The sequence below is a fragment of the Desulfuromonas sp. CSMB_57 genome, from assembly GCF_020194955.2.
Lineage (GTDB): Bacteria > Desulfobacterota > Desulfuromonadia > Desulfuromonadales > Syntrophotaleaceae > JAFCIY02.
Genome location: NZ_JAFCIY020000022.1, coordinates 1 through 57,671, shown reverse-complemented (window position 1 = coordinate 57,671; position 57,671 = coordinate 1). Strand labels below are relative to the sequence as shown.

Annotated in this window: 49 protein-coding genes and 1 tRNA gene (1 of these 50 running past the window's edge); 35 read left to right on the top strand and 15 right to left on the bottom strand. The window is 60.6% G+C overall.

The features are described from left to right. Window positions 1–465, bottom strand: the start of a protein-coding gene (locus JQN68_RS05440) for a putative bifunctional diguanylate cyclase/phosphodiesterase (protein WP_249621051.1). The gene continues 1,842 nt to the left of window position 1, outside the view; only the first 465 of its 2,307 coding nucleotides appear in the window; it begins with the start codon at window positions 463–465; its stop codon lies beyond the left edge, outside the window. 236 nt (window positions 466–701) lie between these two features. Next, the gene (gene ppcA, locus JQN68_RS05435; RefSeq protein ID WP_225072749.1) at window positions 702–2,162 is read right to left on the bottom strand and encodes a phosphoenolpyruvate carboxylase; all 1,461 of its coding nucleotides are present in this window, start codon (window positions 2,160–2,162) and stop codon (window positions 702–704) included. 454 nt (window positions 2,163–2,616) lie between these two features. Here ppcA and JQN68_RS05430 point away from each other — a divergent pair, with 454 nt between their 5' ends. Beyond that, window positions 2,617–3,069: a desulfoferrodoxin gene (locus JQN68_RS05430; RefSeq protein ID WP_225072750.1), complete on the top strand. Its 453-nt coding sequence runs from the start codon at window positions 2,617–2,619 to the stop codon at window positions 3,067–3,069. A gap of 166 nt (window positions 3,070–3,235) precedes the next feature. On the opposite strand, the gene JQN68_RS05425 is transcribed toward JQN68_RS05430, so the two are convergent. Beyond that, window positions 3,236–4,606, bottom strand: coding sequence for a histidine kinase (locus JQN68_RS05425; protein ID WP_225072751.1), 1,371 nt, complete (start codon window positions 4,604–4,606; stop codon window positions 3,236–3,238). Window positions 4,607–4,865: 259 nt separating this feature from the next. Here JQN68_RS05425 and JQN68_RS05420 point away from each other — a divergent pair. The 3 genes from JQN68_RS05420 (at window position 4,866) to mltG (ending at window position 6,793) form a co-directional block, all read left to right on the top strand. Further along, a tRNA-Pro gene (locus JQN68_RS05420) sits at window positions 4,866–4,942 on the top strand. A 49-nt stretch (window positions 4,943–4,991) separates the two neighbouring features. Continuing rightward, on the top strand, window positions 4,992–5,582 hold the full coding sequence (gene plsY, locus JQN68_RS05415; RefSeq protein WP_249621050.1) for a glycerol-3-phosphate 1-O-acyltransferase PlsY: 591 nt from the start codon (window positions 4,992–4,994) through the stop codon (window positions 5,580–5,582). A 74-nt stretch (window positions 5,583–5,656) separates the two neighbouring features. Beyond that, window positions 5,657–6,793, top strand: a complete 1,137-nt coding sequence (gene mltG, locus JQN68_RS05410; RefSeq protein WP_225072753.1) for an endolytic transglycosylase MltG — start codon at window positions 5,657–5,659, stop codon at window positions 6,791–6,793. A gap of 86 nt (window positions 6,794–6,879) precedes the next feature. On the opposite strand, the gene JQN68_RS05405 is transcribed toward mltG, so the two are convergent. From JQN68_RS05405 to JQN68_RS05380, 6 genes are all read right to left on the bottom strand, one after another. Next, window positions 6,880–7,755, bottom strand: a complete 876-nt coding sequence (locus JQN68_RS05405; protein ID WP_225072754.1) for an SPFH domain-containing protein — start codon at window positions 7,753–7,755, stop codon at window positions 6,880–6,882. 72 nt (window positions 7,756–7,827) lie between these two features. Beyond that, the gene (locus JQN68_RS05400) at window positions 7,828–8,280 is read right to left on the bottom strand and encodes an NfeD family protein (protein ID WP_225072755.1); all 453 of its coding nucleotides are present in this window, start codon (window positions 8,278–8,280) and stop codon (window positions 7,828–7,830) included. A gap of 59 nt (window positions 8,281–8,339) precedes the next feature. Then, a complete protein-coding gene (locus JQN68_RS05395; protein WP_225072756.1) occupies window positions 8,340–10,628 on the bottom strand; it encodes a DNA translocase FtsK in 2,289 nt (762 codons plus the stop codon). Between the two features lie 51 nt (window positions 10,629–10,679). Further along, entirely contained in the window at window positions 10,680–11,471 is a 792-nt protein-coding gene (locus JQN68_RS05390; protein ID WP_225072757.1) for an undecaprenyl-diphosphate phosphatase, read from the bottom strand. 232 nt (window positions 11,472–11,703) lie between these two features. After that, complete coding sequence (locus JQN68_RS05385) at window positions 11,704–13,404, bottom strand: ribonuclease J (protein WP_249621049.1); 1,701 nt, start codon at window positions 13,402–13,404, stop codon at window positions 11,704–11,706. Continuing rightward, entirely contained in the window at window positions 13,401–14,108 is a 708-nt protein-coding gene (locus JQN68_RS05380; protein WP_225072759.1) for a lysophospholipid acyltransferase family protein, read from the bottom strand. The genes JQN68_RS05385 and JQN68_RS05380 overlap by 4 nt, the downstream gene beginning before the upstream one ends. Window positions 14,109–14,404: 296 nt before the next feature. Here JQN68_RS05380 and JQN68_RS05375 point away from each other — a divergent pair, with 296 nt between their 5' ends. Further along, on the top strand, window positions 14,405–14,860 hold the full coding sequence (locus JQN68_RS05375) for a single-stranded DNA-binding protein (RefSeq protein WP_225072760.1): 456 nt from the start codon (window positions 14,405–14,407) through the stop codon (window positions 14,858–14,860). A 100-nt stretch (window positions 14,861–14,960) separates the two neighbouring features. Here JQN68_RS05375 and JQN68_RS05370 read toward each other — a convergent pair whose 3' ends face one another. After that, the gene (locus JQN68_RS05370) at window positions 14,961–15,869 is read right to left on the bottom strand and encodes a mechanosensitive ion channel family protein (protein ID WP_225072761.1); all 909 of its coding nucleotides are present in this window, start codon (window positions 15,867–15,869) and stop codon (window positions 14,961–14,963) included. A 274-nt stretch (window positions 15,870–16,143) separates the two neighbouring features. Between JQN68_RS05370 and JQN68_RS05365 the strand changes: the two genes are divergently transcribed. Together JQN68_RS05365 and JQN68_RS14710 are read left to right on the top strand one after the other, a co-directional pair. Then, window positions 16,144–16,398 (top strand): GlsB/YeaQ/YmgE family stress response membrane protein, encoded by a 255-nt coding sequence (locus JQN68_RS05365; protein ID WP_225072762.1) that lies wholly within the window; start codon window positions 16,144–16,146, stop codon window positions 16,396–16,398. 123 nt (window positions 16,399–16,521) lie between these two features. Beyond that, a complete protein-coding gene (locus tag JQN68_RS14710; RefSeq protein ID WP_225072763.1) occupies window positions 16,522–16,629 on the top strand; it encodes an RCKP-type rubredoxin-like domain-containing protein in 108 nt (35 codons plus the stop codon). Window positions 16,630–16,702: 73 nt separating this feature from the next. Here the strand turns inward: JQN68_RS14710 and JQN68_RS05355 are convergent, their stop codons facing one another. From JQN68_RS05355 to JQN68_RS05340, 4 genes are all read right to left on the bottom strand, one after another. Next, window positions 16,703–19,219 carry a TonB-dependent receptor plug domain-containing protein gene (locus JQN68_RS05355; RefSeq protein WP_225072764.1) on the bottom strand — a complete coding sequence of 839 codons (2,517 nt, stop codon included), beginning with the start codon at window positions 19,217–19,219 and terminating at the stop codon, window positions 16,703–16,705. Between the two features lie 251 nt (window positions 19,220–19,470). Continuing rightward, window positions 19,471–21,471, bottom strand: a complete 2,001-nt coding sequence (locus JQN68_RS05350; protein WP_225072765.1) for a DUF4857 domain-containing protein — start codon at window positions 21,469–21,471, stop codon at window positions 19,471–19,473. A gap of 4 nt (window positions 21,472–21,475) precedes the next feature. Then, a complete protein-coding gene (locus tag JQN68_RS05345; protein ID WP_225072766.1) occupies window positions 21,476–22,363 on the bottom strand; it encodes an ABC transporter ATP-binding protein in 888 nt (295 codons plus the stop codon). Next, entirely contained in the window at window positions 22,360–25,251 is a 2,892-nt protein-coding gene (locus JQN68_RS05340; protein ID WP_225072767.1) for a M16 family metallopeptidase, read from the bottom strand. Before JQN68_RS05340 ends, JQN68_RS05345 begins: the two co-directional genes overlap by 4 nt. 991 nt (window positions 25,252–26,242) lie before the next feature. Here JQN68_RS05340 and JQN68_RS05335 point away from each other — a divergent pair. Beyond that, window positions 26,243–27,460 (top strand): KamA family radical SAM protein, encoded by a 1,218-nt coding sequence (locus tag JQN68_RS05335; RefSeq protein WP_225072768.1) that lies wholly within the window; start codon window positions 26,243–26,245, stop codon window positions 27,458–27,460. On the opposite strand, the gene JQN68_RS05330 is transcribed toward JQN68_RS05335, so the two are convergent. Continuing rightward, complete coding sequence (locus tag JQN68_RS05330) at window positions 27,446–28,687, bottom strand: NAD(P)/FAD-dependent oxidoreductase (RefSeq protein WP_225072769.1); 1,242 nt, start codon at window positions 28,685–28,687, stop codon at window positions 27,446–27,448. The two genes, JQN68_RS05335 and JQN68_RS05330, sit on opposite strands and share 15 nt — an antisense overlap. Before the next feature lie 251 nt (window positions 28,688–28,938). On the opposite strand from JQN68_RS05330, the gene JQN68_RS05325 reads away from it, so the two are divergent. From JQN68_RS05325 to JQN68_RS05195, 27 genes are all read left to right on the top strand, one after another. Then, window positions 28,939–30,039 carry an AAA family ATPase gene (locus JQN68_RS05325; RefSeq protein ID WP_225072770.1) on the top strand — a complete coding sequence of 367 codons (1,101 nt, stop codon included), beginning with the start codon at window positions 28,939–28,941 and terminating at the stop codon, window positions 30,037–30,039. A gap of 165 nt (window positions 30,040–30,204) precedes the next feature. Continuing rightward, complete coding sequence (gene larB, locus JQN68_RS05320; protein ID WP_225072771.1) at window positions 30,205–30,963, top strand: nickel pincer cofactor biosynthesis protein LarB; 759 nt, start codon at window positions 30,205–30,207, stop codon at window positions 30,961–30,963. After that, the gene (gene larC, locus JQN68_RS05315; RefSeq protein WP_225072772.1) at window positions 30,960–32,147 is read left to right on the top strand and encodes a nickel pincer cofactor biosynthesis protein LarC; all 1,188 of its coding nucleotides are present in this window, start codon (window positions 30,960–30,962) and stop codon (window positions 32,145–32,147) included. Before larB ends, larC begins: the two co-directional genes overlap by 4 nt. A 4-nt stretch (window positions 32,148–32,151) precedes the next feature. After that, a complete protein-coding gene (locus tag JQN68_RS05310; RefSeq protein ID WP_225072773.1) occupies window positions 32,152–32,613 on the top strand; it encodes a phosphatidylglycerophosphatase A family protein in 462 nt (153 codons plus the stop codon). 17 nt (window positions 32,614–32,630) lie between these two features. Then, window positions 32,631–33,881 (top strand): CinA family nicotinamide mononucleotide deamidase-related protein, encoded by a 1,251-nt coding sequence (locus JQN68_RS05305; RefSeq protein ID WP_225072774.1) that lies wholly within the window; start codon window positions 32,631–32,633, stop codon window positions 33,879–33,881. Beyond that, on the top strand, window positions 33,881–34,492 hold the full coding sequence (gene thpR, locus JQN68_RS05300) for an RNA 2',3'-cyclic phosphodiesterase (protein WP_225072775.1): 612 nt from the start codon (window positions 33,881–33,883) through the stop codon (window positions 34,490–34,492). Before JQN68_RS05305 ends, thpR begins: the two co-directional genes overlap by 1 nt. A 43-nt stretch (window positions 34,493–34,535) precedes the next feature. Next, on the top strand, window positions 34,536–35,561 hold the full coding sequence (gene recA / locus JQN68_RS05295; protein WP_225072776.1) for a recombinase RecA: 1,026 nt from the start codon (window positions 34,536–34,538) through the stop codon (window positions 35,559–35,561). A gap of 1 nt (window position 35,562) precedes the next feature. Then, window positions 35,563–36,705: a type IV pilus twitching motility protein PilT gene (locus JQN68_RS05290; RefSeq protein WP_225072777.1), complete on the top strand. Its 1,143-nt coding sequence runs from the start codon at window positions 35,563–35,565 to the stop codon at window positions 36,703–36,705. Continuing rightward, the gene (locus JQN68_RS05285; protein ID WP_225072778.1) at window positions 36,659–37,165 is read left to right on the top strand and encodes a regulatory protein RecX; all 507 of its coding nucleotides are present in this window, start codon (window positions 36,659–36,661) and stop codon (window positions 37,163–37,165) included. Before JQN68_RS05290 ends, JQN68_RS05285 begins: the two co-directional genes overlap by 47 nt. Window positions 37,166–37,175: 10 nt before the next feature. Then, the gene (gene alaS, locus JQN68_RS05280; RefSeq protein WP_225072779.1) at window positions 37,176–39,824 is read left to right on the top strand and encodes an alanine--tRNA ligase; all 2,649 of its coding nucleotides are present in this window, start codon (window positions 37,176–37,178) and stop codon (window positions 39,822–39,824) included. 24 nt (window positions 39,825–39,848) lie between these two features. Then, window positions 39,849–40,193 (top strand): cupin domain-containing protein, encoded by a 345-nt coding sequence (locus JQN68_RS05275; RefSeq protein WP_225072780.1) that lies wholly within the window; start codon window positions 39,849–39,851, stop codon window positions 40,191–40,193. A 182-nt stretch (window positions 40,194–40,375) separates the two neighbouring features. Next, window positions 40,376–40,909: an ATP-dependent protease subunit HslV gene (gene hslV / locus JQN68_RS05270; RefSeq protein ID WP_225072781.1), complete on the top strand. Its 534-nt coding sequence runs from the start codon at window positions 40,376–40,378 to the stop codon at window positions 40,907–40,909. Continuing rightward, window positions 40,906–42,246, top strand: a complete 1,341-nt coding sequence (hslU, locus tag JQN68_RS05265; protein WP_225072782.1) for an ATP-dependent protease ATPase subunit HslU — start codon at window positions 40,906–40,908, stop codon at window positions 42,244–42,246. The genes hslV and hslU overlap by 4 nt, the downstream gene beginning before the upstream one ends. 17 nt (window positions 42,247–42,263) lie before the next feature. Continuing rightward, on the top strand, window positions 42,264–43,151 hold the full coding sequence (argB, locus tag JQN68_RS05260) for an acetylglutamate kinase (RefSeq protein ID WP_225072783.1): 888 nt from the start codon (window positions 42,264–42,266) through the stop codon (window positions 43,149–43,151). Next, window positions 43,151–44,341 (top strand): acetylornithine transaminase, encoded by a 1,191-nt coding sequence (locus JQN68_RS05255; protein ID WP_225072784.1) that lies wholly within the window; start codon window positions 43,151–43,153, stop codon window positions 44,339–44,341. The genes argB and JQN68_RS05255 overlap by 1 nt, the downstream gene beginning before the upstream one ends. 61 nt (window positions 44,342–44,402) lie before the next feature. After that, the gene (gene argF, locus JQN68_RS05250; RefSeq protein WP_225072785.1) at window positions 44,403–45,317 is read left to right on the top strand and encodes an ornithine carbamoyltransferase; all 915 of its coding nucleotides are present in this window, start codon (window positions 44,403–44,405) and stop codon (window positions 45,315–45,317) included. A gap of 9 nt (window positions 45,318–45,326) precedes the next feature. After that, window positions 45,327–45,992: an RDD family protein gene (locus JQN68_RS05245; RefSeq protein ID WP_225072786.1), complete on the top strand. Its 666-nt coding sequence runs from the start codon at window positions 45,327–45,329 to the stop codon at window positions 45,990–45,992. Window positions 45,993–46,089: 97 nt separating this feature from the next. After that, on the top strand, window positions 46,090–47,313 hold the full coding sequence (locus JQN68_RS05240; protein ID WP_225072787.1) for an argininosuccinate synthase: 1,224 nt from the start codon (window positions 46,090–46,092) through the stop codon (window positions 47,311–47,313). An 88-nt stretch (window positions 47,314–47,401) separates the two neighbouring features. Then, window positions 47,402–48,793 carry an argininosuccinate lyase gene (gene argH, locus JQN68_RS05235; protein WP_225072788.1) on the top strand — a complete coding sequence of 464 codons (1,392 nt, stop codon included), beginning with the start codon at window positions 47,402–47,404 and terminating at the stop codon, window positions 48,791–48,793. Window positions 48,794–48,798: 5 nt separating this feature from the next. Beyond that, window positions 48,799–49,560 carry a fibronectin type III domain-containing protein gene (locus tag JQN68_RS05230; RefSeq protein ID WP_225072789.1) on the top strand — a complete coding sequence of 254 codons (762 nt, stop codon included), beginning with the start codon at window positions 48,799–48,801 and terminating at the stop codon, window positions 49,558–49,560. 104 nt (window positions 49,561–49,664) lie between these two features. Continuing rightward, window positions 49,665–50,918 carry a diaminopimelate decarboxylase gene (gene lysA, locus JQN68_RS05225; RefSeq protein WP_225072790.1) on the top strand — a complete coding sequence of 418 codons (1,254 nt, stop codon included), beginning with the start codon at window positions 49,665–49,667 and terminating at the stop codon, window positions 50,916–50,918. A gap of 72 nt (window positions 50,919–50,990) precedes the next feature. Continuing rightward, window positions 50,991–51,872: a 4-hydroxy-tetrahydrodipicolinate synthase gene (gene dapA / locus JQN68_RS05220; protein WP_225072791.1), complete on the top strand. Its 882-nt coding sequence runs from the start codon at window positions 50,991–50,993 to the stop codon at window positions 51,870–51,872. Between the two features lie 30 nt (window positions 51,873–51,902). Continuing rightward, the gene (dapB, locus tag JQN68_RS05215) at window positions 51,903–52,706 is read left to right on the top strand and encodes a 4-hydroxy-tetrahydrodipicolinate reductase (protein ID WP_225072792.1); all 804 of its coding nucleotides are present in this window, start codon (window positions 51,903–51,905) and stop codon (window positions 52,704–52,706) included. A gap of 49 nt (window positions 52,707–52,755) precedes the next feature. Beyond that, window positions 52,756–53,988 carry an LL-diaminopimelate aminotransferase gene (locus tag JQN68_RS05210; protein WP_225072793.1) on the top strand — a complete coding sequence of 411 codons (1,233 nt, stop codon included), beginning with the start codon at window positions 52,756–52,758 and terminating at the stop codon, window positions 53,986–53,988. 196 nt (window positions 53,989–54,184) lie between these two features. After that, window positions 54,185–55,021, top strand: coding sequence for an ATP-dependent sacrificial sulfur transferase LarE (gene larE / locus JQN68_RS05205; RefSeq protein WP_225072794.1), 837 nt, complete (start codon window positions 54,185–54,187; stop codon window positions 55,019–55,021). A gap of 82 nt (window positions 55,022–55,103) precedes the next feature. After that, window positions 55,104–55,676 carry a thermonuclease family protein gene (locus JQN68_RS05200; RefSeq protein WP_225072795.1) on the top strand — a complete coding sequence of 191 codons (573 nt, stop codon included), beginning with the start codon at window positions 55,104–55,106 and terminating at the stop codon, window positions 55,674–55,676. A gap of 17 nt (window positions 55,677–55,693) precedes the next feature. Beyond that, window positions 55,694–57,670, top strand: coding sequence for a GNAT family N-acetyltransferase (locus JQN68_RS05195; protein WP_225072796.1), 1,977 nt, complete (start codon window positions 55,694–55,696; stop codon window positions 57,668–57,670). Window position 57,671: the final 1 nt, after the last annotated feature.

Here is a 57,671-nt window from a genome sequence, read left to right as displayed (position 1 = left end):
CAGGATGAACATCAGAGCCAGCATCACGACATGCACCAAAAGCCCGAACAGGTACAGTTCAGGCCCCGACACCAGCCCCCTGTCCCGGCCACGAAAGCGACTCCAGGCCATGCCCAGCAGACCGGAGGCGAAAATCACCGCGATGCCCGGGGCGGTCGCCGCACCCCCTTGAAAAAACCGCAAAGTGGCGGTCATCAGCATGGCCACGGTGGTCGGTATCGCGCCAAAATACAGGCCGGCGATGCCGAGAATGACCGATCGCGTATCGAAGATGATGCCCGGCACGTAATGCCAGGGTGACAGCATGACGATCATGCCGAGCACCCCGAGCAGAAAGCCGGTCAGAATCTTTTCGGACAGGCTTTCCCGATCCTGATACCGTATCGTGAGCAGGTCGTAGACGAAAGCAGCGGCGATGAGCAGGGCGGCACTGTGCATCAACCCTTCGAAGGCCGTTTTGGACATGATTCCTCATCCGATGCGAAATGGCGGCAAGACAGGGGCGCCTTGCCCCAAATCGGTGTTACCCAAGTGAATTCCCCCGGTCACTGGGTCCTTTCCCGCCGGAGCAACTCAGACAGCCGTCAGAGCCCTGCATGATATCAGAACGGCCTTGCGGGATTAAGTCAAATATCCATAAACCAGCCGCCAGCAAGGAGAAATTAATCGCGAGCTTCGTGCCAGGCCCTTCGACCCGCCCCCTACCCCAAAAACCGCCGCAGTCGCGCCGCGTGCAATACCAGGTCGGTCATCTGAGCCGGTTCGAGCTGCTCGCCGCAGCGACGCAGGCGCTCGACGATTGCCAGATGCTCGGCGTGCGGCGGTGCCTCATAGCCCGCCTGCAGCAGCGCGGTGCGGAGTTCCGGCGTCATCAATGGGCCGTCAAAGTCGGCGTAGCAGAGGGCCTCCATGATCTTGATGTCGAAGGAGGGGTAAACCTTCCGGATGAAAGCCAGATCGTCCCGATTCAGGGTCTCAAAAGCGATAAGTTCCGGTGGCAAGCCCAGGGAATAGAGGGCACATGTAAAGGAAATGGCCCGAGGCAGGGTAACCCCTTTCATTTCCCTGGCGTACCCGAACAGGCCGATGTGCAGCTTGCGGGCCCGTCGCGCCGGAATGCTGCGGGCCATGCGGTTGATCTGCGGCGCCAGTTCGACAATCCGGCGCCGATAAGCCTCGCTGTAGCCCTGGATGATGGTCAGGGACCGCTCCGCATCGATGGCCTGGGCCGGCCCGATGACACGGTTTTTCAGATACTCGCAGGCCGCGTGCACCTGCTGGGGAGGATAATCGTACTTGAACGCCGATTGGATGGTGAAGGTCACCACACTCGGGTATTCCTTCCCGACCCGCTCTACGGTCAAGGGCGACAATCCGCCACGGAAAGGCGCCGACCCCATGCCGAGGATGGGATGCAGACGCACCCCGATGCGCGCCGACAGTTCATCAAAGCGGGCCAGGGCGATCTTATTGGACAGGGCGGCGGACACCAGGCCATAGTTCATGGCCGTATCGGAACGGGCCAGGAATACCCGCTGATCGGCGACCTCCTTGTCAGCCAGATACTCGCCGAGGATGTCGGCCGCCTTGAGCATGCTGGCGAGATCTTCGAACAGCGGGATCACCTGAATGGTCGAGGGCCGAAATTCACCGATCCACTCGGAGATGGTGATGTCGTCATTGCGGAAACGGGCCTGCTGTCGACCGACGATAAAATCGACATAGTAGCGGTAGATACGGTCGACACAGCGTGCCGAGGTGGTCATGGGCAGGATCACCTCGTAAATGGGAGAGATGTCCCGCCCATAGAACAGGCGCGCCGCATCGTAGGAGCGGGGAATGCTCTCCAGAGTCTCGAGCAGCACTTTCGCTTCGGCAACTTCCACGGTCGGATTCGGTACCCGCAAAGTCAGGCGCAGACTTTCTCCGATGGGCTGCCGGCGGAAAAAATCCTCATAAAAGGTCAACAGCTTCTTGACGACGTAGGTATCGATTTCCTTGCCTTCCACATCCCACATCTGCTCATCGCAGCCCAGATGCGAATAGGCATAATAGGCCTCGCGGATTTCATCCTCCCCGGCCAGGACCGCCGAGGAAGCGAAAAAAGGCACCGAAGCGTTGTCCGGGTGCTGGGTACTCATGCAACGGGGAATCGAAATCATTTCCTGCTCCTTGCCAAAATTCGGGTTTGTTTCCGGCGCAGCCTGCCTGCAGGGTCACCTCGCCCACTCGCCTTGGCCCATTATACACCGTATCGCCATCCTATGAGGTTTTACCAACGGCGAATTTTTTATTGCCAAAGATGACCAAAAGAGTTATATTTGAATTGCGAGAAAGACAACCCCAACATGGCAGCCTTTTGGCGCGCCGGATTTCCCTCCTGACGGCGCGTCTTTTTTTGCCCGTTTTCCTACAGGCACACGACGTTGCCATGCGGGCAGCGCATGCTATACTGAAATCACTGGATTTTCACGACCAGGAAAATCGACTTGATAGCCGAAAATCCCCCGAATTCGAGGCCTGCCACATAGGCATTCCGCTTAATAGCGGAGAATCGTGATGGAATTCGGGTACCGCCATCACGAACAGACGCATCTTACATCAAGGGAGGAACCAATGCCGAAACAACTGGAAATCTACAAATGTGACGCCTGCGGAAATATTGTCGAGGTCACCCATGGCGGCGCCGGGGATCTGGTCTGCTGTGGCGAACCCATGAAATTGATGGTCGAAAACACGGTCGACGCCGCCAAGGAAAAGCACGTCCCCGTCATCGACAAAACCATGACCGGTTTCAAGGTCGAGGTCGGCAGCGTGGCCCACCCCATGGAGGAAAAACACTACATCGAGTGGATTGAGCTGTTGGTGGACGGCAAGGTCTATCGCCAATATCTGAAGCCGGGCGACAAGCCGGAAGCCAAGTTCTGTGTTTCCGGCTCTCCCGGCACCGCCAAAGCACTGGTCTGCGCCGCCGGCCAGCATCCGGATGCGGAGGTTTGCACTCCGACCACCGCGGTCATTGCCCGGGAATATTGCAACCTGCATGGTCTCTGGACGGCGAAATTCTGACCATAGGTCACTATTGCCGTTTATGGTGCAAAAGGCGGGACTTATGTCCCGCCTTTTGCTTTTTCATGCCAAAAAAAAATGCCGGCCGCAGAAGCGGCCGGCCACGGGCGGGAAACAGCCTGGCGCGAAGGGATGGCGGGATGGGCACCAAGCCGGAAGGATCTTATTAAAACCGGAAACGGATATTGGCGTCGGTGCGGAATACGTCGTCGCCTTTGCCGGTGCTGGACAGGGCATCCCAGGCATCGCCGGCAACCAGATAGCCGGCATTGATTTCAGCGGTCAGCCCTTTCATGATCTGATAACCGGCACCCAGTACGAACTCGTGGCCGACTTCATCGCCGCTGCCCTGTGCCGTCACGATATCCTCCGCCGTGTTGTGCCAGAGATAGCGCGCCGACACCCAAGCCTTTTTGGACAACTCATGGCGCGCTCCGGCGTAAAGCAGGGCATAGCCTTTGTCGAACAGATACGGGGACTGGCTGAAAGAGTTGTCATCGGCCAGGTTGTCGAAGATGATCACCGAACCGAACATGCCGGTTCCGACATCGATGACGTCGAAGTTCTTCAGCTTGCCATCGGCGTTGTTTTTGTCGCCCGATGCATACATGCCGCCCAGGGTGAAGGTGGTCTTGTCCAGTTTGTAATCAAGCTGGCCATGCACCAGGTAACCTTCCCGATCGAGCTTCTCCGTCGGCGTCTTCAATTCACCGGTCAGATAGATGCCGGTCAACTGGCCGGCCAGGTTGTTCCATTTACCCTTGCCGGTCAATCCCAGCCAGAGTTGCTGATCCTGCGCGGTAACCGTTGCCCCGGTGCCGCCGGACAGGTTGGTCAATACCCGCAGCGGCTCCTGGCCCTGCTCCAGGTAAACCACAAAGCCGTTGAGGCTGCTGCCGTTGGAGAAATTGTAGGTCAGATCGCCCACATAAGCATTGTCGTACTTGTTTTTGTCGCTGCCGCCGGTACCCTTGCCCACATCGTCCCGGAACCAGCCCGCGCTGTAGGCCCAATTGCCGTCCTTGCGCATCCATTTGGCACCGGGTGCATTGTCCGACCACAACAGGGGATTGTAGCCGACGGGCTGCAGACCGACAATCAGGCGCGAGGCGGGATCAAAGGGCACCTCGATGTCCGTATAAGCCCACATCAATTCGAAATTGTTCTTGTCCCCGCCGAAGGGCAGGTTCGAATCGCCAAATTTGCTGCTGCCGAACTCGAAGCCGACCACGCCCTTGACCTTCTTGTCGTCGTCGGACACGTTCAGGCTCATGCGATACTTGATCTCGCCGAAAAAATCACTGTCGTTGGGATTTTTTTTGGTGTCGGGAACGGTCACTCCCGACAGGGCATGGTTGTTGCCGCCGAAACCGACATACTTCTCCGTATCCCTGGAGGTTCGCGCCGACGTATCCGCCTGAGTGCTGTAGGAAAAACGGTTGTTGAGATCGCCATGCCACTCCACATTGAGGGCCATGGCCGGAGCGGCAACGGCCACGGTGGCCAATGCGGCCAGCAAAACACGTCCTGTCTTCACGGTTGGTTCTCCTTTCGTGCATAGTAATGGGATAAAATCAAGGCAGCGCCACCTCCGGAACTGCCCGTAAAATGTGAGGGCAGTCTGGCCCGGAACTGTTAGCCTCCGGTTACCGTCCCGCTATTTTTTTGTTGCCGCGCCGCCGCCCATCATGAAAACCCTCCTCTTTCGTACGTAAAAACGGCCCGCCCCAAAAGGCCCTTGCATTTTTTTTGGGGGCGTGATAAAAAGTGCCCTCGTTGCTTGAAACCAATCAAATCGGGATGTAGCGCAGCCTGGTAGCGCACCTGCTTCGGGAGCAGGGGGCCGGAGGTTCGAATCCTCTCATCCCGACCATTCACATTCAACAGAAGCGGCTGCGGCCGCTTTTGCTGTCCTTGGAGGCATGATGCTCGCCCTGCTTCTGGCGATGATTGCCGCTTACCTGATCGGTGCCATTCCTTCCGGTGTGGTCCTGACCCGCCTGGCGGGATCCGAAGATATCCGCAAAGTCGGCAGCGGCAACATCGGTGCGACCAACGTCTATCGCGTCGCCGGCCGCAAATTGGGCCTGCTGACCCTGATCGGCGATGTCCTCAAGGGGGTGCTGCCGGTACTGGCAGCCCAGTGGTTGCATTTTTCCGACGGCCAGGTAGGATTAATCGCGGCGGCCGCATTTACGGGCCATTGTTTTCCCGTTTACCTCGGCTTCAAGGGCGGCAAAGGCGTGGCTACCGCCCTGGGCATTTTTCTGGTCATTTCTCCCTTGGCTGCCCTTGGGGCGGCCGCCGTTTTCGGCCTGTTGGTCTGGAAATGGCGCTATATCTCCCTGGGCTCCATCTGCGCCGCCGCCGCAATGCCCGTCCTGGTTTTCTTCATCAACCGCAGCCTGCCCCTGGTGGCCGCCACGTTGTTCATCAGCGCCGTGGTGATTTTTCGCCACCAACAGAACATCAGCCGGCTGCTGGCCGGAAGCGAAAACCGCTTCAAGGCCTGACTTCCCGCGCCCGGGGCCGGCAGAGTGCTGACCGACCGCCTGTGACGTCCTCGGGAAAGCCCGGAACATCCACAATGAAAAAACATTTTTCCCCCTGGTGGAAAATTGCCCTGCCGATTCTGTCGCTGCTGGCGGTTTTCGGCCTGCCCTTCAGCCTCTTTCTCGTGCACCCCGTTCAGCCCGACGAGCCCACCATTTTTGTCGTTCCGGAAGGAGCGTCCTTTTCCACCGTCGCCCGGCAACTGGAATCACACGGTATCGTCAGCAGTTCCTTCAACATGAAATTGCTGGCACGGCTGCGCCGCGACACCCTGCGGGTGCAGGCCGGCGAATACAATTTTGCCGCGCCGTCCCGGCCCGGCCGGGTTCTGGATCGACTGGTGGCCGGCGACATGTATCGCCTGCGCCTGACGATCCCGGAGGGCATGACCCTGCAGCAGATCGGCCAACGGCTGAAACACCTCGGCTACAAGGATTATGAGGGGTTTCTCCAGGCCGCCCGGACCGAGGAGACGGTCAAGGAACTCGGCATCGAAGCCGGTAACCTGGAAGGCTACCTGTTTCCTGAAACCTATGCCTTCGGCCCCAATCTGTCGAGCCGCCACCTGATTCGTTTCATGGTGGCCGAACTGAATCGCCGCCTGACCCCGGAAATCGAAGCGCAGGCCGCCGAATTGGGACTGTCCCGGCATGAACTTATCACCCTGGCCTCCATCATTCAAAAAGAGGCCGGCAGTGAAAAGGAAATGCCATTGATTTCAGCCGTGTTTCACAATCGGCTGCGCAAGGGCATGCGCCTGCAGGCCGACCCGACGGTCATCTACGGCCTGGAGAATTTCCGCGGCAACCTGACCCGCAGCCACCTGCGGCAACCGACTCCCTACAACACCTATACCAATTTCGGTCTGCCGCCCGGCCCCATCGCCAATCCCGGCAGCGCGGCCCTGCACGCCGCCGCCAATCCGGCGGAGGTGAATTATCTTTATTTCGTCGCCCGGGGGGACGGCCTGCACCAGTTTTCGCGCACCCTGCGTGAGCACAACCAGGCTGTGCAGCGTTATTTGCGCAATTTGCGCCAGCGCAACACCAAGCCCGCCGATCAGGCAACGGAACCGGACGAACTGGAAGCCTCCTCAACGGCCAAGCCTGCCGGGCCGGAACCTCAGGCGGTCCTGGCGGCCCACAATTCCGCGGCCATCATCTCTGACTGACCGGGCCGAGACGCCGCAAAAAGAAAAGCCGGGGGCAGCGGATAATCCGCTGCCCCCGGCTTTTTGGTTGCTCTTCCAACGCTCCCCTACTTGCCCAGCAACCCCCGTACCGCAGTCAACAGATCGGCGGGCAACAGCACGGTTTTGGCGTTGCCCGAGACGGCCATCTTGTGCAACGCCTGGACATACTGTTCACCCAGCAGATAGGTGGCCGGCAACTGGTTGCTGCCGATGGCGGCGGTGACCCGTTCAATGGCCTCGCGGGTGGCGTCGGCGAGGATCTTCTTGGCCTCGGCATCACGCTTCGACGCCTCGAGTTTGCCTTCCGCCTCGCGGATGGCCGCTTCCTTGGCGCCTTCCGCGGTCAGGATGGCGGCGGTTTTCTTGCCCTCCGCCTCGGAGATGGTGGCGCGCCGGGTGCGCTCGGCGGCGGCCTGCTGCTCCATGGCCGACTGCATGGTCATGGACGGTTTGATGTCCTGGATTTCCACCGTCTTGACGACAATGCCCCAGGCACCCACATCATCGGAAATGGATTCCTTCAACCGTGCCTTGATCAGATCCCGGGAACTGAGAGCGTCGTCCAGGTTCATTTCGCCGACGATGCTGCGCAGGGAGGTCTGCACCAGGTTGGTGATGGCGATGCGGTAGTTGTCGATGCCGTAAACGGCCTTGGGCGGATCCACGATGGTGATAAAGGCGATGGCGTTGGTCATGATCACCGCATTGTCCTTGGTGATCACCTCCTGACCGGGGATATCGAGGGAAATGTCCTTGGTCAAAACCCGGTAGGCGATGCTGTCGACATAGGGAACAATGAAATTGAGCCCCGGATTGAGCGTCGCATGGTATTTGCCCAGGCGCTGCACGACATACTTGTAGCCCTGCGGGACGATACGCACCCCCAGAAAAATGGTCAGCAACACCAGGAACATCAGAATGCCGGTAAGAACGGGAACCATATCCAATCTCCTTTTGAATAAGATATTACCAAACACACCTCACGGCCCGTTACCGCCCATGAGACTTAGAAGTCAGCAGCGCCGTCGCACCCGCAGCACGTGTCCCTCGATATCCAGCACCACCGCTTCATCGCCGACAGTCAGAGGTTCGGCAGCGATGCAGGGCCACTCCTCGGCCCCCAGCAGGGGAACCACGAAACGGATCAGGCCCTTGCCCAAGGGGGGCGCGACAGGACGCACGATGATGCCCGTTTCACCGATGATGGCGTCCTTGGCCATGCCGGCCTTGGTGCGATCCGCGCTGCGCGGCCGCCACCAGCGAAACCAGAGTACGGTCCAAAACACGGAAGTCACGGCCCACAACAGCAATTGACCCGAGACGGGCAACTCCGGCCAGGCGACCAGTGCCAGGCCGACACAGCCGGCACCGAGTCCGAACCAGAAGATGGTGAAGGACGGCAACAACAATTCCAAGGCCATCAGCAACAATCCGAAAGTCAGCCAGTGCCACCACAGCAATTCCACCCTTGCCCCCTCTCCGGCCCCCGTTCAGGCTGCCTGGCAAAGAATTACCCGCTACCCAGTTATGATTCGATGCGGTTGATGAATACCTCCCGCGGCCGGCTGGTGCCGTCCGAAGGCCCGACGATGCCCTCCTGCTCCATCTTTTCAATCATGCGGGCGGCCCGGTTGTAACCGACCCGCAACCGCCGCTGCAGCATGGAGATGGAGGCCTGGCGCGTTTCGGCGACCAAGGCCAGGGCCTCGTCCCATTTTTCATCCAACTCGTCGCCGTCGTCGCCCCCGCCCTCGGCGGCCGGCGGCGCTTCCAGAATGGAAACATCGTACTCGGGCTTTCCTTGGCGGGCGAGAAAATCGACCACCCGCTTGACCTCGGTTTCCGAGACGAAGGCGCCATGCACGCGCTGCAGAGCGCCGGTGCCGGGCGGCAGGTACAGCATGTCGCCCATGCCGAGCAGGCTTTCCGCCCCCATCTGGTCGAGGATGGTGCGCGAGTCGATGCGGGAAAAGACCTTGAAGGAAACCCGGGTCGGAAAGTTGGCCTTGATCAGGCCGGTGATGACATCGACACTGGGCCGCTGGGTGGCAAGAATGAGATGGATGCCGGCGGCCCGCGCCATTTGCGCCAGCCGGGCAATGGACTCTTCGATTTCCCGCCCGGCGACCATCATCAAATCCGCCAATTCGTCGACAATGACCACGATGCGCGGCAGGTGCTCATGCTCCAGTTCTTCCTGATCCTCGACCACTTCAGCCATCGGCAGGGCGGCCTCGCCGGCATCCTCCGGCACGGCTTCCCGGCGCGACGCCGCCGCGCCCTTTTTCAGTTCCTCGGCGATGCGCTGGTTATAGCCGTCGATGTTGCGCACCTCCTTGTCGGCCATGAGCCGATAGCGGCGTTCCATTTCCCGCACGGCCCAGTTGAAGGCCAGGGCCGCCTTCTTGGGATTGGTCACCACCGGCAGCAGCAGGTGGGGCACGCCCTCGTAGATGGACAGTTCCAGCATTTTCGGGTCGATAAGGATGATGCGCACGTCCTGCGGCGCCGCGTAATAGAGCAGCGACAGGATCATGGTGTTGATGGAGACCGACTTGCCGCTGCCGGTCGCGCCGGCCACCAGCAGATGGGGCATCTTGGCCAAATCCGCCACCACCGTATGGCCGAAGATATCCTTGCCCAGGGCCATGGGCAGCCGTCCCGAGCAGCGCTGAAAGGCATCCGAAGCCATGATTTCCTTCAGATAGACCGTTTCCCGGTCGCTGTTGGGGATTTCGATACCGACCACCCCCCGGCCCGGAATCGGCGCCACGATGCGAATCGCGATGGCCGACAGGGCCATGGCCAGGTCATCGGCCAGACCGGCGATTTTATTGACCTTGACACCGGGCGCCGGAGAAAATTCGTACATGGTCACCACCGGCCCGGGTTTGACCTCCGTCACCTCCCCCTGCACGCCGAAATCCCGCAGCTTGGTTTCCAGGATGCGGGCATTGGCGGTCAGCTTCTGCCGATCGATGGGAAGCGCCTCTTCGCCCTCGTGGTCGAGCAAGGCCAGGGGCGGTTTCTGGTATTGGCCGCCGGCCTGCAGGAACTCGAAGGCCTCCTGGATTTCGGTTTCATCCGCGCGGCGCTTTTTGCGTTCGGGCGACTGCGGAGGCTTGTTCGGCGGAGCTTGGGGCGCAATCACCGGCACCTGCCGGATGGCTTCCCGGTTCTCGACCCCGGCAGCCACTTCTTCCGGAGTAACGGCACGCTGCGCCAGGAGCTCCTGCCACCAGATGCTCAACCTCTGCCGCTGGCCGTTCAACACCTGGACCAGGGAAAGACGCAGGGCGGCCATGGCGGAGACCACCAGCAGCACCAGCAACAGGATGGCGGTGCCGACGGGATTGAAGGCTTTTACCAGCAGGTCCGTCAGCATCCGACCCGCCGCGCCGCCGGCTTCGCCGATATGCTCGCCGAACCAGGAAACATCGCCCAACACCAAGGCCAGCAATCCGTCCAGCGCCAGCAGCATGGCCAGGAAATAAGCCAGCCGGCGCGGAGCAAACCGGCCGCCGCGCTGGGTGAACCGCCGCCAGGCCAGCACGAAACAGCCGACGGGCAGCAGCAGAGCCGGCAGGCCGAACAGCTGCCAGATCAAATCGGCGGCATGGGCGCCTACCGAACCGCCGAGATTACGCACCGTAGTCGGCTGCAGGTTGTTGTTGAATGAGGGATCGGCATTGCTGTAGGAAGCCAGAGCCAGGGCCAGAAACAGGCCGCAGGCGAGCCAGAACACCCCGATGATTTCGGTTTTGAGGCGTTCTCTGAAATCGGATTTTTCTTCCTTTTTTGCTTCCTTCTTCATGGCAGTCCTTGTGCCTTCCGGACTTCGCAAGGCATCGCCCCGATGTTCCGATTACAGCGAAAGAGCGAAAAACGTACCGCCGACCAGCCAGCAGTATAGCGCAAATGCGACCAGCCGTTTGCGGCGCACCACCGCCAGCAGCATATGGATGGAGATCATGCCGACCAGAAACGCCACACCGGCGCCGGCCAGGTAGGCCGGCAGGGTGCCGGGCGGCAACCCAGACAATTCGCGCAGGGAAAGCAAGGTCGCTCCCGCCACCGCCGGCAGGGCCAGCAGGAAGGAGAAACGGGCGGCGGTTTCGCCGGCCACACCGAGCAGCAGCAGCACGGCAATTGTTGAACCGGAGCGGGAAATGCCCGGCAGCAGGGCCGCCCCCTGCACCAAGCCGACCAACAGGGCATCGCGCAGGGTCAGATCGGCCTCCCGGCGGCCGTCACCGCGAAACCGCTCCGAAATGAACAGCAGAAAACCAGTCACCAGCAGCATGAGGCTGGTGACGGTCAGATTGTCAAACAGGGCTTCGACATGGTCCTTGAACAGCAGACCGATGATGGCCGTAGGTACGCTGCCCGCGGCCAACAACAGGAGCAAGCGCCGGTCCGGACATGATTCGGCGGCGGGACGAAAGGGCGATGACGCAATCAACAGACATTCCCGGCGAAAATAAACCATGACCGCCGCCATGGTGCCGGCATGCAGCAGCACATCGAACACCACGCCCGGCTGGGCGAAGCCGGGCAGCATGGTCTGGGCGATGACCAGGTGCCCCGAGGAGGAAACCGGCAGAAATTCGGTAAGACCCTGTAGAATACCGAGCAAAATGGCGTTCAGCGTGTCCATGAAAAATGTACTCCTTGGGGATTAAAAGCAGGCTGAAGATGGAAGGCTGAAGACTGAAGGAAAATCCAAATCAGCACATCGTCAGGAGCCTTGGGCGGTCGTCAGTCGTCAGTCGTCAGCCTTCAGCCTTCAGCCTTCAGCCTTCAGCCTTCAGCCTTCAGTCTTCAGTCTTCAGCCTTCAGTCTTCAGCCTTCAGTCTTCAGTCCTCAGCCTTCAGCCTTCAGTCTTCAGTCTATTGCTCCAACACTACGGGCAGGATGAGTGGGCGCCGCTCTACGGTGCGGTTGAAAAACCGCTTCAGACAGCGCTGCATCAGCAGCCGCAGTTCCTCGGCATCGCTGCGCTGATCGGGGCTGCAATCCTGCAACTGGTTCTGCAAGGCATTGCGTGCCGCCGCCAGCAGGCCGCCGTTTTCTCCGGGCCCGCTGACGCCGCGGGACAACAGCTCCGGACCGTAAACAATTTCGCCGGCGGCGGCATTGATGCCCAGCAGCACCACGATCAGGCCGTGGTTGGCCAGGTGCCGGCGATCCCGCAATTCCATGGGACCCACATCACCGATGCCCAGACCATCCACCAGAACACGGCCGGTCGGCACCCGTTCCTCGGTGCGCAACGCCTCCGCGGACACCACCAACGGCACCCCGTTTTCCAGAACCACCGCATCGTCCTGCGCCACGTTCACCGATCGAGCCAGTTGCGCATGCTTGACCAGGTGGCGGTATTCCCCGTGCACCGGAACGAAAAACCGCGGCCGCGTCAGGTCCAGCACCTGTTGCAATTCGTCCCGCCCGGCATGCCCGGAGACATGCACTTCGCTGGTGGTCTCATAAAAGACTTCGGTGCCGCGCCGGTACAGTTGGTTGATGAGATGATAGATGGCTTTCTCGTTGCCGGGTATGAATTTGCTCGACAGAATGACCGTATCGCCCGGCTCCAAAGGCAGAGGCTTGAAATCGGCCATGGCCATGCGCACCAGGGTGCTCAAGGGCTCCCCCTGACTGCCGGTGGTGATGACCGCCAGCCGATGGCGGGGCAGTTCCCGGGCGGTGCGTACATCCACCAGCACCTCGTCGGGAATCTGCAAATACCCCAAATCACGCGCGATGGCGGTATTGGTCTCCATGCTGCGCCCGATGATCAGGACCTTGCGGCCGCAGGCCATGGCGGCCTCAACCGCCTGCTGGATGCGATGGATATTGGAGGCAAAGGCGGCGAGGATGACCCGGCCCCGGGCCTGGGGCATCAACTGGGCGAAGGCGGTCCCCACCTCCCGTTCTGAGAGGGTGTGACCACGGTTTTCGACATTGGTGGAATCGGACAGCAACAGCAGAACGCCCTCCTCGCCATATTCGGCCAGGCGCTCCAGATCCGTTTGCCGGCCGTCGACGGGCGTCGGATCAAGTTTGAAATCGCCGGTATGCACCACCCAGCCGGCATCGGTGCGGAGGGCCACGCCGACACCGTCGACGATGGAATGGGCGACCCGAAACAACTCCACCTGAAAGGCACCCAGGTGAAAAATCCGCCGCGGTTCCACCGGGTTCAGAATCGCCTTGCCGAGGAGATCGTGTTCGGCCAGTCGGCTGCGCAACAGCCCCAAGGTCAGCGGAGTACCATAAACGGGGGGAAATCCAAGTTGTTCCAGCAGGTAGGGAACCGCACCGATATGATCCTCGTGGCCGTGGGTCAGAACCAGGCCGCGCAGGCGATGTTCCTGGCCTTGCAGGGCGGTAATGTCGGGAATGACCACATCGATGCCGGGCATATGGGCCTCGGGGAACATGAGGCCGCAGTCGATGAGCAGCAGCTCTCGCTGGTACTCGACCACCATCATGTTCAGGCCGATTTCGCCCAGTCCGCCCAACGCCAGCAGGCGCAGAGCACCCTCCTCCAGCCCGGCGCTCAGGCCCGGCCCCGTGCTGCGGTTCATGCCTCGGCCGCCCCCTCGAGGGTCGCCAGCATGTCGGCGCGCACCTGTTCCAGCAGCACCTGGCGATCCTGCGTCGGACGCCCCGCCGTCGGCACCGCCGGCAGAATTTCGACTCGGATGGCGCCGCCCCGAATCCAGCAGCTTTTTTTCGCCATGATGTCGCGGCTGCCATGAATGGCTACCGGCACGATGGGCACCTGGGCCTGCAGGGCGAGGGTGAAACTACCGGTCTTGAAGGCGCCCAAACTTCCATCGGGTGAACGGGTGCCTTCCGGGAAAATAAGCACCGAGGTGCCTTGGGAGATGCGCTCGATGGCGATCTTCATGCTCTCCACGCTTTTGCGGCGGTTCGAGCGGTCCACGGCGATATACCCGGCACGGCGCATGGCCAAACCGAACAGAGGGATGCGGAACAGTTCCTCCTTGGCCAGCCAGCGGAATTGTCCGGGCAAACCGGCGAACAGGGCCAGGATATCGAAGTTGCTCTGGTGGTTGGGCATGTAGATCACGGCCCCCTGCCGCGGCAGGTGCTGCCGGCCCTCGATGCGCAGACTCACCCCGGCCAGGCTTAGGGAAATGCGGGCCCAAAACCGGGCATAACTGTGCAGCCAGTCGGCGCGGAGCAGGGACAGAGGCAGGCCGGTGGCGATGACGAACAGGGTCCAGGGTACAAAGGTGATGACGAACAAGGCCGTGCGTAGCATGATTGACTCCCGGTGATTTCTTTAATCCGGCCAGTTTACGCAAGGAGCCCGAGGGGAGTCAAACCTTTTTCCAAAAGCCCTTTACAGCCCCCATCTTTTTCGCTAGACTCGCAAAAAATTTAAATTTTTCGTAACTGTTCAGCACGGGGGCTCGGGGCGCCCTCCCCGAGTGTGTCTGGCGCCCGGATGGCAACCGTCAAGCCCCAGGGATGGGTTCATGCGGCCCTCGGAGTGGGCGGCGCGAGACCCTGCTCCACGCTGCTGAATAGGTACAATTTTTCAAGGGAGGATGTCCCATGTCGGTGAACAAAGTCATTCTGGTCGGCAACCTCGGCAAAGATCCGGAGTTGCGTTATACCGCCTCGGGAACCGCCGTGGCCAACTTCAGCCTTGCCACCACCGAGCGCTACAAGGATCGGGAGGGCCAGACCCAGGAAAAGACGGAATGGCACAACATCGTCGCCTGGCGGCAGCTGGCGGAAATCTGCGGCAAGTACCTGCAAAAAGGCAAGCAGGTCTACATTGAAGGCCGCATCCAGACCCGCTCCTACGATGACAAGGATGGCAACAAACGCTATATCACCGAAATCGTCGCCGATCAGATGCAGATGCTCGGCCGGGTCGGGGACGAAAACAGCGGTGGCGGCGCGCCGCGCCGCGAACCCCGGCAGGAACGCCCACAGCAAAGCCGCGTTCAGGAAACCACCTACGAAGAACCGCCGTTCAACCCCGACGACGATATTCCCTTCTAAAAAACACCTTTTTTAATTTTGTAGAAATAGAAGCCTCAAACCTTGTTTTTCCAAAGGATTGGGGCTTTTTTTGCAGCTCGCCGACGGCGACGGACTGCGCCTACCTGCCTTCTTCGGCCTTTTCCAAACCTTCGACCACCCTTACCTCCAACCGCCCGCCCCTGAAATGCAGATCATGTTGCGAAAAGGGGATTTCGATACCGTGCTGGGCGAACTTGTCGTAAATGGCAAAATTCAGGGCACTGACCAACTGGCCCTTGCGATGCACCAGGGTGGAACTCCAGGCACGCAGCTCAAAATGCAGCCCGCTGTCGCCGAATTCCGTCAACCGCACCGCCGGCGGCGGGTCGCTGCGCACGTTCGAATTCTCCGCCGCCACCTCCAGCAACAGCTTTTGCACCAGGGGCGCGTCGCTGCCGTAGGCCACGGACACCGGGATGCGAAAGCGCACCAGGTTCTCATTGTGGCTCCAGTTGACGACGTTTTCGACGATGAACTTGGAATTCGGCACGATAATGGAGATGTTGTCGTTGGTCACCACGGTGGTGCTGCGACCGCCGATATGCACCACATCCCCTTCCACATTGCCCACCTCGACCCGATCCCCCACCTTGATGGGGCGCTCGAAAAGGATGATCAGCCCGCTGATGAAATTGCTGACAATATTCTGCAGACCGAACCCCAGGCCGATACCGACCGCGCCGGCCAGCACGTTGAGAGCGGTAAGATCGATGCCCGCAGTCTGCAGAATCACGACCAGGCCGATCACCAGCAGCAGGTAGCGCACGATGGAACCGGTTGCCTGCCTGACCCCCAGATCCATGCGCGTCTTGGCCAACGCCTCTTCAACCAGCCATTTGCGCAACTTGCCGCTGAGGAAAAAGAGTAGATAGACGAATACGAAGAGATAAATAATGGTCCACAGGGTAACGGGGGTCGTCCCCAGGGCAAAGAGCTGGGTATTCAGAATATCCTTGAAGCCTTGGAACCACAGGTTGAGGGTACGCATTTCAGCCTCCCGGCGACATACCATGGAAATGGATGGGTTGAATCAGGCGTCTTTTGAAAATATAGACGGGATGGCGTGAAAGTCATCCTTAGCCGCCTCGATATCGGGCTTACCGAATGCCGGTGGCAAGGTGGCCACCGGTCGGAGCCTCTCCGCGCCATTGACAAACAGGGCAACGATGTTAGAAGGAAAAAAGAAGGGCGGCAGGCGGCAGGCACAAAGCATCTGTCCCGGACATTCGTTCAAGCGGCTTCTGGCAACGGGGAGGACGAAAATGGGTTGGATCATCACGTTGATCATCGGTGGCATCGTCGGTTGGCTGGCGAGCATTCTTATGAAGACCAATGCCCAGATGGGCATCCTTGCCAACGTGGCTGTGGGGGTGGTGGGCTCCATGCTGGGCTTCTGGCTGGCGGGTGTGCTGGGCATCGCCGCCACGGGGGGCATTCTGCGCTTCCTCATCGCAGTGGCCGGCGCGGTGTTGTTGATCTTCATCCTGCGCAAGATCGGAGTTTTTCAGAAACGATGAAGGCCGAGTCCGTCAGGTTCCGGGATACGGGACCGTGGCGGATTTGTCTTGACAAGGATGGTGTTCCGGCTAAAATCATAACCGTTTTGGTTATACATATCCCCGACAAACAAGGAGACCGACATGGCTATCTGGAAATGTGAAAAGTGCGGACATGAAAAAGAGGGTCGCTGCAAACCCAAAAAATGCCCCGCGTGCGAAGGGGCCGGCAGCTTCGTCAAGAAGGACTGATACGACCTGCGGCATCCGTCCCGTCCTGCGCCAGGCTCGGCAACTTGCCGTACCTGGCGTTTATTTTCAATCCTCAGAAACTGGCCCGCAGGCCGGCGTAAAAACCCCTCCCGCTGATGCGGGCGCCGCCTTCGGCGACGCTGGTTTCCATGCTGCTGTTGAACAGGTTGAAAACCTCGGCGATGAGAGTCAGGCCGTAGCGGCCGTGCCTGACCGCATCCACCTCGACGGTGAGATCCGTCACCAACCCGCCGGCAATGCTGCCCTTTTTGTAGGCGTCGGAATAGCCGCCGTCTGCATTGATCCATTGGCTGCTGGTGCGATCGTTGCGACCGGAGGTGGTGCCGTAGGGGGTATCGTCGCTGATGCGGGCGTCGACCAACAGCCCTTTGGCATTATCGCGCCAACGGGTCACGGACTGCAGACGCAGACGATCGCCGAAGAAATTGCTGCCCACTGTCAACGCCAGGACCAGGGGTGCATTGAAATCCTCGGCGGGAATGCCGGAGCGGGAGATGTAGGAGCCGTTGTAGAAGACCTTATCGTAGTTGTAAAGGAATCCGTTGGAAAGGCTGTCGACGAAAATCTGTGAGAAGTAGCTGCCGTTGAAGGTTTGGGTCCGCGACTTGGTGGCGCTCAGGGCGAAAACATGGTGCCCGAAGCCCGCGGTTCGCCACTCCCGGCCCAAGGTGAAGGTCAGCCCGTCAAAACTGCTGCGGCCATTATTGGTCAGATAATAGGTGGTATTGTCCTCGGTCTGGCTGATGATTTGATCCTGGTGCTTGCGATGGACAAATTCGAGACTGTAATCGAATCCGGCCACGGTTCCGGCCACCCCGCCCATCAGTTCATCGGAATAGGGCGTATCCAAACCGTCGCTGCGGTAGTTTTTGGCCGCCTGATTCGAAAAGGTCGTCACTTCGCTGCCGCCAAATAACACCCTGGTCTGACTTTGGGAATATGGGCGATGTCTTCTGAAGGCGTAGCCCCGCAGTTGTTGCCCATAATAGCGATTCGCGCCGCCAATTATGCGAAATTCTCCCGTGCCCAAGACGTCAACTTCCAATTTGAAGCGCGGCGCCACATCCAGGTTTTCGGAAAAACTGTCGTAATCGACACGCATGCCGGGGGTGAGCATCAGGCGCCGCCAAACCATCTCGCCCTGCAGATAAGTCCCGTAGCTGCTCATGTGTTGGGCCTGAGTGACTTCAGGGTAATTGGCAATGGTGCGGGTGCTGATCAGGGTGCTCGGCAGCGGCACCGCCACCGGACGGGCAAGAACCAGAGTATCCGAGGTTGCCGCCTCGTTCCAGGAATCGGTGTGCCGGTGAGCGAATTCCAGCCCCAAGGCATAGTGCCAACGCACATTGCCATGACGCAGGGGATTGGACTTGAAACTGGCGGCAGTCTGGATCTCCTTGGTGGTGATGTCCGCATCGCCAACGCCGCCACGCTGATCGTTCTGGCTGCTGTCTCCCAGATTCGTCAGGCTCTCGCGAAGAGTGCCGGCGCTGTCGCGGCTGAAGCCGTGTCGGGCAAAGGCGACTTTGGTATCCAGCAACCCGGGCTGCATCCGGTATTCGGCCTGACCGGCGAAACGCCAGGAACGATTTTCGATCTTCCAATCGCTGTCCGGCCAACTTCTGCGCCAGCGCAGTTCTTCGTAGGGCGCGTAGGTGGCGTCCAGCTTGATGTCCAGCGCCGCGGTGGGCGTCAGCAGCAGGCGGGCGAAATAGTTGTCATTGCCGCGCCGCTGGTCATCATCCAGAGTCAAACCGCTGCGCAACGACCGCTTCAGGGGAATGCGGGATTGCCTTCGAGACGCCGACAGCAGAATGGCGGCATTATCGGTCAGCGGGCCTTCGGCAGTGACGGCGGCCTGGTAGATGGAAAAGCGCGGCTGATTATCGGGCAGTTCCGATTCCTGGTCGACATCGCGCAGCTTGAACCAGCCATCTTCGGTATAGCGCCCAGACACCGTGAAATACCAGCGGTCGGCACGCGGATCGCGCAGTTTGGCGTCCACCGCCCCGCCCAGGAAGCCGCCGAATTCCGCCGGCACATTGCTGGAATGGACGGTGATGGACTCCACCAGGTGGGTGTCGTAAAAGATGGTCGAATCGCCGCCGCCCACCATCAGGTCGTTGGGTCCGGCGGAATCGTCGAAACCCGACGGATTGAGGGTGTTGGTGACGTTCATGCCGTCGATGAGAAAATTGTTTTCGTAGGGCTTGGCACCGAAGATGGAAATCCTGGGAGGGGCGATTTCTCCCAAAGTACGGCTGGACTGACGTTCGTTGCTGAACTGCACCTGGGACATGCCCTTGAGGGCCTCGGTGATGGAACCGGTGGCGGAGGGCATCATCTCCAGTTCCCGGCCGGCCACGGTGTTTTTGTCCGAACCGATGCGCGTCGCCTGCACCACCACCGGCTCGACCCGGTAGCCCGACCCTTCCTCTTCCTCGGCATCGCCGAAACGCGCCTCGTCCAAGGCAATAAGCGCCGGCGGCACACCGCCGTCGGACGACCAGGCCGTCCCCGTCAGGCGACCGGAAGCCAGCAGAAATACCAGAACGAGAAAACGCTTCATCCCAACCACCCCTGGAGCCGACACTCTGCTGCAAAGGCTGACAGAATACTGACTTCAGGGTCGAAACACAACCTTAAGAAGTCGCCAGGGCAGATCCGAGCCTACCCCGGCATATATGCCGGTCACATCTATAATGCCGTTTTTCAAAAAATACATTTATCTGTTCCGGGTAAAATTTGTCCACACACCGCTGAAAAACGTGCCCTTTTTGTTGTAATGGGAAAGAACTGCCGACGATACCGTCCATCCTCTCAACCACCGAAAGCGAGCCTGGTGCTTGACACGGGAAGCTTTTCCAGCCAAAGCACCGCCAGGGCAGGTGCCCCGAAAACTCCGACCAAGCCGCATTCCCAGTAGTGCAAAGAGGTCCTTTTCCAACGCCCGAGGGCGACCAACAACAGCAGACAAAACAGGTTGCCGCCGGCCGCCAGCCCCACAAACCGCGGAGGCTCCAGACGCAGGTGATCAAAGGTGCGGGTGCCGTCCTGCTGCGTCAAGCGCCAGGGGAGAAGCAGGGAGGCGAACTGCTCCCGACGCCGCAGCGCCCGGATATCGTCCGGCTCCAGAGGCTGCGCATATTCCCGATGGATGGCAAAGTCGGGGGTCATGGCCCGTCCCAGACTACCGCCGTAGTTATCCCTCGCATCCTGGCTGATGACGTATTTGCCGATGGCGTCGGCCCACAGAGTGAAACTGGTCACATCGGCATCGAAGCCGGCAACGGGTATGGGGTGCAAAGACAGATCCTTCTGCATGACAGCGTAAACCTTCCCCTCGGTGATGACGAAGCCGAGCATTTCCCGGCGCCGGCTTTCCGCCACCACCAGGCCCCGCACGGGTCCTGCCTCCAGAATTCCGCCCGGACGGCAGACCGGCGCCCCATGGACCATCTTGAGCTGAAACAGGCGATTGCGGGCATCGACCAACAGGTAGCCTTCGTCATAATCCTTGCGGGGATCGGGATTGCCGGCCAATGCTTGCACCGGATACTCAAAGCCGGCCTCGCGCAGGGCCGCGGTGAAGCGCCGGCTCTTTTCGCGGTCGACACGGCCGGCCTGGGGAACGATAAACTCCAACTCGTGGCGGGCGGCGGTCAGACGGAAGAAATCCGTCGGCAGCTCCAGCTTGGCCCCCTCCGGTTCGCTTTCCAACAACAGGTGCAGGCGGGGCTCCGGCGCATTCCAGTCGCGCGGATGGAAGGTCAGGTACTGCCAACTGTTGCGGACCTGCTCCGGAGTCAGGCGGAGGCCCTGAATGGTGTCCGGAAAGGCGTTCCACTTCAGCAGGCTGTCCGCATGCAGGGTCGGCAGGGCGAAAAACATCTGCCTGCGGCTCAGCGGCGTGCCGTCTTCCAGTTCGATGCGGCTGCGGTCCGTGCCCACCGGGCCGACAACCTTGTCGGGGAATTGTTTTGAGATGACGAATTGTTCATGGACCGGGCTGTAGAAGAGCTTGTGGCGCACCAGCTTGGGCGCCGCCATGCGCCAGTACAGATTGGGCAGTACCGCACACAGGGACAGGATGAACAGCAGCAGACTGGCGGCGCGGGCCCAGCGGTAGCCGAGCCGCTGGTCGGGTGCGCTCATGAAGCGCAGGCAGGCGAAAAAGACCAAAGCGAGGAACAGCAGTACCAGCAGGGCATGGGAACCGAGACTGGGCGCCTGCAAACCGTAGCCGGTCGGACGGCCCATGAAACCATACATGGCAAAGCAGGAGAGCAAGACAAAGCCGCGCACGACCAAACCGTCATGGTAGAAAAACGCCGCGGTCCCCAGGTAGCACACCAGGCTGAGCAGGCTCCAGGTCGCCAAGGTCAGGAGCACCGGCGTGATGATGTCGACCGGCACCCGAAAAATCAGCAGATTGCCGGCCAGGGCCAGATGGGCCCCCAGGTTGGTCAGCAGCATGAGCCCCAGCCCACAGGCCAGGGTCATGCCGGCCAATCCTTCGGGATGGACGGGAGTATGAAACAGCAGGCGCAGGCGCTTGCCCTGCACCTCCGGCCAGATCTGCAAAAAGGCCAGCAGAGCGCCGGCCAGGAACAGCACCCGAAAACCGCCGAAGAACATCGGCTCCTTGCTCAGCAGGGTCAGGATCAGACCGAAACTGCCGTGAGACCGCTGAATGGCCTTCAGAATGAGGAAGCTGTCCGCTGCGGCATAGAGCAGCAACAGGGGCAGGAGCCAGACACCGAGACGCAATTTGATGCGTTCTTTCAGCAACAATGCATGCAGGGGTGGGTGCATAATCATTCGGTCAGTACTTTCCGGTCAAGCCGATAAAGGCATCTTCAAAATTCATCGGGATTTGCTGCAGGGTTTCGTGCGGAACGCCGCAGTCTTGTAAATGGGCGGACAACCTCTCCCCGGACAGGAAGCCATGCACGATGGTTTGCTCACGGGCGTGTTCCAGACGCACCAACAGTTCGCCCGCCGCAAGCCCTTCCGAGGCGGGGGACCGCTCAAAACTGAAGCACTTGAAATTATCCATGAAGGCCTGTTTGCTGCCCGATACGCAGATGCGGCCCTGATCGAGGATGATGAGGTTGTCGATGATGGGATCCAGTTCCTGGACGACATGGGAGGTGATCAGGATGGTGGTGCCATACCTCTGCACATAATCCCCCAAAAATTCGATGAACAGCCGCCGATAGCCCACATCGAGCCCCATGCTGTAATCGTCGAGGATCATCAGATCGGGCCGCTGCGCCACGATGAGCCCCAGTACCACCTGCGAACGCTGGCCGCAGGACATGCGGGCCAGCTTGCGGTCGGGCGGCACCTGAAGCCGACTCACCAGTTCCATGAAGATATCCCGCTCCCACTTCGGATAAAACGCGGCATAATAGCGTTCGAGTTCGGCGACGGACATGAAGTCATATTGGATAAACCGCTCATGCAGCAGACCGATGCGGCGGCGCGTCGGCGGCGACAGGACATGACTGGCCTCCCCCAGCACCCGGCAATGGCCGCCCGTCGGGCGTAAAAACCCCATCAGAATGTCGATGGTGGTGGTTTTGCCGGCGCCGTTTTTACCCAACAGCCCGAATACGCCGCCCGCCTCCACGGTGAAGGAAAGGTCGTGCAACACGTCCTTTTCGCCATAGGCGTGCCGCAGGTTTTGACATTCGATGATCATACTCATGGTTCTTTGGACTCTCCTTGGATCGGTTCGGTCACCTGCAGCACCGCCAGGTTTTCATCCCTGAAAACAACGCGCGCCTCCCCATTGAGGTCCTCCACCGTGATGGAATCCAGAACGTCGGCCGCTTCGGCGGTCCACTGCAGGTGGGGATGCTGGTTGCGGGCCATGGCATTCAGCAGATGGATATAGGTGCGATTCTCGGTTCTGGATTTCTCCCAGTTGCGCCGCATGGGCAGGCGTTGGCGCTCGAGTTGTTCCGCCGTGACCCCGTGGGCCGCCACCTTCGCCACCTCCTTTTCCACCACCTCGCGCAACCGGGCAAGATGGTCGGGCCGGGTGGCGATGCGAACCAGGAAGAATCCATGGCCATTGTCCTCCGTATAGCGATAGAACATGTCCGGCGCATACACCATGCCCAGGTCCTCCCGCACCCGCACCCGTAGGCGCTCCCTGATGACGGCCGCCAACAGGCGGCGGACGGCCAGGGCCTTGCGGTCGCCGACATCCTCCAGGCGGCGCAGCCAGGCCAGGCGCAACTCGGCCTGACCGAGCTCGGCCTCGACCTGAAGGGTTTTCTGCCGATGGGCCGGCGCGGGAAAACTCGGAACATGGGCATAATCCGCCGGCACGGCAGCCGGGTAGGTCACCTCTTCGGCGCCGAAGAAACGGGCAACAAGAGCCTCCGCCTCCTCGGGAGAAAAATCCCCCACTACGTTCAACACCGGATCGCCGCCCCGATGCAGGGCCTGCAAATGCCGGCGCAGGACCGTCAACTCCTGCTCGCGGGCCATGGCTTCGGTCAAGGGCCGGGTGCGCAATCCATCGCCATAAAAAAACCGGGCGCTTTCATCCTCCGCCACCGAGGGCACGTCCCGCCCCCGTTTGAGATCCGCCATGGCCAGCGTCTTAAGCAGGTTTTCCAGGTCTTCCCGGGCTATCTCCGGCTCCCGGTACTGGGTCCACATGGCTTCCAGCATGCCCGCCAGATCGGCCGTTTCCCCTTCGCTGGAAATGATGGTCGCATGCCGGGCCAACCGACTGCCGGCGCCGGCCCCCGTCGCCCGTTGCAGGCGCAAGGCATCCAAGGCGCTGAGGCGGCCGAATCCGGATTGCGCGTCGGTCATGAAAGCCAGGCGGGCGGCGACGAACTGGTCGTCGGTCACGCCGCTGTGCCCGCCGCCGAGATGCAAGTCCAGGGCAACCCGCCCCTGCTGAAAGGGCGTGGGCAACAGGCGCACCCGCAGGCCGTTGGCGAAGTCCAGTTCATGCAGCAGCAAGTCCGTACCCGGAACCGGTAGCGAACGGCGCGCCGCGACCCGGCCGGCCACGGCCGGAACGTCCAGATAGGGAAACCCCACGGCGTCCGGATCGACCGGCGCGACCATGGCACGCTGCCGGCCGTCACGCCACATGTCGAGCAACTTCTGGTCCGCGTCGGGCCCCAGGTCGGCATTGCCCGTTACCGCGACAAGCCGGTGTTCGGTCTGCCACATGCCCGAAAAAGCGGCATGCAAATCCGCTGCCGTGACCTCCTGCAACAGCGGACGGTAATACTCGAGGGCCTGGCCGGCGGATTGGAGCACCTGGTTGCTGTTCACTCCATGAACGACGGCCTTCACCACTTGGTCATGAAGCAGGTTCCCTTCGTTGCGGGCCCGGGTTTCAAAACCACGCATCCACTCGGTCCGCAGCTGCTCCACCTCCTCGGCCAGAAAGCCATGCTCCAGGACGCGGGACAACTCATCCTGCAAAACCCGGAAGGTCTCCGGCCAGTTCGGCGCCGGGCAGACGCCGACCACATGCAGGGAGGGCAGCAGGTTGTAAGCCCGGCTGTTTTGGACCACGCCCCGCAGAAAGGGTGCACGGCCGTCGGCCACCATCTGCTGCAGCCGCCGGGACAGAATGCCCGCCGCCATGCTGTTGTGCAGCCACTGCCGCCGGGATTCCGGCGTATCGTCCTGCCAGACCCGGGGATGCAGGGCGCTCAAACGGACAAAGGTGCTTTCCGCTTCGTAGAAATCGTGAAAGGGAACCGTTCCGTTCAGCCCGACATCGCCCCAGGAGGCCAACGCCCTTCTAGGTGCCTGCGCCTGGAAGTCCTGGAAAGCTTCCCGGATGCGCTCCTCGACTGCTGCCGGATCCAGATCCCCGACCACCACCAGGACCATCAATTCCGGCCGATACCAGGCGCGATAAAAATCCCGAAGGGTTTCGGGACTGACAGTCTTGATGATGTGTTCCTCTCCGATGGGCGTCTGGTTGAAGCGGGTTCCGGCATACAGCTTTTTACGCAGACGGCCGGCGGCCCGGTTGTCGATGGAATCCCGGGCGGCTTTTTCCGCCAGAATGACGCCCCGCTCCCTTTCCACTTGAGTCGGTTGGATATCGAGGCCGTCAGCCACATCCCGCAAAAACTGCAGGGCGGTATGGAAGTTATCCGAGTCTCCGCCGGCAATATTCAGTTTGTAGACGGTTTCCTGCGGCCCGGTATGGGCATTCAGATCCTGGCCGAAGGCCATGCCGTTGTGCTGGAAAAAGGGAATCAGCTCGCCCGGCGCGAAATGCCGGGAACCGTTGAAGGCCATGTGCTCCAAAAAATGCGCCACACCGAGTTCGTGCGCCTGCTCCATGAGAGAACCGACCTGGACATTCAGATGCAGGGCCACCCGGCCTTCCGGTTTACGGTTGGGCAGAATCACGTAGCGAAAGCCGTTGGGCAGGCGCCCGAAGACCGCTTTTTCGTGGGGGACGAGGGAGCTTGCTTCATGGGCCCAGCGTCCATCCAGCCACCAGGCTTCCCTGATAGGCGGCATGGGACGCGCCGGGCACAACATACAACCTGCCAGCAACTGCAGGGACAGCAAGACCAGCACAGCAATACGGAACATTATCCGAAAACTCCGCGTGAGGCTTTACGACAAATCCGCTCCGACCATCCAATTATTGCAAACCGTTCGTCGGCATTTCGGCAGAACATAGATTAGCACCAACTTACAATTATCACAAGACCATATTAATGGCCTGGCAAAAAGTCCCGGTCGAGACGGTTTTGTCGGGAATCGAATCGGTATGTCGTTAAATTCACGGCGCTCGGCCGAAGCATCAGGGAATAACGAGTCGATTTTGCGATAGCACTAAGAAAAGGAAAGGAGGCGGACCAGACAAAAAAATGGGCCGGCACTGCCGTGGCAGACCAGCCCGAGCGCCGCAAATGCGACCTCACATATGTTAGGAGGAGGAGAAAGGCCACTATGGGATTGTTGTGGCCGGGAGGATGATGTCTTGTGTAAAGGCGTTTTGAGCGGCTTGGTCAGCGCCAAAAACATCCTGTTATCAACATGCGGCGAGTCTACCATCCGGAGTTATTTTTAGTCAATCCAAAAAACGCAGAAACCCCTAAAAACCAAAAACAACCTAAAATGACCAAAAACAACCCACCAATCATCCTGCTCCAGATCTCAGGGAAAGTCGGCTCCTTTCGGAGCCTCGCTTTTCCCATAATTCTTTTTTAAATTACGTAAAACAAAAAAATTCCGTAAACATTTTATTTTTCAATTATTTCTATAGCATGATTGCAAATTGTCAACCTGCTCCAACAAAAATTTGCCTTTCAAAAAAAACCATATTATACTGTTCAAAATAACTGCGGCATTCGGGCCCTTCTTGCAACGGCCCGGCTTTGCATGTTCAAAGGCATTTCCCGCCATCACCAGGAGCGCTTTTCGCGCCCGCCGGTACCAACCGTATCCCTGTTTTGCCGCAGACCGTTTAGCCTTGGCACATCATTTCGCAACCCTTTCCGGCAACCGAAAAAATCCGGTTGACGGGAAACCTGTCTGCATTTTTCGCCGCCGATGCAGCAGGACGCAAGGAGGCCCCATGAACAAACCTAAATACATCGCCAAGCTGGAGAACGTACCACAGTTCCGTGAACTCCCCCAGGAACAACAGGCCGCCCTGCTGGCGGTCACCCGCCGCTACGCCTTCCGCTCCAACGAGTATTATCAATCCCTGATCGACTGGAACGATCCGGAAGATCCCATTCGCCGCATCGTCTTTCCTTGTGAAGATGAATTGGAAGCCTGGGGCCAATTGGACGCATCAGGGGAGCACCACTACGCCCGGGTTCCGGGCTTGGAACACAAATACCCCGACACCGCCGTCCTGCTGGCCAGCGACGTGTGCGGCGCCTTGTGCCGCTTCTGCTTCCGAAAGCGTTTGTTCATGGCTGACAATGAGGAGGTGGCGCGGGACATTTCGGCAGGGCTGGACTACATTCGCCAACATCCGGAAATCAACAATGTGCTGGTGACGGGCGGCGATCCGCTGCTGCTGTCGACCCGGCGACTGCGTGAAATCCTGGTGCAATTGCGCGCCATCGATCATGTGCGCATCATTCGCCTCGGCAGCAAGATGCCGGCTTTCAACCCCTACCGCTTCCTCGACGACCCGGAACTGCTGGAAGTTCTGCGCACCCATAGCCACCAAGACAGCCGCCTTTATCTCATGGCGCAATTCAATCATCCCCGGGAACTGACCGAACCGGCCCGCCGGGCCATGGCTCTGGTGCAGCAGAGCGGCGTGATGGTCATGAATCAGACCCCGTTGATTCGCGGCGTCAACGATGATGCCGAGGTGCTGGGCGAGTTGCTCAACACCCTGTCCTACCTGGGTATCGCCCCCTATTACGTTTTCCAATGCCGTCCGACGGAAGGCAATGCCACCTATACCCTGCCGGTTGAAGAGGGCTATCAGATTTTTGCCAATGCGCTGGTCGCATGCTCGGGCCTGGCGCGCCGCTGCCGTTATGTCATGTCCCATGCCAGCGGCAAGATCGAGGTGGCGGGACTGACCAAGGACCATGTCCATTTCCGCTACCATCGCCCGGCCAATCCCGATGAAAACCTGGCCCGACTGCTGGTCTGCGCCCGCAACCCCGAGGCCTACTGGCTCGATGATTACCGCGAAGCCGCAGCCCTGCTGGCGCAAAAAACCCTGCCGGCCTACGGCAAGTGCGGCTATCCGGGCAACGCCAAACCGACCTCCAAGGCGCCCCTGCGCGCCCTGTCCCACAGCAAGAAGTCAACGCCAAAATGATCGCCAGACCCCGCCCCAGCTGAACACTTGGGCGGGGTCGGACGTATCCCGCAACAGGGCGTTCAACTTGTCGCGCAACCTGGGGCTGCAGCGGGCGCGCAGTAGCACCAGATCGACCAGCCAGGGCCGGGTCATCCAGCGCTCGGCGCGCAGATAGCCATCGGTATGCAACTCCGCCAGGAGCCGCAACTGCCGGGGATAGTCCTCCAGGCCGGCAAAATCGCCGGTGCCGAGGGCGTCCGCCAACAGTCTTCCCGCCAGCAGGCCACACTGCATGGCCTGCCCCACCCCCTCGCCGGTGAAGGGTGAGGTGGTTCCGATAACTTCACCGACACCCAGCAAACCGCCCGGCGCCACGGCGCGGGCCTGCTCCCAGCCACTGTACAGCAGGGCGCCACGCAGGGGGCTGACGATATCGCCGGTTTCCAGCAGGCGGCGGGCTAAATCAAAATTCCGCAAAAAGCGGTCGAAGGCCTGACGCAAATGGATCCGCCCCTTGTGCCGCAGGGGACGAAACAGCCCGCAGCCGACATTGAACAGGCCCGGCTCCACAGGAAATATCCAGGCATAACCGGGCAGAATGTCCCGAGCGAAAGCCACCACCAACCGCTCCAGAGGCAAGCCGGAGCGGACATAGCAGCGCATGGCCACGCCGCTCGGCGACTGCGGCGGCACCAATTGCAGGCGGCGGGCCAAACGGACCTGGCTCCCCGTGGCAACCAGACAGGAACGGGCACGCAGGATGCGTGCCTCGCCTTGCAACAGAATCTCATGCCCGGCATGGCGACCGGCATGACGCACCTCGATGGCCGTCCCGCAGGCGAACACCGCCCCCTGGCGCACCGCCTGGCGCGCCAGCAGATCGTCGAGCAATCGGCGGCGCAGCAGGACATATTCTTCCGGCAGTTCCACCTCAACCCCCGCCGGACTGACCACCGACAGCGTCCCGATGGTACGCCCGAGGCGGCGCACCTCTTCTTGCATGCCCAGATGTTCCAGCGCCCGCAAGGCCCGAGCGGTCAAGGCATCCCCGCACACCTTCTCCCGCGGGAAGCTGTACCGGTCGAGCAGCAGCACCCGGCAACCCCTGCGGGCCAGCTCAATGGCCGCGGCGCTGCCTCCAGGGCCGGCACCGATGACCACCACATCCCAGTCCTCATCAACCATTTCGGCCACGGACACCTGATTATGGGACGTTGCCGGAATGGTTGAACCAGGTTCTGTCATGACCTCTCCTTCTGCCGGGGGGATTCATCCGCTCCTTACGGAGATATACCTGTCACGGCCTTCCCGTTGCCGCTCTGTCCGCAATGAAACACCGAGGGGAACATGGCCATTTGCCAATTCTAGCAGATCCCCGACGCCGGATACATTCCCGATTGGCCAGGACAAGGCCGTCACCCTGCTATTCCTTTTGAAATAACAGAGACTCTTTTCTATAATTGGGCAAACCCCTGCTACGTGCCTCGGGAGGCTCCATGGCCACTACCAAAAAGATCTTCGTTGCCGCCACCGGCCAGCAAAACGGCAAGACCACCACCAGCATTTCCCTGTTACACATGGCGCGAAAAAAATACCGGCGGGTCGGCTTCATCAAGCCCCTGGGTCCGAAGCCGACCATCTACAATGGACGCTGGGTGGATCTGGACGCGGCTCTGATGGCGAAAATCTACGGACTCGACGAGGATCTGGACTTCATGTCGCCGGTGGTTCTGCAGGCGCGAACCACCCGCAACCTGCTGGACGGAAAGATATCCGCGGCTTCACTGCTGGAGAAAATCCGCCAAGCCACGGCCGAACTGGAAAGGCGTTGCGACTTTTTGATCATTGAAGGCGCCGGGCACAGCGGCGTCGGCTCGGTGCTGGGACTGAACAACCCTTTTGTCGCAGCCACCCTCGGCGCCCCCATGATCATGGTCTCCGGAGCGGGCATCGGCAAAGTGGTGGACAACGTCCATCTCAACTATGCCCTGTGCCGCCAGGAAGGGGCCGACCTGCGCCTGGTCATGGCCAACAAACTGCTCCCGGACAAACGGGAAAAAACCCTGCGCTACCTGCAGCTGGCCTTTCAAGGCATGCCCTTCAAAGTGGCCGCCGGGTTCAATTACTCACCCATCCTGGCCAACCCGACCATGAAACATATCGCCAGCCTGTTCAATCTCTACCTGAAGGGGGATCGGGACGCCGAGCTGCGCATCATTCACCACGTGCAACTGGGCGCGGCATCGACCCAAAGGGTGGCGGATTTGCTGGATGACGCAACCCTGCTCATCGTGACCAGCACCCGCAACGAATTGCTGGTCACCCTGGCGGCGCTCTACAACATCCCGGAATACCGCCACAAGATTGCCGGGTTGTTGATTCCGGGTTCCTATCCCATTTCCAAAGTCACCCAGCAGATCCTGGATCGCAGCAATATTCCTTACCTGCGGGCGGAAAACTTCAGCAGCACCAGGGTTTTTTCGGCCATTGAAAATGATGTTGCGAAAATCTATCCGGAAGACACGGAGAAGATCAGCCTGCTGCAGTCCCTGGCCGAAACCGCCATCGACTTCGACGCCATCGATGCCATGTTCTGACCGGCAATGGCCATGCGTCATCCGCGGCGCGGATGATGGCTGAATGCGCCATGCCGGCCCCCTTGGAGGGCCTTTTGGATAGAGCCGGATCCTGGACTTTTTCTGCTTTGCATCGGGGTGTCGAATTGTTATGGTTCTAGCCTCTTCCGGACAGACAGGAAACCCATGACCCCAGAGGATCTGCAACAATTGCTGACCGCGGTCCGCAACGGTCATCTGACCGTCGAGGCCGGCCTGAACCGCCTGGCTACCCTGCCCTTCGAAAGGGCCGGCGAAGCGCTGGTCGACCACCACCGGGCGCTGCGACAGGGGGTTCCTGAAATCGTTTTCGGCGAGGGCAAAACCCTTACCCAACTGCAGGAGATTGTTGGGACCCTGTTGGCCAACGGCAGCAACGCCATCCTTACTCGGGTTGGAGAGCATTTGGCGGCGGCACTGCAAAAAGACTTTCCAGTCGGCGAATACGACCCCGTCGGCCGCATCTTTTCGGTGATTCAACAGCCGGCGACGGAGCCCCATGGGGGGCTGGTCCTGGTGGCCAGTGCCGGAACCTCCGATCTGCCCGTCGCCCGCGAAGCGGCCACCGTCGCCCGCCTGCTCGGCAACCCGGTGGAGGAACTGCCGGACGTCGGTGTCGCCGGCCTGCACCGGTTGCTGGCGCACTTGGAATTGTTGCGGCGGGCGGCGGTCATCATCGCCATTGCCGGCATGGAGGGCGCCCTGCCCTCGGTCATCGGCGGACTGGTCGCGGCGCCGGTCATCGCCGTGCCCACCTCCGTCGGCTATGGTACGGCCATGGGCGGCCTGACCGCCCTGTTCGCCATGCTCAATACCTGCGCCAGCGGTGTCACGGTGGTCAATATCGATAACGGTTTCGGGGCCGCCTTCGCCGCGACCCGCATCAATCGCCGGGCTCAAAAATGAAAACCCTGTATCTGGATACCTTTGCCGGCATGGCGGGAGACATGTTTCTGGGATTGCTGGTGGATCTCGGCGTTCCGCTGGCGGATCTGGAAGCGCAACTGCGGTGTCTGCCCCTGACCGGCTACCACCTGACGGCAACCCGCGAGCAGCGGCAGGGCATCGCCGCCACCAAGGTCAGGGTGCACTGCCAACCCCAGCACCAGCATCGCACCTGGCGGGATATCGATGCCATGTTGGCGGCCGGCGAGTTGCCCGGTCCGGTTGCAGACCTGGCTCGGCGCATCTTTCGCCGCCTGGGAACCGCGGAAGCCGCCGTCCACGGTATCGACCTGGATGCGGTCCATTTTCATGAAGTCGGCGCCCTGGACGCCATCATCGACATCGTCGGCGCCGCCATCGGCCTGCAGGCCCTGGCACCGCAACAGGTGCTGTGCGCGCCGCTGCCCATGACCCGCGGCACGGTGCGCTGTGCCCATGGCATCTTGCCTCTGCCGGCGCCGGCCACCCTGCAACTCCTGTGCGGCCTGCCGACGGTCGGCGATCCCGCCGCCGTGGAACTGGTGACCCCGACCGGGGCCGCCATCGCCGCCGAAATCGCCCGTTTTGCGCCCCTGCCGGCCATGACCATGGAGGCGGTCGGCTACGGTGCCGGCGAGCGCCACATGGACGATCGCCCCAACCTGTTGCGCGGCATCCTCGGCACCACCGCGGACCCCTGGGAGGGCGAAACCGATCGCATCACCCAACTGGACAGCCACCTGGACGATGCCAACCCCGAATGGCTGGGCGCCCTGATGGAGGATCTGTTCCAGGCCGGGGCCTTGGACGTGACCTTTGCGCCGCTGCAGATGAAAAAGAACCGGCCCGGTGTACGTTTGACCGTCCTGGCGCCGCCTGCCCTGGCCGCCCCCCTGGCCCGCCTCGTACTGTGCGCCAGCAGTGCCACCGGCGTCCGCTGCCAGGACACCCTGCGCCTGAAACTGCGACGCAAAACCGCCACCGTGGCGACGCCCCTCGGCCCGGCCCGGGTCAAGCTGTTTTTCGATGGCGGCACCCTGCTGCGTATCGCCCCGGAATTCGAGGACTGCCGGCGGCTGGCCAAAACCTCCGGCCGTCCCCTCACCGGCATCTACCAACTGGTCGAACAAGCGGCATGGGCCGATGCGACCGTTACGGAGCTCTGAACCCATGCGTCGATTCATCCTGTTGCTGGCCACCAACGGCGGCCTCGGCTACCTGCCCCGGGCGCCAGGAACCTGGGGCACCCTGGCCGGTATTCCCGCCTTCGCCCTGTTGGCCGCCATGCCGGCGGAACTATACCTGCTTACCTGGACCGCCCTGCTGCTGCTGTCCTGTTGGGTGGCCGATGGCGCCGGGCGCATCTTCGGCGTGGTCGATGACGGCCGCATCGTCATCGATGAACTGGTCGGCTACCTGGTGACCGTCGCCCTGCTGCCCTTTTCCTGGCACAACGCCTTGGCCGGCTTCGTCTTTTTCCGGGTGTTCGACATCGTCAAGCTGCCGCCGGCGCGATATTTCGATCAACAAATGAAAAACGGCATCGGTGTCGTCATGGATGATGTCGTAGCCGGCCTGTATGGCGCCCTGGCCCTGCGCCTGTGGCTGCAATTCCTTGGCACACTCGGCTGAATTTGATGGAGGGAACCATGAGTCTCAACCTTGCCGTCCTGACCACCGGCGACGAACTGATCAACGGTGAAATGGCCGATACCAACACCATGCGCATCGCCCAGGTGCTCGGCGGCCACGGCTATCTGCTGCGCGAAGCGCGCTCCGTCGGCGATGACGAAGGAGAAATCATGCAGGCCCTGCGCGACCTGGCCGGACGGCGCCAGGCGATCATCGTCACCGGCGGCCTCGGCCCGACGGAGGATGATCTTACCGCCCGTGCCGCCGCCAAGGCCTTCGACCGGCGCCTGGCCCTCAACGATGAAGCCTTGCGGCAGATCCGGGAATTTTTCCGGCAGCGCCGCCAGGAGATGCATCCCCGCAATGAAAAGCAGGCCTTGCTGCCGCAAAAGGCGCAACTGATACCCAATCCCCTCGGCACTGCCGTCGGCTTCCAGATGCGCTGCGGCAACTGCGAACTGTTTTTTCTGCCCGGCGTCCCGGTAGAAATGGCCGCCATGCTGGAGGCCACGGTCCTGCCGCGCCTTGATGCCTTGAGCGGTGGCGTACCGCCGCGCCAGGAACGCATCCTCAAGGTGTTCGGCCTTTCCGAGCCCAAGGTCGAAGAGCGCTTTAACGGCCACCCCCTGCCGACAGGTGTCTGCCTCGGGTTCGGCGTCGAATACCCCTTCGTGTTGGTCAAATTGCGGGCCGGCGGCCCGGAGGCCGAAGACCTGCTCGACAAAGCCGAACTGCACGCCCGCCGGCAGTTGGCTCCCTACGTGTTCGGAACCGGCCAGGAAACCCTGGCCGGCAATGTCGGACGCATGCTGACCGATGCCGGATTGACCCTGGCCCTGGCGGAATCCTGTACCGGCGGGATGGTCAGTCAACTGCTGACGGACATTCCGGGCGCCTCGGCGTTTCTGGAACGGGCGGCCGTGACCTACAGCAACCGGGCCAAGCAGGACTGGCTGCTGGTCCCGGCGGACCTGCTGGCCAGGGAGGGTGCGGTCAGCCAGGGATGTGCCCTGGCCATGGCGCACGGGGTGCGGGAAGCCGCCGGCAGCGATATCGGCCTGGCCATCACCGGCATTGCCGGACCGACCGGGGGCAGCGCCGACAAACCCGTCGGCACGGTATTTTTGGCCATGGCGGCGCCGGGCGAAGAAAAGGTCCAGGGTTATCGGTTCAACGGTTCCCGGGATAAAATCCGCCTGATGGCCGCCAGCATGGCCCTCGAATGGCTGCGCCGCTATCTCTGCGCCGTGCAAGAGGAGGTCCACTGATGCCCGACGGCGCCCCCGGCCACGGTTCTGCCGGAAGGATTCGGGCGTTTATCGCCATGCCGTTGCCGCAGCCGTTTCTGGACTGGGTGGCCAACCTGACTGCGGCCTTGGGGCGCGTCCGGCCTGCGATCCGTTGGGCACGCCCCGAAAGCCTGCACCTGACCTTGGCCTTCCTCGGCGAAATTCCTGAAGAAGAGCTTGAAAAGCTGGGGAAGGCTATGCTATCGATAGGAGATTCATTTGCCCCCCTGACGGTGCGCGCCGGCGGCCTGGGGGCTTTTCCCGGACCGAACCGGCCGCGGGTGGTTTGGCTCGGCCTGCAGGGCGGTCAATCCCTGGCTGCCCTGCAAGCCGCCCTGACCCGGGAATTGCGGCAACGGGACCTTGCCTGGGACGATAAACCCTTCAAGCCGCATCTGACCCTGGCCCGACTGCGGCAGAGCGAACCGCAGTTGATGACGGCCCTGCAATCCTTGCCGGCCGGCTACCCCGGTTCGTTGCTGCTGGACCGCCTGGTGCTGTACGAAAGCCGCCTGACCCCGCAGGGCGCCGTTCACCTGCCGCGCCGGACCGTCATGCTCTCCGGGTCCGCACCGGGGCAAAACCTGTGAAGGATGGCCGCAACCCCATTTCACTCCAAAGGATGATGAGACCATGACCGACAATAATCGCGAACGCGCCATCGACCTGGCCATGGGCCAGATCGAAAAACAGTTCGGCAAAGGCAGCATCATGCGCCTGGGGGAAGATGCCATCGTTCCGGACATCGAAACCATTCCCACCGGTGCCCTGAGCCTCGACATCGCCCTTGGCGTGGGCGGGGTGCCGCGCGGCCGCATCATCGAGATCTACGGCCCGGAGTCTTCCGGCAAGACCACCCTGGCCCTGCATATCGTCGCTGAAGCGCAGAAGAAGGGCGGCATCGCCGCTTTCGTCGACGCCGAGCACGCCCTCGACATTCACTATGCCCGCAAACTCGGCGTGCGCACCGACGATTTGCTGGTCTCCCAGCCCGACACCGGGGAACAGGCCCTGGAGATCACCGAGGTGCTGGTGCGCAGCGGGGCCATCGACATCCTGGTCATCGATTCGGTGGCGGCCCTGGTGCCCCGGGCCGAAATCGAAGGGGAAATGGGCGATGCCCATGTCGGCCTGCAGGCGCGCCTCATGTCCCAGGCCCTGCGCAAACTCACCGGCACCATCAGCAAATCGCGTTGCTGCGTGATCTTCATCAACCAGATCCGCATGAAGATCGGCGTCATGTTCGGCAACCCGGAGACCACCACCGGCGGCAATGCCCTGAAGTTCTACTCCTCGGTCCGCATGGATATCCGCAAGATCGCCACTCTCAAACAGGGTCAGGACGTCATCGGCAGCCGCACCCGGGTCAAGGTGGTGAAGAACAAGGTGGCGCCGCCCTTCAAAGAAGCGGAATTCGACATCATGTACGGCGAGGGCATTTCCCGGGAAGGCGATGTGCTGGATCTGGCGGCGGCCAACGACATCGTCGAAAAAAGCGGGGCCTGGTATTCCTTCGCCGGCGAACGCATCGGCCAGGGCCGGGAGAACGCCAAGCAGTTTTTGCGCGAACATCCGGAAACCTGCCGGGCCATTGAACAACGGTTGCTGGAACACGTCGGTTTGAAGAGCGCTCCGGTTGCCGTGGAAGAGGCGGAATGACATGGAACTGAATGAAATCCTGACCGTTGCTCTCAAGGCCAAGGCGTCGGATATTCATATCAAGTCGGGCCTGCCGCCGGTCTACCGCATCGACGGCGTGCTGCGTCCCCTGCCCAAGGCCGACCGACTGGATGCCGACACGGTGCGCAACATGGCTTACGGCATCATGGGCCCGCGCCGTCAAAAGCAGTACGAGGAGACCCACGAGGTCGACATGGCTTACGGCGTCCCCGGCATGGGGCGTTTCCGGGTCAACATCTTTTCCCAGCGCGGCTCGGCGAGCATGGTGTTCCGCGTCATCCCCTTCAGCTGCCCGAGCCTGGACGAGCTCAATCTGCCGCCGGTAATCAAGAAGATCGCCATGGAACCGCGCGGCCTGGTGCTGGTCACGGGCGCCACCGGCTCGGGGAAATCGACCACTCTGGCGGCCATGATCGATTTCATCAACAGCCAGCGCACCGAACATATCATCACCGTCGAGGACCCCATCGAGTTTCTGCATCGCGACAAGAAATGCATCATCAACCAGCGCGAGGTCGGCAGTGACACGGACAGCTTTCCGGCGGCTCTGAAACACGCCCTGCGCCAGGATCCGGACGTTATTCTGGTCGGCGAAATGCGCGACCTGGAAACGGTGGAAACCGCCTTGCACGCCGCGGAAACCGGCCATTTGGTGCTGGCCACCCTGCACACCATCGATGCACCGGAGTCCATCAACCGTATCGTGTCGGTGTTTCCACCCCATCAGCACCGCCAGATCCGCTCCCAGCTGTCCGGCATCCTGCGGGCGGTCATCTCCCAGCGCCTGGTGCCGCGAGCCGACGGCAAAGGGCGGGTCCCGGCGGTGGAGGTCATGATTTCCACCGCCCGCACCCGGGATCTCATCGACGACAAGGAAAAAACCAAGCTGTTGCGGGATGCCATCCAGCAGGGCTTCGTGTCCTACGGCATGCAGACCTTCGACCAGTCCCTGATGGGCCTGTACCGCAACGAGTTGATTACCTTCGACGAGGCCATTCGCCAGAGCTCCAACCCCGACGATTTCAAACTCAAGGCGTCGGGCATCTCGTCGACCTCGGACCTCAGCTGGGACGATTTTGGCAAATCCGCCGAAGACGAACAACCGGCCGACGCGCCAGGTTAAAGGCGCGCCGGCCGGCGCCTGGGAGCAGGCCCTGCGCCTCCTGGCGGTGCGCGATCGCAGCGAAGCGGAGTTGGCCGGGCGCCTGCGCCGGCAGCGGCACAGTGAAGCGGACATTCTGGCTGCGCTGGAGCGGTGCCGGGAATACGGCTACCTGGATGACCGCCGCTTTGCCCGCCAGCGGGCCCGCCAGCTGCTGAACGACGGCCGGGCCGTCGGTGCGGCCCTGCTGGCGGACCTGCGCAACCGTCAGGTCGAAGAGGCCGTGGCTCGCGAAGTTCTGGAAGAGTTGCAGGACGAATTCGACCCTCGGGAACTGCTGCGGCAAATCTGCCGGCGGCGCTTTCCCGGCTTCGACTTCCAAACCGCCGATGAGCGTCAGCGCCGGCGGGTTTTTCAGTACCTGGCGCGACGCGGTTTCGCCCCCGCTTTGCTGTACCAATATTTCCAGGAAGAAAGGTAACAACAGGCCCATGCTCACCGGAAACCAGATCCGCACCCGCTTTCTCCAATATTTCGAGAAACACGGCCACACCGTCGTACCCTCCTCGCCGCTGATTCCCCATCAGGATCCGACCCTTCTGTTCATCAATGCCGGCATGAACCAGTTCAAGGATGTTTTTCTCGGTCGCGAGAAACGCGATTACGTTCGTGCCGCATCGGCCCAAAAGTGCGTGCGCGCCGGCGGCAAACACAACGATCTGGAAAATGTCGGTCAGACCGCACGGCACCACACCTTTTTCGAGATGCTCGGCAATTTCAGCTTCGGCGATTATTTCAAGGATCAGGCCATCGCCTTCGCCTGGGAATTTCTGACCGTGGAAATGGGCCTGCCCAAAGACCGGCTCTGGGTCACCGTATTTCGCGAAGACGATGAAGCCTACAATATCTGGCGGGATCGCATCGGCGTGCCGGTGGAACGCATCGTGCGCATGGGTGAAAAGGATAACTTCTGGTCCATGGGCGATACCGGCCCCTGCGGCCCCTGCTCCGAAATTCTCATCGACCAGGGCGACAGCATGTCCTGCGGCACCGCGTGCGGGATCGGCGACTGCGACTGCGACCGTTTTCTGGAGCTCTGGAACCTGGTTTTCATGCAGTTCGATCGCGCTGCCGACGGCACCCTGACCCTGCTGCCCAAGCCCTCCATCGACACCGGCATGGGCCTGGAGCGCATCACCGCCGTCATGCAGGGAGTGCAGAGCAACTACGACTGCGACCTGCTGCGCGGCATCATCGGCCATGTGGAGACACTCTCGGGCAAACGCTACGGTGACGATGCCGCTCACGACATGTCCATGCGTGTGATTGCCGACCACAGCCGCGCCACCGCCTTTCTCATTGCCGACGGTGTGTTGCCCAGCAACGAGGGGCGCGGCTACGTCCTGCGGCGCATCATGCGCCGGGCCGCCCGCCACGCCAAGATGCTCGGTTTCGCCGAACCGGTGCTGTACCGCACCGCCACCTACGTTCTGCAATCCATGGCCGAAGCCTATCCGGAACCGGCCCAGCGCACCGACTACGTGGCGAAAATCGTCAAACTCGAGGAAGAGCGTTTCATCCAGACCCTGGACAACGGCCTGCGCATCCTGACCGAGGAGGTCGAGCGTCTCAAGGCGGCCGGCGCCGGCGTCCTGCCGGGCGACATCGCCTTCAAGCTCTACGACACCTTCGGCTTCCCTCTGGATTTGACGGCCGACATCCTGCGCGGCGAAAACGTCACCATCGATGAAGACGGTTTCGAGGCCTGCATGGAGGAACAGCGCCAGAAGGCCCGCGAGCACTGGAAGGGCTCCGGCGAGGAGGCGGTAGCCGCCGTCTATCGGCAACTGGTCGAAGAGGGCCGTCGTACCCGCTTTTCGGGCTATGAGCAACTGACCGGACAGGGCGAGGTGCTCGCCATTCTCCTGGACGGGCAACCGGTTTCCAGCGCACCGGCCGGCGCCCGGGTCGAGATCGTGACCTCGGCCACGCCCTTTTACGGCGAATCGGGGGGCCAGACCGGCGATCGCGGCACCCTCGCCACCGCCGAGGCCCAGGTTGAGGTCTCCGACACCCGCAAACCCCTGCCGGAATTGTTGGTCCATATCGGCGTCATCACCGCCGGCACCTTGCGCACCGGCGCCACGGCGACCCTGACCGTGGATGGCGAGCGGCGCCAGGCCACGGTTCTGAACCATACCGCCACTCACCTGCTGCAGACCGCCCTCATCGAGGTGCTCGGCGATCACGTCAAGCAGGCAGGCTCCCTGGTCACGCCGGAACGGTTGCGTTTCGACTTCATCCATTTCTCCGCCCTGAGCGCCGAGGAACTGGAGCAGGTCGAAAACCTGGTCAATCTGCGCATCCGGGAAAATGCCGCCGTCGAAACCGGAGAAATGTCCCACGAGGAAGCCGTCGCCGCCGGCGCCACCGCCCTGTTCGGCGAGAAGTACGGCGACCGCGTCCGGGTGGTGCGGGTCGGTGATATCAGCATGGAATTGTGCGGCGGCACTCATGCCAGGGCTGCGGGCGACATCGGCCTGTTCAAGATTCTCCAGGAAACGGGCATTGCCGCCGGCGTGCGCCGCATCGAAGCGGTGACCGGCGTCCGCGCCCTGGAAGTGGTACGCGACCAGGAGCGCACCCTGGATCATCTGGCCGCCCTGATCAAGACCGACCGGCCGCAACTGGAACTGCGCCTGCGCAAACTGTTGGAACGTCAGAAGGAACTGGAACGCGAACTGGAATCCCTGCACGGCCGGCTGAACGCGGATCAGGCCGGCAACCTGCTGCGGCAGCAGGTCAAGGTGGCCGACGTTCCGGTGGTCTGCGCCCGGGTCGACAACCTGGACGGCAAGGCCCTGCGCGAACTGGCCGACCAGGTGCGCGATCGTCTGCCGTCGGGCATCGTGGTGCTGGGCAGCGCCCACGACGGCAAGGCCGGTCTGTTGGTGGGCGTCAGCAAGGATCTGACCAAACGCCTGCAGGCCGGAGCTTTGATCAAAGAGTTGGCCGCCATGGTCGGCGGCGGTGGCGGCGGACGCCCGGACCTCGCCCAGGCCGGCGGCAGCCGTCCGGAGCAACTGGATGCCGCCCTGGCGGCGGTTCCCGCGCTGATCGAACAAGCCCTGCAGAACTGAACGCCAGCGTAACAGGAGCAATACATGAAAGGCCATCTCATCCACAGCGTGGAACAGGCGGAGTATCCCCATCCGCAACACGAGCGTTTTTTTCTCCGCGACCTGGTCCTGGCCGGGGACAATCCGGATCTGTCCCTGCATCGCGGCCGGGTGGAAGCCGGCGGCGAAATCCGGCTGCACTGTCACGAGGGGCGGACGGAGACCTTCTACCTGCTGCGGGGCGAGGCGCTGTGCACCATCGACGGCCAGGAGCACCGCTGCGGTCCCGGTTCCTGCATCGTGGCACCGCCGGGGTTGCAGCACGGCCTGAAAAACATCGGCGACGAACCGGTCGAACTGCTGGCCATCTTTTCCCCGCCGTTGAAGTAGCTGCTCCATCTTCCGTGCAGTTCGACGCCCCTCGTGAGGGAACGCCCCCCCGCCCGGGGGCGACGTACAGGTTTTGTTCCGCGAAATATGCCGCCCCAGGGCGGCATTTTGCATTTTTTTTTACCACCCGGTGTGCTAACATAAGCCCTATTTTTCCGCCCTTTTCTGAGAGCGACAACGCCATGGAACTACGCGGCACCACCATCGTCTGCGTGCGCCGGAACGATGCCGTGGGCATGGCCGGCGATGGCCAGGTGACCCTCGGCAACACGGTCATGAAGCATGGCGCCCGCAAGATCCGCCGCATGTATGACGGCCGGGTCCTGGCGGGCTTCGCCGGCAGCACCGCCGATGCGTTCACCTTGTTTGAAAAATTCGAAGCCAAGCTGCAGGAGGCGCGCGGCAACCTGCCCAAAGCCGCCGTGGCGTTGGCCAAGGAATGGCGCACCGACCAAATCCTGCGCAAACTCGAGGCGCTGCTCATCGTCGCCGATGCGACGAATACCCTGGTTTTGTCCGGGGCCGGCGACGTCATCGAACCGGATGACGGCATTGCCGCCATCGGCTCCGGCGGCCCCTTCGCCCTGGCTGCCGCCCGGGCTCTGGCCGGCCATTCCAGCCTGCCGGCGCGCGAACTGGCCGAAGAGGCGCTGCGCATCGCCAGCGGAATCTGCATCTATACCAACGACCGGATCGTTGCGGAGAGCCTGCCTTGAGCAACTTCACGCCCCGCGAAATCGTGTCCGAACTGGACCGCTACATCATCGGCCAGAGAGCCGCCAAGCGCGCCGTCGCGGTGGCCCTGCGCAATCGCTGGCGTCGCCAGCAGGTGGCGCCGGAACTGCGCGACGAAATCGCGCCGAAAAACATCATCATGATCGGCCCCACCGGGGTCGGTAAGACGGAAATCGCCCGCCGCTTGGCGAAATTGGCCCAGGCGCCCTTCATCAAGGTCGAGGCGAGCAAATTCACCGAGGTCGGCTACGTCGGACGGGATGTGGAAAGCATGGTCCGCGACCTGGTCGATCTGGCCATCATCATGGTCCGCGAAGAAGAGGCGCAGCAGGTCCGCATCAAGGCGGAAGACTTGGCGGAAGAGCGCCTGCTGGATCTGCTGCTACCCGCGACGCCCCATGCGGAGGAAGCCGGCGATCGCAGTGCCGCCGCCGGCGAGGGGGGCACCCGGGAAAAACTGCGCAAGCTGCTGCGCCTGGGCAGCCTGGACGATCGCACGGTAGAGATCGAGACCCAGGTAACGAAAATGCCCATGATGGAGATTTTCACTCCCCAGGGCACCGAGGAGATGGGCATCAACATCAAGGAGATGTTCGGCAACCTGTTTCCCAAGCAGTCCAAACGGCGCCGCATCAAAGTCGCCGAAGCGCGCCGGATCCTCATCGATCAGGAAGCCGAGCGCCTGGTGGACATGGACAAGGTCAACACCCTGGCCCGGGAGCGGGTGGAGCAGAGCGGCATCATCTTCATCGATGAGATCGACAAGGTGGCGGGCAGCCAGGGCCGGCAGGGCCCGGATGTCTCCCGGGAGGGGGTGCAGCGCGACATCCTGCCCATCGTCGAGGGCAGCACCGTCAACACCAAGTACGGACCGGTGAAGACGGATCATATCCTGTTCATCGCCGCCGGCGCCTTCCACATCGCCAAACCTTCGGATCTGATTCCGGAGCTGCAGGGTCGGTTTCCCATCCGGGTGGAACTGGAAAGTCTCGGCGAGGAAGAATTTTTCCGGATCCTGACGGAGCCGAAAAACGCCCTCATCCGTCAGTACCAGGCGCTGCTGGCCACCGAAGGCATCCAGCTCGAATTCAGCCCCGAGGCAATCCGCGAACTGGCCTGCATCGCCACCCAGGTCAATGACCGCACGGAAAACATCGGCGCGCGCCGCCTGCATACGGTCATGGAGAAACTGTTGGAACAGCTTTCCTTCGACGCCCCGGAACATCGCGAGCGTCGGATTGCCATCGATGTCGCCTTTGTGCGCGAACAGTTGGCCGACATTGCCCGGGACGAGGACCTGTCCCGTTATATTCTCTGACAGGAATGATTACGCCCATGGAAGAACTGATCAAAAAGGCCAACATCCTGATGGAGGCGCTGCCCTACCTCCAGCGCTTTGCCAACCGCACCATCGTCATCAAGTACGGTGGTCACGCCATGGTCGACGAGCGCCTCAAGCGGGAGTTCGCCCGCGACGTGGTGCTGCTCAAATATATCGGCCTCAACCCGGTCATCGTCCACGGCGGGGGGCCGCAGATCGGCGAAGTGCTCAAGGCCATGGGCAAGGAGTCCCGATTCGTGCAGGGCATGCGCGTCACCGATCAGGCGACCATGGATGTGGTGGAGATGGTGCTGGGCGGCAAGGTCAACAAAGAGATCGTCGCCAACATCAACCAACATGACGGCCGCGCGGTCGGCCTGAGCGGCAAGGACGGACGCCTGATCGTGGCCCGCAAGATGGAAATGACCGCCCTCAACCCCGATACCCTGACGCCGGAGATCATCGATGTCGGGCTGGTCGGCGAGGTCGAGCAGATCCATCCGGAAATCATCCGGACCCTGGAGGACAGCGGTTTCATTCCGGTCATCGCACCGGTCGGCGTCGGTCTGGGAGGGGAAACCTACAACATCAACGCCGACCTGGTGGCCGGCCGCATCGCCGGGGCCCTCAAGGCCGAGAAACTGATCCTGCTGACGGACGTGGAGGGGGTCAAGGACAAGGACGGCCGGCTGATATCGACCATCGACACCCAACGCGTACCGGATCTCATCAACGACGGCACCATCTTCGGCGGCATGATTCCCAAGCTCAACTGCTGCATCGATGCCATCAGCGAAGGGGTGCATACGGCACACATCATCGACGGGCGCGTGGAACATGCCTGTCTGCTGGAAATTTTCACCGATCGCGGCATCGGCACCGCCGTGGGGAGGTTTGCATAATGACATCGCAAGACTGGATTGCCCGGGGAGACCAACATATCGCCCGCACCTATGCCCGCTATCCGCTGGTGGCCGTCAAGGGCGAGGGCTGCCGGTTGTGGGACGCGGACGGCAAATGCTATCTGGATTTTCTGGCCGGGGTGGCGGTCAACAACCTCGGCCACTGCCATCCCAAGGTGGTGGCGGCCCTGCAGGAGCAGGCCGCCCGGCTGCTGCACTGCTCCAACTACTTTCACATCCCCAGTCAGATCGAACTGGCCGAACTGCTCTGCGAGCATTCCTTCGGCGACCGGGTGTTCTTCTGCAACAGCGGCGCCGAGGCCAACGAAGCGGCCATGAAGCTGGTGCGCAAATACAGCGCCGAGCGTTTCGGCGCCGATCGCTTCGAGGTCATTACCGCTCTGGCCTCCTTTCACGGCCGCACCATCGGCACCATCAGCGCCACCGGTCAGGACAAGGTCAAGGTCGGCTTTGCGCCCATGGTGCCCGGCTTCCGCTACGTGCCCTTCGGCGATGCCGCGGCCCTGCGCGCCGCCGTCAACGAGCACACCTGTGCCGTGCTGCTGGAACCGGTACAGGGCGAAGGCGGCGTCAACGTGCCGCCCTCCGGTTACCTGGCCGAAGTACGGCGCATCTGCAATGAATGCAACCTGTTGCTGGTCTACGACGAGGTCCAGGTCGGTTGCGGTCGTACCGGCGAATTGTTCGCCTACCAGCATGAGGGGGTGGCACCGGATATCATGACTCTGGCCAAGGCTTTGGCCGGCGGTCCGCCCATCGGTGCCATGGTCGCCACCGAACCGGTGGCGGAATATTTCGGACCCGGCAGCCACGGTTCGACCTTCGGCGGCAACCCCTTGATGACCACCGCGGCCCTGGCAGCCATGCGCGCCCTTATCGAAGACGGCGTACTGGAAAATTGCCGGGCCATGGGCGACTACCTGCGCCGGCGATTGGAGGAGCGGCGCCAACGCTTCCCCTTCATCAAGGAAGTGCGTGGTCGCGGCCTGATTCTCGGCATGGAACTGAGCATTTCCGGCGGCGACATCGTCCAGCAGGCCCTGCAACAGGGATTGCTCATCAACTGTACGGCCGGCACGGTACTGCGCTTCCTGCCGCCGTTAACCGTCACCCAGGCCGAGATCGACGAAGCGCTGGCCATTCTGGACGCCATTTTGGACCGCATCTGATGAATCGGCGTGGCATTCGACATGCCACGTTCCGGCATCATTTTTATCAGGAGGATTGACCGTGAAAAAGGATTTCCTGTGCCTGGCCGACTGGAGCCGGGAAGAGCTCGAACAGATTTTCGAACTCACCCGCGAGTTGAAGGCGAAGCAGAAACAAGGCAAGAAGCACCGCCTGCTCAAGGGCAAAACCCTGGGCATGATCTTCGAAAAAAGCTCCACCCGCACCCGCGTGTCCTTTGAAGTCGGCATGTACCAGTTGGGCGGCCACGCCCTGTTTCTGTCCTCCGGCACCACCCAGATGGGCCGCGGGGAACCCATCAAGGACACCGGCCGGGTCATGTCGCGTTACGTCGACGGCATCATGATTCGCACCTTTTCCCAGGAAAGCGTGGAGGAACTGGCCCGCTGGTCCAGCATTCCGGTCATCAACGGCCTGACGGACCTGTACCATCCCTGCCAGGTCATGGCCGACCTGTTCACCGTTATCGAGCACAAGGAAAATTATCGGGATCTGATCTACTGCTGGATCGGGGACGGCAACAACATGGCCAACAGCTGGATCAATGCCGCGGCGGTGTTCGGATTCGAATTGCGGGTGGCAACACCCGAAGCTTACCGGCCGGACGCTTCCGTTATGGAGCGGGCGGCAAAGCTCGGAGCCCGCATCAGTTACCACAACGACCCGCTGGAAGCGGCCCGCGGCGCGCAGGTGTTGAATACCGACGTCTGGGCCAGCATGGGCCAGGAAGCGGAACAGGCGCGGCGCATGGAGGCCTTTGCCGGGTTCCAGATCAACGCTGCGGTCATTGCCGCAGCCGATCCGGAGTGCATCATCCTGCATTGCCTGCCGGCCCACCGCGGCGAGGAAATTACCGACGAGGCCATCGAAAGCCATCATTCCGTGGTGTTCGACGAAGCCGAGAACCGTCTCCATGTCCAGAAGGCCATCATGGCGACACTGATGGCCCGCGAGTAGACCACGGTCATGGTCCTTACCTGCCCCCACTGCGGTTTCAGCCAAGACGTGCCGGACGAGAGCATTCCTGCCGGCACCAACCGGGCCACCTGCCCCTGCTGCGGCCAAGCGTTCCGTCTGCAGGCCACGGAACCATCGGCGCCGGATACCGCGACGACGACCGGCACTCCGGACAGGCCGCCGGCATCCGATTCGCAGGTGCGCAATCCCTCTCAGGGAGGGCCCGGGCTGACCACCGTCAGCCATCCGCCCTATGCCGGGTTCTGGCTGCGGGTGGCGGCGGCCATGATCGATGCCATCCTGGTGGGCATTGCCAAGGTGACCTTGTCCGTGCTGTTGGGCGGAGTCAGCGGTGTGTTCAACAGTGTCTGGCAGGTGCCCGCCGCCATGCCCGGCCTGCTGCTCACCTGGCTGTTCAGTTCCGCCATCGGCATGGCCTACTATGTTGTGTTTACCGGCAGTTGCGGGCAGACGCCGGGCAAGATGGCGCTCTACATCAAGGTCGTGCGCAGCGACGGCAGCGACATGACCTATGGCCGTGCCGCCCTCCGCGAAGTACCCGGCAAATTTCTGTCCGGCATCCTGCTCGGCATCGGCTACCTGATGGTGGTGTTCGACGAACGCAAACAGGGCCTCCACGACAAGCTGGCGGATAGCTGCGTGATCCGCATCTGACCGGTGGTCGGGCAGGGACTCACACCACCTTCGCATTACGCTGTACCGCGCATACCGGCACGGCGTCATTCATCATATTGAACAAGGAGTTGACTTCATGTCGAAAAAGGGCGCTGTAAAAAAGGCGATACTGGCCTATTCCGGAGGGTTGGACACCTCCATCATCGTTCGTTGGCTCATCGAAGAATACGGCTGCGAGGTCGTATGCTTTGCCGCCGATGTCGGCCAAGGCAAGGAACTCGACGGCATCCCCGAAAAGGCCCGCAATACCGGCGCCAGCAAATGTTATGTCGAAGATCTGCGCGAGGAATTCGCACGCGATTTTGTCTTTCCCATGTTCCGCGCCAATGCCGTCTATGAAGGCCGCTACTTCCTGGGAACCTCCATCGCCCGACCGCTCATCGCCAAAAAGCAGATGGAAATCGCCTTGGCGGAAGAGGCGGATGCCGTTTCCCACGGCGCTACCGGCAAAGGCAATGATCAGGTCCGCTTCGAGCTGACCTATTTCCATTTCAAACCGGACATCAAGATCATTGCTCCCTGGCGTGAATGGACTCTGAACAGCCGCGAGTCCCTGGTCGCCTATGCCGAGAAACATGGCATTCCGGTACCGGTCACCAAAGCCCGGCCCTACAGCAGCGACCGCAACCTGCTGCATATCTCCTTTGAGGGCGGCATCCTGGAAGATCCCTGGGCCGAGCCGCCGGAAGACATGTACCTGCTGTCCGTCAATCCGGAACAGGCTCCCGACCAGCCGGAATATGTGGAGATCGAGTTCCACCGCGGCAACCCGGTAGCCATTAACGGCGAGGCCCTGTCGCCGGCCCAGTTGCTGGCGCATCTCAACGCCCTGGGCGGCAAACACGGCATCGGTCGGGCCGACATCATGGAAAACCGTTTTGTCGGCATGAAGAGCCGGGGCGTGTATGAAACCCCGGGCGGCACCATTCTCGAGGAAGCCCACCGCGGTGTGGAACAGATTACCATGGACCGCGAGGTGCTCAATCTGCGTGACTCTCTGATCCCGCGCTACGCCACCATGGTCTACAACGGCTACTGGTTCGCACCGGAGCGGGAAGCCCTGCAGACCCTCATCGACCAAACCCAGCAGACCGTCAACGGCGTCGCCCGGGTCAAACTCTTCAAAGGGCACTGCCGGGTGGTCGGGCGCAAATCCGATACGGACAGCCTGTTCGACCCGGAAGTCGCTACCTTCGAGGCGGATCAGGTTTACAACCAGGCCGATGCCGAAGGCTTCATCCGCCTCAATGCCCTGCGTCTGCGCATTCGCAGCCAGATGATGAAAAAGCGCGGCTGCTGATTCGCGCCCTCTCGATCGCCGGCCCGGCTTTCATTGGAAAGCCGGGCCGTTCGCCGCAACCACCGCACATTACGGAGCACGTTGAATCATGAGCAAAAAGCCCTGGGCCGGCCGCTTCACCCAACCCACCGATGCCTTTGTCGAGGCCTTCACCGCCAGCATCGATTTCGATCAACGCCTCTACCGTTATGATATCCAGGGTTCCATGGCCCACGCCCGCATGCTGGCCCGGCAAGGCATCATCGCCGCGGATGAGGCAGAGACCATCATCGCCGGGTTGGAAGGCATTCTGGCTGACATCGAGCAGGGCCGGTTCGAGTTTTCCGTGGGCCTGGAAGACATCCACATGAACATCGAAGCGCGGCTCATCGAGCGCATCGGATCCGTCGGCGGCAAACTGCATACCGCGCGCTCCCGCAACGATCAGGTGGCGCTGGACGTGCGGCTGTACCTGCGCGACGAAGTTCGGGCCGTGGCCGACCACCTGGCGGATGTCCAGCAGGCCCTCCTCGACCAGGCGGAGGCCAACCTCGGCGTCATCATGCCGGGTTACACCCACCTGCAGACCGCCCAGCCAATTCTTTTCGCCCATCACATGATGGCCTACTATGAAATGCTGCAGCGCGATGCCGGGCGGCTCCGGGACCTGGCTGAACGGCTCAACATCATGCCCTTGGGGGCCGGCGCCCTGGCCGGGACCACGTTTCCCATCGATCGGGAGTATGTCGCCGAGCAACTTGGATTTTCGGGCGTGACCCGCAACAGCCTGGACTCGGTTTCAGACCGGGATTTCGCCCTGGAGTTCTGCAGCGCCGGCGCCATCATCATGATGCACCTGTCGCGCCTGGCCGAGGAACTGATCCTCTGGTCCAGTGCCGACTTCGCCTTCATAGAACTGTCGGACGGTTTCTGTACCGGCAGCTCCATCATGCCGCAGAAAAAAAATCCGGATGTCCCGGAACTGGTGCGCGGCAAAACCGGGCGGGTCTACGGCAACCTCATGAGCCTGCTGACCGTCATGAAAGCCCTGCCCTTGGCCTACAACAAAGATATGCAGGAAGACAAGGAACCCCTGTTCGATACCATCGACACGGTCAAGGGCAGCCTGAAAATTTTCTCCGCCATGATCGCCGAGATGAAAGTCCGGGCGGAAGCCATGCGACTGGCGGCGGCCAAAGGCTTCTCCACCGCGACGGATGTCGCCGATTACGTGGTGCGCAAGGGCATCCCCTTTCGCGATGCCCACGAAATCGTCGGCAAAACCGTGCGCTACTGTCTGGAGCGGAACAAACTCATCGAAGAACTGTCCCTGGACGAGTTCCGGTCCTTCAGCCCGGCCATCGAGGAGGACATTTTCGCTCACATCACCCTGGAGGCTTCCGTGGACGCCCGGCGCGCCACCGGCGGCACGGCTAGAGAAGCGGTCGCCCGGGAAATCGCGCGGGCCAGGCAGGAACGGGCCCACCGGTCAAGGAACTGATTGCCATGAACCCGTCGCGTTGCTGGAAAATCGCCGTGTTGCTGCTTCTCGCCCTGCCCCTGGCCGCCGGCTGCGGTCGCAAGGGACCGGTACGTCCTCAGCGCCAACCTTTGCCTGCCGCACCGGAACAACTGGTGCTGCGCCAGCAGGGGGACCAAGTGCTGCTGAGTTGGTCGGCGCCGCGGGCCAACCAGGACGGATCCCTGCTGACGGACCTGGCCGGCTTCCGCATCCTGCGCATGACCTATGATCCGACGGAGGACTGCCCCGATTGCCGTGACACCTCGGTGGTCCTGCGTCAAATCGACTTGGAGTACCTGCGGGAGACGCAATTCATGGCCGGTCGCTACTTCAGCACCGATACGGGATTGACCGCGGGCCAGGGCTACCAGTACCGCATTGTGCCTTTCAATCGCTGGGGCCAGGACGGGGCGTCCGTCGTGGAGCGCATTGCCCTGGTCGCGGTGCCTCCCGCTCCCGAAGGACTGCAGGCGCAGGGACTCAACGGCCAGTTGCAACTGACCTGGGCCCCGGTGACCAACCTGCCGACAGGTATGGAATTGCTCGGCTACAATGTTTACCGACGCCGTCCCGGGCGCCCCTTTGTTACGGCTCCTCTGAACCGGGCGCCGCTGAGCGAAGTCGGGTTTGAAGACCGCGACGCGGAACCGGGCATCACCTACCTGTATGCCGTTCGCAGCCTGGTCCGCCAGCAGGACCGGGAAGTGGAAAGCAACCTGTCTCGGGCGGTGGTGGCCACCCCCTGAATCGCGGCATTTTGACATTCAAGGTCGGCTGTGTTAGCGTTGAAACCTTAATTACCTTCTGAAATCAAAGTCTTCCATGAACTGAAACGACAGGAGAAATTGGCATGAACCACTTTCAATACCAAGGCAACGATCTGTACTGCGAGCAGGTCGCGGTCAGAAAAATTGCCGAGCAGGTCGGCACCCCGTTTTATCTTTACTCTCACGCCACCCTCAGCCACCATTTGGCGACGTTCACCGCCGCCTTCGCCTCGGTACCACACCTGGTCTGCTATTCCATTAAATCCAACAGCAACCTGGCGGTCCTGAAGACCTTCGTGAACGGCGGCGCCGGATTCGATATCGTCTCCGGCGGCGAACTGTTCCGCGCCCAGCAGGTCGGCTGCGATCCGCGCAAGATCGTCTATTCCGGCGTTGGGAAAACCGAGCAGGAAATCGCGGCCGCCCTGGAAGCGGACATCCTGATGTTCAATGTCGAATCGACCCAGGAACTGGAGACCATCAACCGCGTCGCCGGTCAGTTGGGCAAGAAGGCGGGCATCGCCATCCGCGTCAATCCGGACGTCGATCCGCAGACCCATCCCTATATTTCCACCGGCATGAAAAAGGCCAAGTTCGGCATCAACATTGCGCGCGCCCTGGAGGACTACCGGCATGCGGCACAACTGCCGCACCTCGAAGTCATCGGCGTCGACTGCCATATCGGCAGCCAGCTGACCAAACTCTCGCCTTTCGTCGATGCCATCGCCAAGGTCCGGGAACTGGTGGAATCTCTGCAGCAAGAGGGTTTTGCCATCCGCTATCTGGATCTCGGCGGCGGACTCGGCATTACCTACAAGGACGAAGAGCCGCCCAGCCCCGCCGACTACGCCCAGGCCATCATCGCCGCCACCCGCGGGTTGAATCTGACCCTGATTTTCGAGCCGGGCCGGGTTCTGACCGGTAATGCCGGCATTCTGGTGACCAAGGTGTTGTATGTAAAACATGGAGAAGCCAAGAACTTCGTCATCGTCGATGCGGCCATGAACGACCTGACCCGCCCCACCCTGTACGGTTCCTACCAGGGTATCGAAGCGGTGGAGCGCTCCACCACCGGCACCATGCTGGCCGATGTAGTCGGCCCCATCTGTGAGTCCGGAGATTTCCTCGCTCAGGATCGGGAAGTTCCGGATTTTGGGCAGGGCGATTTGGTGGCCGTCACCTCGGCCGGCGCTTATGGTTTTACCATGAGTTCCAACTACAACAGTCGTTGCCGGGTCCCGGAAATCATGGTCAAAGGCGACCAGATCCTGGTGGTGCGCGAGCGCGAGTCCTTCGCCGACCTGATTCGGGGCGAACAAATACCCGCCGGACTGTAAACCCCATCTTGCCGCCTGCCGCCGGCCTGTCACGGCGGCAGCGGCGCCCTCAATTCACGGGAGGCCCCTATCATGTTTCAAGGATCCATGGTTGCCATTATCACCCCCTTCCAGGAGGACGGGCGATGGGACGAGGATGCCTTTCGCCAACTCGTCGAGTTTCAGATTGCGAACGGCACCGATGTAATCGTTCCGGTCGGCACGACCGGAGAATCCGCGACCCTCGACCATGGGGAGCACAGCCAGGTTATTCGTGCCTGCGTCGAGCAGGTCAACAAGCGTGTTCCGGTCCTGGCCGGCACCGGTTCCAACTCGACCACCGAAGCCATCGAACTGACCCGTCAGGCCAAGCAGATCGGTGCCGACGGCGTATTGCTTATTTCACCCTATTACAACAAGCCCACCCAAGAGGGCCTTTACCAGCATTTCAAGGCCATCGCCGAGCAGGTGAGCATCCCCCAGGTACTGTATAACGTCCCGGGTCGCACCGGCATGAACATGACCGCCGCCACCACGGTGCGCCTGGCCGAAATTCCCCATATCATCGGCATCAAGGAAGCCTCCGGGGATCTCACCCAGGCCAGCGAGATCATCGCCAAGGCGGGCGACAAAATCGATGTGTTCTCCGGCGACGATTTCCTCACCCTGCCCTTGATGGCTTGCGGCGGCAAAGGGGTCATTTCGGTAACCGCCAACATCATGCCGGCTCAGGTCAAGGCCATGGTCGTGGCCATCCGCGAAAGTCGCTGGGAAGACGCTCGCCGGATCCATCTGCAGTTGCTGGAAGTGCACCAGACCATGTTCATCGAGTCCAATCCCGCCCCGGTCAAGACCGCCGCGGCCCTGATGGGCAAATGCGGCCCGCATCTGCGCCTGCCGCTGGTGCCCCTGCAGCCCGAAAACCTGGCGAAACTGACCGAGGTTCTCCAACGTCACGGCCTGCTGGACAGCTAGCGGAAGACGACCAACAAATAGGGAGGAACCATGATCCGCATTGCAGTCAACGGTGCAGCCGGACGTATGGGCGGCCGTCTGATCGCCGCCATTCAGGAAACCGAGGGTTTGCAGCTTACCGGCGCCCTGGAGCACCACACCCATGACCGACTCGGCCAGGATGCCGGCAGCCTGGCGGGCTGCGGGCCTCTCGGCGTAATCGTGTGCGCTGATCGAGACCGGGTTTTGCAGGCAGCCGACATCCTCATCGATTTCACCTTCCCCGAGGTATCGCTGCAAAACCTGGCTGCCTGCGCTCGTCTGGGCAAGGCCATCGTCATCGGGTCCACCGGCTTTACCCCGGAACAACGGACCCAGGTTGAAGGATTCGCTCAAACCGTTCCGGTGGTGCTGGCACCCAACATGAGCGTCGGCGTCAATGCCTGCTTCAAGATCCTCAAGGACGCGGCCAAGGTACTGGGGGACGGTTTCGATGTCGAAATCGTCGAACTGCATCATAACAAGAAAAAGGACGCGCCGAGCGGCACCGCCGTGCGCATGGGTGAGATCGTCGCCGATGCCCTCGGCCGCGATTATCAGGCCAGTGCGGTCTATCATCGCGAAGGGATGTGCGGTGCCCGCACCCATGACGAAATCGGCATGCAGACTGTCCGCGGCGGAGATATCGTCGGCGAGCATACGGTCTATTTCATCGGCATGGGGGAGCGCATCGAAATCACGCATCGCGCCATGAGCCGCGACATGTTTGCCCGGGGCGCCATGCGGGCCGCACTATGGCTCGCCGGGCAAGCGCCCGGCCTCTACGATATGCAGGATATTCTCGGCCTGAAGTAAACTCGCACCTGTCATCCCGGTGTCTATGTAGACAATTAAGGAGAACTCTGTGGCACGTATCAACGACAACTATCTCAAGCTCAAAGCCGGCTATCTGTTTCCGGAAATCGGCCGGCGGGTCAAAGCCTTCGCCCAAGCCAATCCCGCTGCGAAAATCATCCGTCTCGGCATCGGTGACGTCACCCAACCCCTGCCTCCGGCCCTCCTCAAGGCCTTTCATCAGGCCGTGGACGATCTGGCCGGCAAGGAATCCTTCATGGGGTACGGTCCGGAACAGGGCTACGAATTCCTTATCGATACCCTCATCGAAAAATCCTACCGGCCGCTGGGTGTCGACCTGAAAACCTCCGAGGTCTTCATTTCCGACGGCAGCAAGTGTGACTGTGCCAATATCCTCGACATCTTCGCTCTGGACAACACGGTCGCCATCTGTGATCCGGTGTACCCGGTTTACAACGATACCAACGTCATGATCGGCCGCACCGGCGAAGCCGACGAGCAGGGCTACTACCAGGGCATGGTCTATTTGCCCTGCACCGAGGAGAACGGCTTCACCCCGGCCATTCCCACGGAAAAGATGGATATCGTCTACCTGTGCTATCCGAACAATCCCACCGGTGCCGTGGCCAGTCGTGAAGACCTCAAGAAATGGGTGGATTACGCCCTGGCCAACGACACCATCATTCTGTTCGATGCCGCCTATGAAGCGTTCATCACCGAACCTGGCATTCCCCACTCCATCTACGAAATCGAGGGCGCCAAGCGTTGCGCCATCGAATTCCGCAGCTTTTCCAAGACCGCCGGCTTCACCGGCGTGCGTTGCGCGTTGACCGTGGTGCCCGAAGAAGTGATGGCTCGGACCGCCGACGGCGAGGTCTATTCCCTCAACAAACTTTGGAACCGTCGTCAATCAACCAAATTCAACGGCGTTTCCTACCCGGTTCAAAAGGCCGCTGCGGCGGTCTATTCCGATGAGGGCTGGCCTCAGGTCAAGCAGATCATCGACTATTACATGGAGAATGCCCGCCTGATTCGCGAGGGCCTGCAGAAGGCCGGTATGACCGTCTATGGCGGCGTCAACGCACCCTATATCTGGCTGAAAACGCCGACCGGGCTGAGCAGTTGGCAATTTTTCGACCAACTGCTGACCGAATGCCACGTCGTCGGCACACCTGGCAGCGGCTTTGGACCAAGCGGCGAAGGCTTCTTCCGTCTTTCCGCCTTCGGCGATCGCGTCCAAGTCATCGAGGCCATCGGCCGGATTCAATCCAAACTTGCTTGATGCCAAAGGGGCGGTCGATGAACCGCCCCTTTTTTCGTCCGCGAGTCCGGATTCGCTCCGCCTCACTTTCACCGCAAATAATCCTTTCCCCGGCTCGCAACCATTGTTATCCTGAGGCTGATGCCGCCCGTGCGGCACCTCATCACACCATCACTGTAGGACTGAACTGCCGCACCACCTCCGGAAAATGGACTCAATGCTCGCCCATGGCAAGTTTTCAGCGCTATTGGATATCCTTCGCAGGGAAGACCTGATCGCCATCGCTTTTTCCGGGGGCATCGATTCCACTCTGCTGCTCAAAGCCGCACTTGATACCCTGGGGCCCAGCCGGGTGCTTGCCGTTACCGTTGTCTCTCCCTTGCTGCCGAGCTTTGATCGCAAACGCTCCCAAATGCTGACCAAACAGCTTGGCAGTCGCCAAGTGTTGGTGCCTTGCGCCGTATTGCAGAACCAGGATGTGGTTCGCAATGACGCCCAGCGCTGCTATTATTGCAAGCGCCTGCTCTTTTCCAAGGCTTTGCAGGCGGCCCGCGAACACGGCATCCACAGTCTGCATGACGGCAGCAACGGCGATGATGACCAGGATTATCGCCCAGGCCGCCGGGCGGCGAACGAATTGGCCATTCGGTCGCCTTTGCTGGAGGCGGGGTTGACCAAACTTGAAATCCGGCATCTCGCCAAAACACTGAAATTGCCAAACTGGAACCAGCCGGCCGACTCTTGCCTGGCAACCCGGATTGTCGCGGGCATGCCCATCACCCTGGAGCGTTTGAACCAGGTCGAAGTTTGTGAAGAGGCATTGCGGAAGAACGGCTTCATCGGCAGTCGGGCACGTCATCACGGGGATTTGGTGCGCCTGGAAGTAAGCCGCCGGGACTTTCAGCGCCTGCTCAAGGAACCGGTTCGAACAACACTCCTGGCTGCTTGCAATGCGGCGGGATTTCGTTTTGTCACGCTGGATTTGGCTGGCTACCGGATGGGCAGCCAAAACCTTCCCGAAGCTCTAACTCCGGGTGAAGCATCCTTTTCCTGATGCCAGCGTCATTGGCGAAAAAGGACCATGCCGAGGGTTGCAAATCCACTTTCAACTCAATAGCCCCTGCCGGAAAATGGAAATGTTAGGGCCTGCCGACCACCGAAACATCCTCAGATTGTGTTCCACCATCCTGCTCGGCCTGCTGCTGTTGTCCCGCACCAGCCTCGCCGAAACAGGTACTCTCACCGCCCGGGTGTTGTGGGTGTACGATGCCGACACTATCCACGTCGCCGGCATTGGTCCGGTTCGCCTGCGGGGCATCGACGCGCCGGAAAGGCAACCGGATCATCGCGATCGATTTTTCCTCAAACTGGGGATTGATTCGATCAGGCTCCGGCCGATGCACGCCGTTGGCAAGGAATTCCTCGAGGAGCTAATAAAGGGGCAAGAAGTCTCCCTCCTCGTGGAGGCGCCGGCCAGGGACAGATACGGGCGCCTTTTGGCCTACGTGGTGATGCCGGATGGTCGACTTGCCAACCGGGTACTTTTGGAGAAAGGCCTAGCAATTGTGTATCGCCATTTTGATTTTCAGCTTAAAATGGATTTCCTTCAAATTGAGCGTCAGGCGCGCCGCAAGGCTGTTGGATTATGGGAATCTTCCGTCCCACTGGACGGAAAAACTCTCCCAATCCCAATAGACTCCCATCCATAAACAACATGGTGTTGAACATGTCAAATATCAGAGATGATTTTCGATATATCCGCTGTCTTCTTCCAGAAGATGAAGCCCGAATCAAAAAAATTCCCTTTTTGAATATCGATACAGTCCTGGTTCCATCACCCTTCATCCTTGAAAAATCTCTGGATATCGATTACCGCCATAGTTACGTCTGGGATGAAGAGGGGGAAATACTTGGTTATTTTTTAATTTATTCAAATCCCTCTCGACAACGCTATCATCTTTATCAACAGGTCACCAGTCCTTTTGGCAGAGGAAAAGGCATTGGCTCGGCGTTCATCGAAACTCTTGCCAGTGATCTTCCAGATGATGCTTATGTTTACCTTTTTGTATGGGAGAAACTGATATCAACCATAGAATTTTTTTCGAATAAAGGCTTCAAGGTTGACGAAAAAATCGTCAACAAAAAGATGAAGTTTTTAAAGATGTCTGCCCTTGCGAAAACCATTCGTGAAAAATGCCTTAAGGTTAAAGAAACGTCGCATTCCATCGCCGACGAATTGGGCAAGGTTCGTCATGACGTGAAAAAGTCCTTAAAAGTTTTATTCGATATGACATCGATATTATCGGTGGACAATTACAACAAGGTGGTTGAAGACATCAATCGGGAAACGACAGCCCTATTAAACACGTTGAATCTTTACGAAGATCGCCTACTCGACACGCATAATGTCAACATCAAGGAACTGATCACCGACAGGCTAATTCCTTTTATTGAATCCGCCAAGGTCCCATGTGAAATAAGGATTAACCTGGGCCCGAAAATTTCTCCTGTGGTCGGCAACTATTTAAAATTCAGTCGAGCCTTAATCAACCTCGCTTCCAATTCCATTGATGCCATCGATGAAGCTGAACGCAAAGGGATCATCATCATTGATCTGAGGGACAACAACGATTATGTGCGACTGACCATTCAGGACAATGGCATTGGTATCAACGAAGAAAGGTTAAGAGTTGACAAAGATTTTCTTCCGGACTTTGTCGGAAAGACTACAAAAAAGGATAATGCAGGAGAAGGGCTGGGTACAATTCAGATTTTCTCAACATTTGGCGCCAACAATATAAAGGTTGAAAGCCGCAAAAATCATTTCACACGTTGGATAATCAACCTGAAAAAAAGCACAACCAGCAACACTATTTACTTATCAAATAAAGAGTCGGCGTTTATAGAGTTGTTAAAAAAGACCGAAAAAATTGGCATTAGCGTCAATAGTCCAAGAACCCAAGTCGCTATTTTTATTTGGCAGCTGCGACAAATGGAAATTTTTAGCTATGACCTGATATACCAGTTCGCCCAATATAACAATGTCAGAGATATTTTCAGAAATATGTTGAGCTATCGCTTTGGCACCAAAAAACATCTGGAACTCGAAACCGATTTGAACAAGTGTCGAATCGAAAACCAAATTATCAAGACCTGGCTTTTGGCAATCACGAAAAGGATCAAGAGAAATGAGAGGTTTTTGAAGAAAAATTTTGACTTCGATGAATATAAGGGCATGCTTTTCAAAAGCTACGGACAAGCACTGAACTATAATATCATATTCACTTTGGATCCGGAAAATGGACACTTCTTTGCAACTGATAGAAAACTTGCCGAGCATATGGATTTTGTTCCTTACCTCGGCAAATCGTCGGACCAGCTGCTGCGCGGAGAATTTATCGGCGATGTAAAGAACCTGGCCAGCCCCATCTGCCTGGGCGTCTGGACCGCCGACAATCCCGACGACCTTCGGGACAAATTGCTTCTGCTCCAGAAGGGTGCAGAAAAGTTGTTGGAAATGGGCCTAAAAGAGGACAAGGGGTTATCGTTTTACAACATCACCCACAACCGTTGCAGCCAGGATCTGGACACCACGAAGTCGACCACCCTCGGCAGGATGGCATCCATGTCCATATCGGAACTGGAGCGGTTGCTTGTCACCCTGGATGATTCGGAGGCGGGCTTTACCATTTTCGCCGACTGAT

Coding starts and splice junctions, on each gene's coding strand:
- JQN68_RS05290 (WP_225072777.1), top strand. CDS start 35,563: ATGGAACTGAATGAAATCCTGACCGTTGCTCTCAAGGCCAAGGCGTCG.
- JQN68_RS05375 (WP_225072760.1), top strand. CDS start 14,405: ATGTCGGTGAACAAAGTCATTCTGGTCGGCAACCTCGGCAAAGATCCG.
- recA (WP_225072776.1), top strand. CDS start 34,536: ATGACCGACAATAATCGCGAACGCGCCATCGACCTGGCCATGGGCCAG.
- JQN68_RS05255 (WP_225072784.1), top strand. CDS start 43,151: ATGACATCGCAAGACTGGATTGCCCGGGGAGACCAACATATCGCCCGC.
- JQN68_RS05305 (WP_225072774.1), top strand. CDS start 32,631: ATGAGTCTCAACCTTGCCGTCCTGACCACCGGCGACGAACTGATCAAC.
- JQN68_RS05275 (WP_225072780.1), top strand. CDS start 39,849: ATGAAAGGCCATCTCATCCACAGCGTGGAACAGGCGGAGTATCCCCAT.
- JQN68_RS05385 (WP_249621049.1), bottom strand. CDS start 13,404: ATGAACCGCAGCACGGGGCCGGGCCTGAGCGCCGGGCTGGAGGAGGGT.
- larE (WP_225072794.1), top strand. CDS start 54,185: ATGCTCGCCCATGGCAAGTTTTCAGCGCTATTGGATATCCTTCGCAGG.
- JQN68_RS05240 (WP_225072787.1), top strand. CDS start 46,090: ATGTCGAAAAAGGGCGCTGTAAAAAAGGCGATACTGGCCTATTCCGGA.
- JQN68_RS05430 (WP_225072750.1), top strand. CDS start 2,617: ATGCCGAAACAACTGGAAATCTACAAATGTGACGCCTGCGGAAATATT.
- JQN68_RS05345 (WP_225072766.1), bottom strand. CDS start 22,363: ATGAGTATGATCATCGAATGTCAAAACCTGCGGCACGCCTATGGCGAA.
- JQN68_RS05355 (WP_225072764.1), bottom strand. CDS start 19,219: ATGAAGCGTTTTCTCGTTCTGGTATTTCTGCTGGCTTCCGGTCGCCTG.
- dapA (WP_225072791.1), top strand. CDS start 50,991: ATGTTTCAAGGATCCATGGTTGCCATTATCACCCCCTTCCAGGAGGAC.
- thpR (WP_225072775.1), top strand. CDS start 33,881: ATGCCCGACGGCGCCCCCGGCCACGGTTCTGCCGGAAGGATTCGGGCG.
- JQN68_RS14710 (WP_225072763.1), top strand. CDS start 16,522: ATGGCTATCTGGAAATGTGAAAAGTGCGGACATGAAAAAGAGGGTCGC.
- JQN68_RS05395 (WP_225072756.1), bottom strand. CDS start 10,628: ATGAAGAAGGAAGCAAAAAAGGAAGAAAAATCCGATTTCAGAGAACGC.
- dapB (WP_225072792.1), top strand. CDS start 51,903: ATGATCCGCATTGCAGTCAACGGTGCAGCCGGACGTATGGGCGGCCGT.
- larB (WP_225072771.1), top strand. CDS start 30,205: ATGACCCCAGAGGATCTGCAACAATTGCTGACCGCGGTCCGCAACGGT.
- JQN68_RS05370 (WP_225072761.1), bottom strand. CDS start 15,869: ATGCGTACCCTCAACCTGTGGTTCCAAGGCTTCAAGGATATTCTGAAT.
- plsY (WP_249621050.1), top strand. CDS start 4,992: ATGATGCTCGCCCTGCTTCTGGCGATGATTGCCGCTTACCTGATCGGT.
- JQN68_RS05405 (WP_225072754.1), bottom strand. CDS start 7,755: ATGGTTCCCGTTCTTACCGGCATTCTGATGTTCCTGGTGTTGCTGACC.
- hslV (WP_225072781.1), top strand. CDS start 40,376: ATGGAACTACGCGGCACCACCATCGTCTGCGTGCGCCGGAACGATGCC.
- JQN68_RS05245 (WP_225072786.1), top strand. CDS start 45,327: ATGGTCCTTACCTGCCCCCACTGCGGTTTCAGCCAAGACGTGCCGGAC.
- JQN68_RS05390 (WP_225072757.1), bottom strand. CDS start 11,471: ATGGACACGCTGAACGCCATTTTGCTCGGTATTCTACAGGGTCTTACC.
- JQN68_RS05335 (WP_225072768.1), top strand. CDS start 26,243: ATGAACAAACCTAAATACATCGCCAAGCTGGAGAACGTACCACAGTTC.
- JQN68_RS05365 (WP_225072762.1), top strand. CDS start 16,144: ATGGGTTGGATCATCACGTTGATCATCGGTGGCATCGTCGGTTGGCTG.
- mltG (WP_225072753.1), top strand. CDS start 5,657: ATGAAAAAACATTTTTCCCCCTGGTGGAAAATTGCCCTGCCGATTCTG.
- argH (WP_225072788.1), top strand. CDS start 47,402: ATGAGCAAAAAGCCCTGGGCCGGCCGCTTCACCCAACCCACCGATGCC.
- JQN68_RS05200 (WP_225072795.1), top strand. CDS start 55,104: ATGTTAGGGCCTGCCGACCACCGAAACATCCTCAGATTGTGTTCCACC.
- lysA (WP_225072790.1), top strand. CDS start 49,665: ATGAACCACTTTCAATACCAAGGCAACGATCTGTACTGCGAGCAGGTC.
- JQN68_RS05325 (WP_225072770.1), top strand. CDS start 28,939: ATGGCCACTACCAAAAAGATCTTCGTTGCCGCCACCGGCCAGCAAAAC.
- JQN68_RS05310 (WP_225072773.1), top strand. CDS start 32,152: ATGCGTCGATTCATCCTGTTGCTGGCCACCAACGGCGGCCTCGGCTAC.
- JQN68_RS05195 (WP_225072796.1), top strand. CDS start 55,694: ATGTCAAATATCAGAGATGATTTTCGATATATCCGCTGTCTTCTTCCA.
- JQN68_RS05340 (WP_225072767.1), bottom strand. CDS start 25,251: ATGTTCCGTATTGCTGTGCTGGTCTTGCTGTCCCTGCAGTTGCTGGCA.
- larC (WP_225072772.1), top strand. CDS start 30,960: ATGAAAACCCTGTATCTGGATACCTTTGCCGGCATGGCGGGAGACATG.
- JQN68_RS05230 (WP_225072789.1), top strand. CDS start 48,799: ATGAACCCGTCGCGTTGCTGGAAAATCGCCGTGTTGCTGCTTCTCGCC.
- JQN68_RS05330 (WP_225072769.1), bottom strand. CDS start 28,687: ATGACAGAACCTGGTTCAACCATTCCGGCAACGTCCCATAATCAGGTG.
- ppcA (WP_225072749.1), bottom strand. CDS start 2,162: ATGATTTCGATTCCCCGTTGCATGAGTACCCAGCACCCGGACAACGCT.
- JQN68_RS05380 (WP_225072759.1), bottom strand. CDS start 14,108: ATGCTACGCACGGCCTTGTTCGTCATCACCTTTGTACCCTGGACCCTG.
- alaS (WP_225072779.1), top strand. CDS start 37,176: ATGCTCACCGGAAACCAGATCCGCACCCGCTTTCTCCAATATTTCGAG.
- JQN68_RS05350 (WP_225072765.1), bottom strand. CDS start 21,471: ATGATTATGCACCCACCCCTGCATGCATTGTTGCTGAAAGAACGCATC.
- argB (WP_225072783.1), top strand. CDS start 42,264: ATGGAAGAACTGATCAAAAAGGCCAACATCCTGATGGAGGCGCTGCCC.